The sequence below is a fragment of the Gilvibacter sp. genome (assembly GCF_965601605.1).
GTDB lineage: Bacteria > Bacteroidota > Bacteroidia > Flavobacteriales > Flavobacteriaceae > Gilvibacter.
Genome location: NZ_CBFCWJ010000027.1, coordinates 1 through 57,671 on the forward strand (window position 1 = coordinate 1; position 57,671 = coordinate 57,671).

General features: G+C 43.0%; 43 protein-coding genes and 2 pseudogenes (1 of these 45 running past the window's edge). 30 read left to right on the forward strand and 15 right to left on the reverse strand.

Annotation, left to right across the window (positions count from 1 at the left end; genetic code table 11):
* The 6 genes and pseudogenes from ACSLP7_RS07375 to ACSLP7_RS07400 form a co-directional block, all read right to left on the reverse strand.
* A pseudogene (locus ACSLP7_RS07375) lies at positions 1-703 on the reverse strand (NADH-quinone oxidoreductase subunit L); the annotation flags it as partial.
* Positions 704-838: 135 nt separating this feature from the next.
* Positions 839-1,033 carry a hypothetical protein gene (locus ACSLP7_RS07380; protein ID WP_435578704.1) on the reverse strand — a complete coding sequence of 65 codons (195 nt, stop codon included), beginning with the start codon at positions 1,031-1,033 and terminating at the stop codon, positions 839-841.
* 3 nt (positions 1,034-1,036) lie between these two features.
* Positions 1,037-1,864: a formate dehydrogenase accessory sulfurtransferase FdhD gene (fdhD, locus tag ACSLP7_RS07385; RefSeq protein ID WP_435578705.1), complete on the reverse strand. Its 828-nt coding sequence runs from the start codon at positions 1,862-1,864 to the stop codon at positions 1,037-1,039.
* A gap of 95 nt (positions 1,865-1,959) precedes the next feature.
* Positions 1,960-3,627, reverse strand: coding sequence for a formate--tetrahydrofolate ligase (locus tag ACSLP7_RS07390; RefSeq protein ID WP_435578706.1), 1,668 nt, complete (start codon positions 3,625-3,627; stop codon positions 1,960-1,962).
* Between the two features lie 101 nt (positions 3,628-3,728).
* Positions 3,729-4,301, reverse strand: coding sequence for a molybdenum cofactor guanylyltransferase (gene mobA / locus ACSLP7_RS07395; RefSeq protein WP_435578707.1), 573 nt, complete (start codon positions 4,299-4,301; stop codon positions 3,729-3,731).
* A complete protein-coding gene (locus tag ACSLP7_RS07400) occupies positions 4,302-4,640 on the reverse strand; it encodes a winged helix-turn-helix domain-containing protein (protein ID WP_435578708.1) in 339 nt (112 codons plus the stop codon).
* Positions 4,641-4,891: 251 nt separating this feature from the next.
* Between ACSLP7_RS07400 and ACSLP7_RS07405 the strand changes: the two genes are divergently transcribed.
* The 8 genes from ACSLP7_RS07405 (at position 4,892) to ACSLP7_RS07440 (ending at position 13,155) form a co-directional block, all read left to right on the forward strand.
* Complete coding sequence (locus ACSLP7_RS07405; RefSeq protein WP_435578709.1) at positions 4,892-5,176, forward strand: hypothetical protein; 285 nt, start codon at positions 4,892-4,894, stop codon at positions 5,174-5,176.
* Positions 5,177-5,404: 228 nt separating this feature from the next.
* Positions 5,405-7,180, forward strand: coding sequence for an ABC transporter ATP-binding protein (locus tag ACSLP7_RS07410; RefSeq protein WP_435578710.1), 1,776 nt, complete (start codon positions 5,405-5,407; stop codon positions 7,178-7,180).
* Positions 7,181-7,522: 342 nt separating this feature from the next.
* Positions 7,523-8,290, forward strand: a complete 768-nt coding sequence (locus tag ACSLP7_RS07415) for a T9SS type A sorting domain-containing protein (protein WP_435578711.1) — start codon at positions 7,523-7,525, stop codon at positions 8,288-8,290.
* 745 nt (positions 8,291-9,035) lie between these two features.
* Positions 9,036-10,061, forward strand: coding sequence for an SIR2 family protein (locus ACSLP7_RS07420; RefSeq protein ID WP_435578712.1), 1,026 nt, complete (start codon positions 9,036-9,038; stop codon positions 10,059-10,061).
* Positions 10,062-10,069: 8 nt separating this feature from the next.
* Positions 10,070-11,821: an ATP-binding protein gene (locus tag ACSLP7_RS07425; protein ID WP_435578713.1), complete on the forward strand. Its 1,752-nt coding sequence runs from the start codon at positions 10,070-10,072 to the stop codon at positions 11,819-11,821.
* 13 nt (positions 11,822-11,834) lie between these two features.
* Entirely contained in the window at positions 11,835-12,212 is a 378-nt protein-coding gene (locus ACSLP7_RS07430; RefSeq protein ID WP_435578714.1) for a hypothetical protein, read from the forward strand.
* A 28-nt stretch (positions 12,213-12,240) separates the two neighbouring features.
* Positions 12,241-12,825: a hypothetical protein gene (locus ACSLP7_RS07435; protein ID WP_435578715.1), complete on the forward strand. Its 585-nt coding sequence runs from the start codon at positions 12,241-12,243 to the stop codon at positions 12,823-12,825.
* 36 nt (positions 12,826-12,861) lie between these two features.
* Positions 12,862-13,155: a hypothetical protein gene (locus ACSLP7_RS07440; RefSeq protein ID WP_435578716.1), complete on the forward strand. Its 294-nt coding sequence runs from the start codon at positions 12,862-12,864 to the stop codon at positions 13,153-13,155.
* Positions 13,156-13,178: 23 nt separating this feature from the next.
* Here ACSLP7_RS07440 and ACSLP7_RS07445 read toward each other — a convergent pair whose 3' ends face one another.
* Together ACSLP7_RS07445 and ACSLP7_RS07450 are read right to left on the reverse strand one after the other, a co-directional pair.
* Positions 13,179-14,144, reverse strand: a complete 966-nt coding sequence (locus tag ACSLP7_RS07445) for a YpdA family putative bacillithiol disulfide reductase (protein WP_435578717.1) — start codon at positions 14,142-14,144, stop codon at positions 13,179-13,181.
* A gap of 347 nt (positions 14,145-14,491) precedes the next feature.
* Complete coding sequence (locus ACSLP7_RS07450; protein ID WP_435578718.1) at positions 14,492-15,082, reverse strand: outer membrane protein; 591 nt, start codon at positions 15,080-15,082, stop codon at positions 14,492-14,494.
* 82 nt (positions 15,083-15,164) lie between these two features.
* On the opposite strand from ACSLP7_RS07450, the gene mscL reads away from it, so the two are divergent.
* Positions 15,165-15,617: a large conductance mechanosensitive channel protein MscL gene (mscL, locus tag ACSLP7_RS07455; RefSeq protein ID WP_435578719.1), complete on the forward strand. Its 453-nt coding sequence runs from the start codon at positions 15,165-15,167 to the stop codon at positions 15,615-15,617.
* Here the strand turns inward: mscL and ACSLP7_RS07460 are convergent.
* The gene (locus tag ACSLP7_RS07460; protein ID WP_435578720.1) at positions 15,614-17,137 is read right to left on the reverse strand and encodes a sodium/proline symporter; all 1,524 of its coding nucleotides are present in this window, start codon (positions 17,135-17,137) and stop codon (positions 15,614-15,616) included. The two genes, mscL and ACSLP7_RS07460, sit on opposite strands and share 4 nt — an antisense overlap.
* A 244-nt stretch (positions 17,138-17,381) precedes the next feature.
* Between ACSLP7_RS07460 and ACSLP7_RS07465 the strand changes: the two genes are divergently transcribed.
* The 20 genes from ACSLP7_RS07465 to ACSLP7_RS07560 all read left to right on the forward strand — a co-directional run bounded on the left by ACSLP7_RS07465 (position 17,382) and on the right by ACSLP7_RS07560 (position 49,258).
* A complete protein-coding gene (locus ACSLP7_RS07465) occupies positions 17,382-18,128 on the forward strand; it encodes a toxin-antitoxin system YwqK family antitoxin (protein WP_435578721.1) in 747 nt (248 codons plus the stop codon).
* The gene (locus ACSLP7_RS07470; RefSeq protein WP_435578722.1) at positions 18,118-19,323 is read left to right on the forward strand and encodes a hypothetical protein; all 1,206 of its coding nucleotides are present in this window, start codon (positions 18,118-18,120) and stop codon (positions 19,321-19,323) included. The genes ACSLP7_RS07465 and ACSLP7_RS07470 overlap by 11 nt, the downstream gene beginning before the upstream one ends.
* Positions 19,320-19,634, forward strand: coding sequence for a hypothetical protein (locus tag ACSLP7_RS07475; protein WP_435578723.1), 315 nt, complete (start codon positions 19,320-19,322; stop codon positions 19,632-19,634). The genes ACSLP7_RS07470 and ACSLP7_RS07475 overlap by 4 nt, the downstream gene beginning before the upstream one ends.
* On the forward strand, positions 19,631-20,101 hold the full coding sequence (locus ACSLP7_RS07480) for a PulJ/GspJ family protein (protein WP_435578724.1): 471 nt from the start codon (positions 19,631-19,633) through the stop codon (positions 20,099-20,101). The genes ACSLP7_RS07475 and ACSLP7_RS07480 overlap by 4 nt, the downstream gene beginning before the upstream one ends.
* Entirely contained in the window at positions 20,098-21,225 is a 1,128-nt protein-coding gene (locus ACSLP7_RS07485; RefSeq protein ID WP_435578725.1) for a type II secretion system F family protein, read from the forward strand. Before ACSLP7_RS07480 ends, ACSLP7_RS07485 begins: the two co-directional genes overlap by 4 nt.
* An 11-nt stretch (positions 21,226-21,236) precedes the next feature.
* On the forward strand, positions 21,237-21,659 hold the full coding sequence (locus ACSLP7_RS07490) for a type IV pilin protein (protein ID WP_435578726.1): 423 nt from the start codon (positions 21,237-21,239) through the stop codon (positions 21,657-21,659).
* A gap of 2 nt (positions 21,660-21,661) precedes the next feature.
* Positions 21,662-22,147: a hypothetical protein gene (locus ACSLP7_RS07495; protein ID WP_435578727.1), complete on the forward strand. Its 486-nt coding sequence runs from the start codon at positions 21,662-21,664 to the stop codon at positions 22,145-22,147.
* Positions 22,148-22,150: 3 nt separating this feature from the next.
* Positions 22,151-23,554, forward strand: a complete 1,404-nt coding sequence (locus tag ACSLP7_RS07500; protein ID WP_435578728.1) for a GspE/PulE family protein — start codon at positions 22,151-22,153, stop codon at positions 23,552-23,554.
* A gap of 11 nt (positions 23,555-23,565) precedes the next feature.
* Complete coding sequence (locus ACSLP7_RS07505; RefSeq protein WP_435578729.1) at positions 23,566-25,482, forward strand: type II secretion system protein GspD; 1,917 nt, start codon at positions 23,566-23,568, stop codon at positions 25,480-25,482.
* 4 nt (positions 25,483-25,486) lie between these two features.
* Positions 25,487-26,638: a PilN domain-containing protein gene (locus ACSLP7_RS07510; RefSeq protein ID WP_435578730.1), complete on the forward strand. Its 1,152-nt coding sequence runs from the start codon at positions 25,487-25,489 to the stop codon at positions 26,636-26,638.
* On the forward strand, positions 26,638-27,162 hold the full coding sequence (locus ACSLP7_RS07515; protein WP_435578731.1) for a hypothetical protein: 525 nt from the start codon (positions 26,638-26,640) through the stop codon (positions 27,160-27,162). Before ACSLP7_RS07510 ends, ACSLP7_RS07515 begins: the two co-directional genes overlap by 1 nt.
* The gene (locus ACSLP7_RS07520; protein ID WP_435578732.1) at positions 27,116-28,117 is read left to right on the forward strand and encodes a hypothetical protein; all 1,002 of its coding nucleotides are present in this window, start codon (positions 27,116-27,118) and stop codon (positions 28,115-28,117) included. Before ACSLP7_RS07515 ends, ACSLP7_RS07520 begins: the two co-directional genes overlap by 47 nt.
* Positions 28,110-28,589, forward strand: a complete 480-nt coding sequence (locus tag ACSLP7_RS07525; RefSeq protein ID WP_435578733.1) for a hypothetical protein — start codon at positions 28,110-28,112, stop codon at positions 28,587-28,589. The genes ACSLP7_RS07520 and ACSLP7_RS07525 overlap by 8 nt, the downstream gene beginning before the upstream one ends.
* 99 nt (positions 28,590-28,688) lie before the next feature.
* Entirely contained in the window at positions 28,689-30,788 is a 2,100-nt protein-coding gene (locus tag ACSLP7_RS07530) for a T9SS type A sorting domain-containing protein (protein WP_435578734.1), read from the forward strand.
* A gap of 199 nt (positions 30,789-30,987) precedes the next feature.
* The gene (locus ACSLP7_RS07535; protein WP_435578735.1) at positions 30,988-31,596 is read left to right on the forward strand and encodes a hypothetical protein; all 609 of its coding nucleotides are present in this window, start codon (positions 30,988-30,990) and stop codon (positions 31,594-31,596) included.
* A gap of 12 nt (positions 31,597-31,608) precedes the next feature.
* Positions 31,609-37,581 carry a hypothetical protein gene (locus ACSLP7_RS07540; protein ID WP_435578736.1) on the forward strand — a complete coding sequence of 1,991 codons (5,973 nt, stop codon included), beginning with the start codon at positions 31,609-31,611 and terminating at the stop codon, positions 37,579-37,581.
* Between the two features lie 10 nt (positions 37,582-37,591).
* Positions 37,592-38,137 carry a hypothetical protein gene (locus tag ACSLP7_RS07545; protein ID WP_435578737.1) on the forward strand — a complete coding sequence of 182 codons (546 nt, stop codon included), beginning with the start codon at positions 37,592-37,594 and terminating at the stop codon, positions 38,135-38,137.
* Positions 38,137-38,844, forward strand: coding sequence for a hypothetical protein (locus ACSLP7_RS07550; protein WP_435578738.1), 708 nt, complete (start codon positions 38,137-38,139; stop codon positions 38,842-38,844). Before ACSLP7_RS07545 ends, ACSLP7_RS07550 begins: the two co-directional genes overlap by 1 nt.
* 11 nt (positions 38,845-38,855) lie before the next feature.
* Positions 38,856-48,815, forward strand: coding sequence for an RHS repeat domain-containing protein (locus ACSLP7_RS07555; protein ID WP_435578739.1), 9,960 nt, complete (start codon positions 38,856-38,858; stop codon positions 48,813-48,815).
* 8 nt (positions 48,816-48,823) lie between these two features.
* Entirely contained in the window at positions 48,824-49,258 is a 435-nt protein-coding gene (locus ACSLP7_RS07560; RefSeq protein WP_435578740.1) for a hypothetical protein, read from the forward strand.
* A 5-nt stretch (positions 49,259-49,263) separates the two neighbouring features.
* On the opposite strand, the gene ACSLP7_RS07565 is transcribed toward ACSLP7_RS07560, so the two are convergent.
* The 6 genes and pseudogenes from ACSLP7_RS07565 to ACSLP7_RS07590 all read right to left on the reverse strand — a co-directional run bounded on the left by ACSLP7_RS07565 (position 49,264) and on the right by ACSLP7_RS07590 (position 55,496).
* Complete coding sequence (locus ACSLP7_RS07565) at positions 49,264-50,310, reverse strand: tyrosine-type recombinase/integrase (protein ID WP_435578741.1); 1,047 nt, start codon at positions 50,308-50,310, stop codon at positions 49,264-49,266.
* 78 nt (positions 50,311-50,388) lie between these two features.
* Positions 50,389-50,697 (reverse strand): hypothetical protein, encoded by a 309-nt coding sequence (locus ACSLP7_RS07570; RefSeq protein WP_435578742.1) that lies wholly within the window; start codon positions 50,695-50,697, stop codon positions 50,389-50,391.
* A gap of 9 nt (positions 50,698-50,706) precedes the next feature.
* Positions 50,707-51,756, reverse strand: a pseudogene (locus ACSLP7_RS07575) (RHS repeat-associated core domain-containing protein); the annotation flags it as partial.
* 191 nt (positions 51,757-51,947) lie between these two features.
* Positions 51,948-52,847, reverse strand: coding sequence for a hypothetical protein (locus ACSLP7_RS07580; protein ID WP_435578743.1), 900 nt, complete (start codon positions 52,845-52,847; stop codon positions 51,948-51,950).
* Between the two features lie 50 nt (positions 52,848-52,897).
* Complete coding sequence (locus ACSLP7_RS07585) at positions 52,898-53,635, reverse strand: LytR/AlgR family response regulator transcription factor (RefSeq protein ID WP_435578744.1); 738 nt, start codon at positions 53,633-53,635, stop codon at positions 52,898-52,900.
* Positions 53,628-55,496, reverse strand: a complete 1,869-nt coding sequence (locus ACSLP7_RS07590) for a tetratricopeptide repeat-containing sensor histidine kinase (RefSeq protein ID WP_435578745.1) — start codon at positions 55,494-55,496, stop codon at positions 53,628-53,630. Before ACSLP7_RS07590 ends, ACSLP7_RS07585 begins: the two co-directional genes overlap by 8 nt.
* Positions 55,497-55,792: 296 nt before the next feature.
* On the opposite strand from ACSLP7_RS07590, the gene ACSLP7_RS07595 reads away from it, so the two are divergent.
* On the forward strand, positions 55,793-57,671 hold the 5' portion of the coding sequence (locus ACSLP7_RS07595; RefSeq protein ID WP_435578746.1) for a T9SS type A sorting domain-containing protein. 188 nt of this gene lie beyond the right edge of the window; only the first 1,879 of its 2,067 coding nucleotides appear in the window; its start codon is at positions 55,793-55,795; its stop codon lies beyond the right edge, outside the window.

A 57,671-nucleotide genomic window follows, 5' to 3' on the forward strand; every position in this document is an offset into this window, starting at 1 on the left:
CAGTTGGGCGATTAAAGAGTCCGCGTTGGGCGGGATAGGGTGGCCGCACGCGCACTTCCGGGCGCTGGCCTTCTATAGAATTGATCAGGGCTGTTTCCTCTCCGCAGATATAAGAACCCTGCGCTTGAATGATCTTAAATTCAAAATCGAATCCTGAGTTCCCAATATTGCTGCCCACCAGACCGCGATCTTTAAGGGCATCTATGGCTTGCTGCACAATTTCAACAGCTTCCGGATATTCTGCGCGGATATAAAGAATACCGTGATTGGCTCCGGTTACATACCCGCTCACCAACATACCGAAAAGCACCGAATGCGGCTGCTCTTCGAGCAAATAACGGTCTGAATAAGCACCGGGATCGCCTTCATCTGCATTACAAATAATGAACTTTACAGGGCCTTCTGCATTGCGACAAAACTCTAATTTGAGTCCCATTGGGAAACCAGCTCCGCCACGACCACGCACGTTTGAGGTCTTGATCTCTTCCAAAACATCTGCGGAATCTTGAGCCAAAACGGCCAACCATGGTTCGTAATAGGTGTCCACATCGGTGAAGTCTGCCGTCAAAATGGCATCGTGACTCGCGGCCACATTATAGCGATCGCTGTGATTTTCGCCATCACCACTTACAATCTTATCCAAGGCATCAATGGCGCCATCCAGAGTAATTATGTCCCTTATAATGAAAGGCCGAATTCTCATGGCATCTGCCCAAACAGCACATATGACCAATTTGATCGTCCGTGAACTGTTTTTTCAATTCCTGAATGGACTCCGGGCTGAGTTCCTGCACATTCGCAAGCGGTCCCGTTACAGACATAAACCTGTTTGCCTTTGTTATCCGGGTTTCAGAAAATCATAAAAGGTGGCCGTCCCGTAGGTATTGGCTTTCCCAATCAGGAATTCATCGGCCAAGAGGGCCAAAGCCTCCTCGTCTGGGGTTCCGGCGGGTTGCGCCAAATTTCCCAGCTTGTCAAAGAGGTTTTCCTGCAGGCCTTTTCGACCTAAAAGTTCACTTAAATTTTCTGACATGGGTTAACTCGCTTTAATGTTGTTTAGTGGTTTGTTTTTTATGCGCTGCGGATGCGAATAGCAAGTTGCACGTCCGTCGCGGCAGAATCCCATCAAGGTAATGCCCAACTCTTTGGCGTAATCTACCGCTAAAGAAGAAGGGGCAGAAACGGCGGCCAAAAAGGGGATTCCGGCTTTAAATGCTTTTATACTGATCTCATAGGAAATACGACCGCTTACCGTCATGGCTTTCGCAGCTTTGAGCTGTCCCTGCTGCAGTAAATGACCAATGACTTTATCAACGGCATTGTGTCTCCCGATATCTTCTGCAGCTACCAAAAGGGCACCAGAAGCGTCAAAGGCTGCGGCTGCGTGAGTGCCTCCCGATTGTTTAAAGTCAAACTGCTGCTGATTCATTTTAGCAAACATGGCGCTAAAGGCCGGGCCATCAAAAGTGATGGGTTCGTCCAGCGTTTTGCCCAAGAAACCTTGTTCTGACAGCTCCGTCTTTCCGCAAATTCCACAGGAAGAAACAGATAGCAAGGAACGTGAATTGGAATAACCCGCTCCGAGTTTATCCTCTGGAATTTCCAGATCTACCACAGTGACAATGCCGTCCTCGTTCTCTTTGTGCAGCACCACCTTAGGATGGAAGCTCGTATCATTGATCACCGCTTCACTGTGGAGCATCCCGCGAATCAAGGCCTTATCATCACCAGGAGTCCGCATGGATAGGGTAAAAGGCTTGCCATTGATGTTGATCTGCAAAGCCTCTTCCACCGTCAATGCATCCACCACGCGCTCGGCCTGTTGGTGGTCAAATTTCTTGCCTTGATAGTTTCGGGTTGCCATGATTTTAGAGCTCTAATAAAACGCAGAAAATCAAACGTTTACTAAATATACGGGTTTTTCAAAATTAGATCAGTTGTATTACTTTCAGTCGGCTGTTAAAATAGCCCGCTGATGTTTCCTTCATTGTCAATATCAATATTCTCTGATGCAGGATGCGCCGGTAGCCCAGGCATACGCATCATATCTCCTGTTATAGGGACTAAAAATCCGGCGCCAGCGGCGATCTCAATTTCACGAACCGTGAGGGTAAATCCACTGGGTCGTCCTATTTGCTTTGGATCGTCAGAGAGTGACTTTTGAGTTTTGGCAATACAAACTGGGAGGCCTTCAAGTCCCAGATCGGCTATGGTCCGTAGGTTCTTTTTGGCTTTAGCCGCGTATTCCACATCGGCAGCTCCATAGATCTTTGTAGCAACAGCCTTGATCTTGTCCATCACAGGCATATCCCAACTGTACATGGGGGTAAAATTCGCCTCGTTCTCTTCAATGATATCCACTACCTGTTGTGCCAGATCCATTGCGCCTTTTCCGCCTTTGGCCCAAACTTCTGCCAAAGAAACGCGGACGTTCTTGTTAGTCGCAAATTCTTTGATACAAGCAATTTCCGCATCGCTGTCAGACACAAAACGATTGATAGAAATGATCGGAGTAATGCCAAACTGCATTACGTTTTCCAAGTGTTTTTCCAGGTTGGGTAAACCGTTCTTTAAGGCACCAACGTTCTCTTCAGTCAGATTCTTTAGATCGGCTCCGCCGTGATACTTAAGGGCCCTAATCGTTGTAGTGATCACCACTGCTTTAGGAGCGATTCCTGCACTTTGACATTTGATGTCTAAAAACTTCTCAGCACCCAGATCTGCGCCAAAACCAGCTTCGGTTACCGTATAATCAGCTAGAGACATTCCCATCTTTGTAGCCAGAACGGAGTTGGTTCCTTGCGCAATATTGGCGAATGGTCCTCCGTGAATAATGGCTGGATTGCCTTCAATAGTCTGTACTAAATTGGGCTTTACAGCTTCTTTCAGTAGGGCCGCCATAGCACCTTGAACTTTTAGATCGCGGGCATAAATGGGTTCTTTTTTAAAGGTGTAGCCTACAAAAATATTCCCTAAACGGCGCTTGAGGTCTTCCATATCCGCTGCCAAACACAAGATCGCCATGATCTCAGAGGCTGCTGTAATGTCAAAACCAGTTTGTCTTGGAACTCCAGAAGTGGTTCCGCCCAAACCGATCACGATATTACGCAGCGAGCGGTCGTTCATATCCATCACACGTTTCCAAACAACGGTGCGCGCATCAATGCCTAAAGAATTGGTCTTGCTTTGAATGTTGTTGTCAATAACCGCTGCCAAGAGGTTGTGCGCCTTTTCAATGGCAGCAAAGTCTCCCGTAAAATGCAGGTTGATGTCCTCCATAGGTAGGACCTGAGAATAGCCTCCACCCGTGGCTCCACCTTTGATCCCAAAGACAGGCCCCAAACTTGGTTCACGCAATACTACAATGGCTTTTTTGCCAATTTGATGCAAACCTTCAGAAAGGCCAATGGACATGGTGGTCTTCCCTTCACCGGCAGGCGTGGGTGAGATGGCTGTTACCAAGATCAGCTTGCTTTGCGCTGCCTTTTCTGGGTTGATAATACTGTGTGGTAGTTTGGCTTTGTGTTTACCGTAGAGTTCAATGTCGTCGGGGCTGAGGCCCAACTTTCCGGCAATGTCGCTAATGTGTTGTAGCGTACATTGCTTGGCAATGTCAAGATCCGTCATGTGCAGTTTAGTTAGTTCAGATTCAACAAAACTAGAGAACGATTCCAGCTTTGTAGGATATGAAGATAGCAAAATTTTATATGCAAAAGGGCGAAATCCCCCTAGGAGTCAAGCGTTAGCAAGGATTTATAGTCTTCTGGAGTGTTGATGTTGCGCAATTTAGAAGCTTGAGCACCTGTATATTCTAAGATCTTTGGGTTACAGGCACTTACTGCTGGTTGCAGCTTTAAACGCCCGTTTTTAATGGCCTTTTCAAAGCTCGGGAGGCAATCTTTGTGATAGCAGCCTACCAACGGATGCGCGTCTTTTGCCGTTTTGGCGTGTATGGCTTTAAGCTGCGGATGGATACTATTTATTAAAGATTCAATAATCTCTGAATCCACCAAAGGAGCATCACAACTTAAAACTAAGTTCCAAGGAGTTTCTGAGCGATGCAATCCGGAGTACAACCCACCAAGAGCTCCCGAGTCTGGAATTAGATCTGGAACGACTTCCAAGCCAAATTCGGCATAGCTCGGTTTGTTTCCGCAGAGATAAACAGTTTGACAAAACGGTTGCATTTGCGCAATGATTCGCGCTAAAAAGGTCTGGCCTTTATAGTCCAAAAAAGCTTTGTCAGCACCCATCCGTTTGCTGTTTCCGCCACAGAGAATTATGCCATTTAGAGGAGTCATTTATGCCCTAGGGAATTGTTTGCTGAGTTGTGCTAAAAGCTTATCACATTCACTGCGGATGTGATTGAATTGCGCCACCATTTGCGCGCCTGCTTCTGTAAGTTGCGCTCCACCGCCATCTTTTCCTCCTACGGATGTAATTACCAAAGGTGAAGTCGCTGTTGCGTTCATTTCGTCCAATAAACGCCACGCCTTTTTATAAGATAATGAGATGCTTTTTGCTGCTGCAGAAAGTGACCCAGTGGCTTCAATAGCTGTTAAAAGTTGTACTCTACCGTTACCCATGAGGGTCTGTCCGTCTTTCTCTATCCAAATCCGCGATTTAATTTCTAAGCTCATGCATTAAAGGTCGTCATTTCTGATCATTTGAGGTAAAGTTTTGTAAAAACGATAAGCTTGATAAGGCTTTACCCGTCTGTGAATCAAAAAGTTCACCTTTGAATTGTAATAGAATACAGTCTCATGTATTTGGTTATAGTAAGCACGGAAAGCTGCAGAGAAGTCTGCAGCTTTTTATTTTTTCACTTTTTTCACTGCGGTATAAAATAGGCCTGCTGCTATCGCAGGTGCTTCACTCAAACATCCACTGGATGTTTGGTTTCTATGAAACATCGTTCAGCAAGGTCATCGAGTGGCGACACCGAAGGTGGCGTTGTATCGAGATGACATTTAAAAAGATTGCCTTCCGCTTCCGCGGCTACTCCGTTCAAAAGCCCACAGGGCTTTTGGTTTTTTCAAAACATCACTTCGCAATTTTTCCCATTGCGGCAAAAAGTAGCCTTTTCTTTCAAGGACAAGTCCTTGCACCTCTTTTTCATACTTTTTTTCATCGCCAAAAAAAGTATGCAAAAAAGTCTAGCCGCCTTGAGAAGTAATTTAGCACTGAAGTGCTAAACCACTCGGTTTTTCTGAGTCGCGCGCTGCTCTGCAGCTGATGCGCGAACTCGCACCGAACAAACCTCGTTTTACCTGAACAGGCGGCGGTTTTACAAGAAATAGAATCCTCAGTTGCAACGGGAATCGCGACAGGCGACATGACTATTTGTCCTTAAAACCAAAAAGGCTTGACTTTTGACTAACTTGAAGGGTAGAAAACATCCCATATGGCAAGTAAAGCATTGCAACTCGATAAAATCAAAAGCGATAAGCGCAAAAAGGTTACTATAGTACAGGCATTTAAAACCATCATTTGGCCGCGAAGGAATTTGGTCTTCATCGGTTTGGTATTGATTGTTTTGAGTCGATTGGCTGGATTGGTGCTTCCGCTGCAGAGTAAAACCTTACTGGATGAAGTTGTTCCAAGTAATGACCTAAGCCAGCTTTGGACGCTTTTGGCCATAGTCCTCGGAGCTATTGTAGTACAAGCAACCACCTCCTTTTTACTCACGCGAATCTTGAGTGTTCAGGCGCAGTATCTGATCTCAGAACTGCGGGCTCAAGTGCAGAAAAAGGTCCTTTCCTTACCCATTAGCTTTTTTGACAATACAAAATCCGGAGCGCTAGTAAGCCGTATCATGAGTGATGTGGAAGGCGTTCGTAACCTAATTGGAACTGGCTTGGTGCAACTGGTTGGAGGAACCTTTACTGCCATTATTTCCTTGGTTTTATTGATCAATATGAATGCCCTGATGACCACCTTTGTGTTTATTCCCGTGGCGATTTTTGGCTTTGTGGCCTTAAAGGCTTTTAAATACATCCGCCCGATATTTAGAAAGCGCGGGGTGATCAACGCGGAGGTTACCGGGCGTTTGACAGAGACCCTTTCTGGAATACGGGTGATCAAAGGGTTTAATGCAGAAGATCAAGAGAATAAATCCTTTGAAGAAGGGGTGGAGCGCCTCTTTCAGAATGTAAAAAAGAGCTTAACGGCCACAGCGCTGATGACCAGTTCCTCTACCTTTTTGTTGGGCTTAGCCTCTACAGGAATTATGGGAATAGGCGGGTATTTTATGATGGGTGGCACTATGACCACGGGTGAGTTTTTATCATTCACCTTGCTGCTTGGTTTTATGATCGCTCCTATAGTTCAGATGAGTAATATTGGAAGCCAACTCACCGAAGCTTTGGCCGGTTTGGACCGTACGCAAGAGCTTATGAATATGGAGCCTGAGCAAGATGACACCTTACGTCCAGAACGCTTGGATACTCTTGAAGGGGAACTGCGCTTTGACAAAGTAAACTTTGCTTATGAGGAAGGCAAGGCTGTATTACACGACATTGACTTCAACGCACCCAAAGGCAGCGTGACGGCCTTGGTGGGTAGTTCCGGTTCTGGAAAGTCAACTATTGCCGGTTTGGCTGCGAGTTTCTTAACTCCGGAAAGCGGAACCGTCTGGGTAGATGGCAAGGACCTTAGTAAAGTGAATTTGAACAGCTACAGACAGCATTTGGGTGTTGTTTTACAGGACGATTTTCTCTTTGAAGGAACCATTAGAGAGAACATTCTCTTCCCAAGACCGAACGCCTCAGAAGAACAACTGCAGGCCGCAGTCAAAGCTGCTTATGTCAATGAATTTACAGACCGTTTTGAAGACGGTTTGGATACCTTGATTGGCGAGCGCGGTGTAAAGCTTTCTGGAGGACAGCGCCAAAGAATTGCCATTGCCAGAGCCATCTTGGCAGACCCTAAAGTGATCATTCTGGACGAGGCGACCTCCAACTTAGATACCGAGAGTGAGGCGCTTATTCAAAAATCCTTGGCCGCTCTCGTCAAAGACCGAACCACCTTTGTGATCGCTCACCGTTTGAGCACCATCCGTCAGGCAGATCAAATTCTGGTCATAGAAAACGGCCGCATTGCAGAACGCGGAGATCACGATGAGTTGTTAGCCAAGAAAGGTAGGTATTTTGATCTTTATACTTACCAAGCTAGGATTTAACTTTACGGTCATCGAGTGATTTTCGCGAAGCGGAAATAGTATCGAGATGACATTTAAAAAGATTGCCTTCCGCTTCCGCGGCTACTTCGTTCAAAAGCCCACTGGGCTTTCGGTTTTTTCAAAACATCACTTCGCAATTTGTTAAGAAAAAAGTATCGGAGAAAAAAGAAAAATAAATTGGTTTGCGGTACTCACCGCAACAAACAGACCAAGCTTCAATTAAGAAGCAACTATGCTAATCCAAATTGGTAAAACGACACTTTAAGATATATTTAAACCAAACGCCAGGCTATTCTCCTATCTTTGAATATCTACTTATTAATTCTAGTTAATCAAATACCTATGAAAAAACTTTACACTTTGATTGCACTTTTTGTTTGTGGTCTGACCTTTGGGCAGATCGTTAACCCAACGAGTGCAACTACTACATTCAACCCTGATTTTGGGACTGATTTGACACGAACTTATGATGGAACTGGATTGTTCTCCTTTCCATCAGTGACGGCAGAGCATGAAGACACTACACCAACAAACAGTTTTGTGGCTTTAGAAGTTGCAGGAACTATTGACTTTGATCTAGGAGGAACTTTTGATATTGACGGATTGGCCTTTTGGAACCAAAATGCCGGAGGACCTTCTACTGACGTAGGAGTAAACGGAGTAACCTTTTATTCTTCTACAGACGGAGTAACCTATGTGGAGATTCCGGGTGCACCAACAGCTTTTAATGAGGTGTTAGTTGCTCCAGCACCACCAGAAGTGCGCTCATTCCCAGCTGTTACGGCTTCCTTTATTCGTATGGAAGTGACCAGTAACCACGGAGGAACTGGAAGCGGTTTTGCAGAGATCGCTTTTGCTGCTGGAGTACTTTCTATCCAAGATTTTGAACTAAACGCAGGCATCCAAGCTTATCCGAACCCAGCCAATAATGTGATCTCCCTTGCGGGACTTAGCGAGGCTAAGGAGTTTGTGATCTACAATGTGCTTGGAGCGCAAGTGAAGTCTGGTGTTGCCAACAACAATCAGCCTATTCAGATTGATGAGTTGACTCCAGGGATGTATTTCTTAAAAATAGATTCTGGGAATACTGTTAAGTTTATCAAACAATAATATTATTCACTTTTTGTGATGAAAAACCCCGCGTCGAAAGGCGCGGGGGTTTTGTTTTTTACGGTCATCGAGTGATTTTCGCGAAGCGGAAATAGTATCGAGATGACATTTAAAAAGATTGCCTTCCGCTTCCGCGGCTACTCCGTTCAAAAGCCCACTGGGCTTTTGGTTTTTTCAAAACAACAATTCGCAATTTTTCCCATTACGGCAAAAAGTAGCCTTACGGTTATCGAGTGGCGACACCGAAGGTGGCGTTGTATCGAGATGACATCTAGAGGTCAGTCTTTAATTTTAGCAGCGAGTGCTGCATCTTTTTTTGCTTATTCTTTTGTCACTTTTCCCATTGCCGCAAAAGTGACCAAAAGGTCTAGCCCCTTCAGAGTCTGTTTTTTCGCTCCTTCTTGTTATATACTTCGAAGTCGCTCCAAACCATTCGCAAAATCTGAGTCGTGCGCTGCGCTGCAGCTTACGCACGACATCGAACCAATCTTTGCTCATGACAGACGGCGAAGGGGCGGGTTATAATTACAGGCACATTACGGAATTCCGCAAAGAAAAACCCTCCAAAAAAGTAAACTTTACTACAAATTCATAAATACACACTTTAATTGCTATATTTAGGCTAAGACAAGAAACTCCCCATTCCTTGAATCTAGACGATTTGAGGGTGGGGAGTTTTATGTTTTTTAATCTTATAAACTGTTGCTCGTCATATTGTAATTAGTAATGTCAAAACAAAAAATGAATGGAAAAAGAAGCTGTAATAAAACAATTACAAACCTGGACAAATAATATTCCACTAATTGTTCTTGGTAGCGGAGCTTCTGTTCCTTTCAATCTTCCTTCAATGTGGACTCTGGGAGTTTTCTTGAAAAACTCAATAAGTTTTACGGATATTGATGACCAAGCCCAATTTGAAAAGTTTAAAGACAAATTTGACAAAACTGGGGATTTAGAAACAACGCTTACGAAACTTCAACTAAGAGATAAAGTACTTGCTGAGATCGTTGATAAAACTTGGGAACTAGTCAATGAATCAGATTTAAAAGCTTACGAGAAATTTATCAATAAAGAAATTGAATTTCCCTTAGCCGAATTATTAAAATACTTCTTAGACACAGCAGGTAAAAAAGTTTCAATTATCACAACGAACTATGACAGGCTAGCTGAATATGCTACAAGTCTTTCTAAAGCCATTGTGTGTAGTGGTTATGCTCAAAGTCATATTGGACACTTCTCAAACAATATTCAATCCAACAATTTGGCTTCTTTAAATGGTTATAAAGGACAAGTAAACATTTGGAAAGTTCACGGTTCGTTAGACTGGTTTAAATCTAATGAAGATGAAAATATTCAACTTCCGTTAAGACATAGAATTCCTAAAGACTATCGTCCTTTAATTGTAACACCTGGCTTAAGCAAATATTCTGAGACACATAATGAACCTTATAGAACAATTTTTACACAAGCAGACTCAGAAATTGAGAATGCCAATGGATTTTTATGTATTGGTTATGGGTTTAATGACACTCACGTTCAACCAAAACTAATTGAACAAATAAAAAATAATAAGCCAATTATTGTCATAACTAAAGAACTTACCGAAAAGACTAAACAATCAATCATCGATAATAACTGCCAAAAGTACTTACTTGTCGAAGAGGCTAATTCTAAAGATACCAGAATCTATTCTTCCAAATTTGGAGAATTTGTAATTGAAGATACTAGTTACTGGGAATTAGGAGAATATTTAAAACTAATCATTTCATAAACAGGACTATGGCAATATTCCAATTTGAAGAATCTACAAAAATCGGTACAGTTTTTAGTGTTGACACTTCTACTCTAATCGTCAAAGTTGAACAACTTGAGAAGCTAAGAAAACTGCAGGTAAATCATTTAATTGCTATAAAAAGCTCAAAAGCTGGACAACATCTAATTGGTATTATAAACCGAATTACACGAAAGGTATCGGACGATGAGAATCCAGTTTCTGATGATTTAGGTCTTACTAATTTTTTACTTACAGAGAATATTTTAAAAGTTAACCTAATTGGAACTTTAATAGATAAACATGGCGAGAAAGAAAATCTGTTTAAAAGAACTTTAGATACTGTTCCCGAAATTGAAGCAAACTGTTTTCCTATTGATGGAGAAAATATTACGAAGTTTATGCGTACGATATCATCGAAGGAAAATTATGATATCCCTCTTTCACTTGGTAAATACTCAATTGACGAAAACGCTGAAGCCTATCTAGATGGCGATAAACTTTTCCAAAGGCACGCTGTAATTGTTGGTAGTACTGGTTCTGGAAAATCATGGTGTGTGGCAAAATTAGTCGAGCAAATTGCAAAACTTCCAATGGCAAATTCAATTCTTTTTGATATTCATGGAGAATATAGTGGGACTGATTTCAAAGCTGATGGAATTCAGCATTTTAAGATTGCAAACCCTTCAGATTTAGGAAAAACTGGCAATCTTGAAAACAATGTTCTTATGCTTCCTTATTGGCTTTTGACATATGAAGAAATGCTAGCAATGCTTTTGGACAGAAGTGATAGTAATGCGCCAAATCAGGCAATGGTCTTTTCTAAAACAGTATTTAATGAAAAAATTAAATATTTAGAAAGTATTGGAGATACAGAGTTTAAACATAGTATAACCATAGACAGTCCAATACCATATAAACTTGAAGATGTACTTGATGAAATTAAACGATTAGATACGACAGACAAGCAACCAGGTGCAAAAGCTGGTACAACAAAAGCAGGTCCATTTGTTGGGAAATTGACACGATTTATTCAAAGACTTGAAGCTAAAAAACAAGATAAAAGATTAGGCTTTTTATTTCAAGTTACAAAGGATGAACTAGAAATCGACTGGATGAATAAATTATGTAATTCATTAATGCAAGGTTCCAAACACAATACCCAAAAATCAGGTATAAAAGTTATTGATTTTTCTGAGGTTCCTTCAGACGTCTTGCCGCTAGTTATAGGCTTAGTAGCTAGGATTGTTTTCACAGTTCAACAATGGACAGCAAATGACAAAAGACATCCGATTTGCTTGTTGTGTGATGAAGCACATTTATATATTCCTGAAAGAACGAGCCAAGATTCAGCGACTGAACTCGGATTGAAAAATTTTGAAAGAATTGCGAAGGAAGGACGAAAGTATGGAGTAAGTCTTACCGTCATAAGTCAACGACCAGCAGAAGTAAATCGAACAGTTCTTAGTCAGTGTAACAACTTTATTTCATTGAGATTGTCAAATGCAGAAGACCAATCAGTTATAAAGCGTTTACTTCCTGATAATCTTTCAGGCTTAACAGATGTATTACCAATTTTAGATATTGGAGAAGCTCTAGTTGTCGGAGATTCATCACTTTTGCCAACAAGAATACTAATAGATGAACCAACGATTAAACCACAAAGTGCTACAATTGACTTTTGGAAAGAGTGGAGTAATGAAAAAGCAGAGCAAGATATTCCAAGTGCAGTTATTGGACTAAGAAAACAATCGAAGTAAAAAGCATGGAAAGATGAATTGGATTAAAATTTTAAAAGCATACCGTCAAGGTAAATTTGATAGGTATTACTATGGACTCACCCCTAGAATGATTATAGGGGCAAGTCAGAATCCCATGGGAAGTACTTTTGAAAATGAGGAAATCGCTTACAACAGAACTTTTGAAATGTTTCAGGAAATGATTGAATACAATGAAGATGGGCTAGTTGTTACTTCAAACTATTGTGGAATTCATAAAGGCCCGGTTTTATCATTAACAGAAGGCAATTTGGCCTCTCATTCTCTTGGAACTAGTTTTGACATTATTTGGGATAGATATGGAGAAGAAATTATTTCAGGTGAATTTGGTATCTCAGCTTACGATAGAAAAGTATTAATGAAAATAAGCTAAATACAGTTAATTCTAAAAGATCAAAGAATTGGAAATAAACGGAGAACACATAGCAACAGCGTTTTTAAGTTGTAGTTTAAGACACGAGGATCGTCCTTTTGTTCAATATATCCAAGAGATATTAAAAGCTCATTACATTAAGCCAATTGGAACAGTAGGACAATTTACTGCCGCACCCACTAATGTTGCCGAATCAATGAGAAAGAATATTCCTCTGGCTGATTTTGTAGTAATTGTAGCTACTCCAAGATACGTGCAGCGAGAAATAAATAATGAACATTCTTATCAAAGTATTTCAGAAATGATACATGTTGAAGCTGGAATGGCGCATATGGCTGACAAACCAGTTCTTTTATTTGTTAAGGAAGGAACTAAGGTTGGAAATTTCTTACCTAACATAACTCAGTATATAACTTTAAATGGAGCTCAAGAGGATTTAAATAATAAGTGGCGCTTAATTAACAGCTTAATCAAAAACTCATGCGATATTGTACGTCAGAAAAAAGCTGACGCTCAAAATAGATATTTGCTGAATGCGCTTAAAACAGGTCTTGCCATTGTTGGTGGATTTTCAATATTAAGTTCGATTGTAGGAGAGGACGAACATGAATAATTATACATCGATTATTCAAAATTTAATTGACCTAGAATGAGAGAGTTTAATTATGATATTTCAAAGTTTGATTTTGACTTTTTCGGAGATTCAAAAATTGATGTTTTTTTAGAAGAAGAATTAATTCTTGAGATTCTAAAAATTGATAACTCCTTATGGCTAGTACAAACCTTTAAAATTGAGGATAATCTAATTCCGATAAGGCAAGAAAGAGCAAATAAGCTCATTCAGTTAGTAAGACATAAGACAATTGAGAGATTTGACCAAGAATTAGAAGTTGTTCTACATCCAAACTTTTTCATGGTTATTGATACTCTAAATTCAAACTAATAGGACTGAGTTGGCTACAAAAACTATTTCCTGCGAGCTATGCTCTCAGCTATCATTCCCGCATGAACCCTAGAATTCTCAATAAACCACTCGTTGGTTTTCATGCCGCCACAGACTACGCCGGCTAGGTATACGCCGGGCTGGTTAGATTCCATAGTGGCTTCGTTATAAATGGGTTTACGTAGGGCGTCTTTAGAGAGTTCCACGCCCAGGTTTTCTAAAAAGGTAAAGTTGGGTTGGTAGCCGGTGAGGGCCAAGACATAATCATTGGGTAATTCAAAGTCTCCTTCTGGGCCGCGGAGGCTAATGCGGTCTACTAAGATCTCGGTAATGTTGGTGTTGTAATGGGCCTTAATGCTGCCCTCGGCAATGCGGTTTACAATGTCTGGGCGCACCCAATATTTTACGCGCTCGCCTATGTCGTCACCGCGGACAATCATGGTCACGTTTCCGCCTTTGCGGTAAATTTCTAACGCTGCATCTACGGCAGAATTGCTCGCGCCCACAACGGCCACTTCTTGGCGGGCATAGAAATGCGGATTGTTGTAATAGTGGGCCACTTTGGGGAGATCTTCTCCAGGCACGTTGAGCAAATTGGGCAGGTCATAAAAGCCAATGGCTACCACAATATTATCTGCTAAATAGGCGCCTTTGGAGGTGTGTACTTCAAAGCCAAGGTTGAGACGTTTCACTTCAGTTACTTTCTCAAAAAGCTGCATGCGCAGATCACGGCTGGTCACTATGCGACGGTAGTATTCTAAGGCCTCGGCCTTAAGCGGTTTGGCGTTTTTGGAAATAAACGGAATGCCGTCAATCTCTAACTTTTCTGAAGTGGAAAAAAAGCTCATCCCCTCCGGGTAATTGTAAAGCGAATTGACAATACAGCCCTTTTCAATGATAGCATATCTAAGGCCCTTCTTTTGCGCCTCAATTCCGCAAGCTATGCCTATTGGGCCTCCTCCAATTATAAGTACGTCGAATTTTTCCATCCTTCACAAATTTACGAATCATTAAACCAAAAAAGCGTCGCTGCTTATGGCAATTGAGGTTTGTTCGGTTCGATGTCGCGCATAAAGTCGCAGAGCGACGCGCGACTCAGATTGCCGAACGTTAAGAATTAGTCCAGTGGACTAATTTAGTGAGGTAGGGAAGGGTTAAAGACCATTTTCCGCTTACGCGGCTACTCCGTTCAAAAGCCAATGGGCTTTCGGTTTTTTCAAAACATCACTTCGTAATTTGTCAAGAAAAAAGTATCGTAGAAAGAAGAATAAGAAAAGGGTTCACAGTACTCACCGCATCATATAGAACAATTCAAAAAACAAATAAAAAATGAAACTTAAATCCTATACCCAAACCCAAATCTTACCTGACTCACTGTACGGTTAAAGCTAATATCTGGAACATCATTTTCCTTGCCCAAACGGGTGTAGTCATATTGCACTTGAACAAACCAGCGTTCAGCTACATCATACGACAGGCGAGCATGGCCATTCAAGCCGTTTTTTGAATCGCCACCAATGATCTGACGTCCTTCACTTCCTAAAATGGCGCTGTCTCCACTAAAGGCAAAGAGAATGGTATTATAGCCTACTCCCACTGCGGGATGCAGTTTAGGGACTCCGGGAATGTTGAGTTCGGCAAAGACAGACGGTTTAAAATCATAAGCTATCGCTTTTGTCGTTCCGGTATCTAAGGTTTCTGAAAAGCCGGCAAAGCCCATGTTTAGGGCCACTCCAAAATTAAAGGCGCCAGATTCGGCAAAGCGGTATTCACCGCCAATATCAAACCAGGCGGTGTAGCCTTCAGCAAAAAAGTTGTCACCTACCGGGAGCGGGTAGTTCCATTCCACACTAAATTTTCGTTCCTGAGCGCTAGCAAATACGCCACAGAAGAGCAATCCCAAAAGGATGAGGTAATTTCTATTCATAATTTTTCTTTTAGCAATTCACTCTTAAAGATAGGACATTGTTTGCTTCTGTGTAATTTGCGGTACAAATCCGTAGAAAAAAATGAGACAACTATTCAGAGAGTTCAAAGAGTTCGCCGTAAAGGGAAATATGATAGACATTGCCATTGGGGTGATCATAGGTACAGCCTTTAATAAAGTGGTGGACGTTTTGGTGAAAGAGATCTTTTTGCCGCCATTATCTTTTTTGACCGATGGAGTCAATTGGACCAACAAAAAATGGGTGCTTCGCGAGGCTGTTACTCAAGATGGCGTATCGCATCCAGAGGAAATCGCGATTGCCTATGGCAAGTTCATAGAGGCCTTTGCCGATTTTATGATCATTGGCTTTACGGTCTTTTTAGTGGTGAAGGTGATGAACCGCATCCGCAACAAATCAGAAGATCCTAAAGATGAAACAGAAGTGACTCCGAAGGACATCCAACTTTTGGATGCTATGGTGCACAAAATGGACAAACAGATCAGCTTGCTGGAAAAAATGGCCAAAAAGGACTAAGCTTTATTGGGTTGGAGTAGTTTGGTGCTCAGCAGGGCTACAATAATGGCCACTAAAAAAGTCATGATGCGAGAAGAGATCACCGCATCCAAGCCCGAACCGATCCAAAATAAGGTAAACACCAAACCAGCGATCATGGTAGCCAAGGCGGCTTTTCCATGATAGGATTTGTAAAACAGGGTGAGCAGGATCACCACAGAAAAGGTCGATCCAATTCCCGCCCAAACATATCCGACAATACTGTAAATAAGGTCGCTGGGTGTCACAAAGGCGATCAAAAGTGCGATCACAGATAGTGCTGCGGTAATGGCTCTGGATTGCAAGAGCGATTGCGCCTCAGATTTGTTTTTAGAAAGCGGTTTGATGAGGTTCTCTGAGAGTTCTGTGGCCGATAGGATTAACAGCGAATTGGCCGTAGAAATGATAGCTGCCAATACTCCTGTTATAAGAATACCAGAGATTACAGGAGGGAAGATGGTGGTCAAAACTCGCGGCATGACTGTCTCTTGATCTGCCAGACCTTCTGGACCAAAAATGGCTATTCCCAGCCAGCCGATATACAAGGCGCCCGTATAGGCAATTACTGTCCAAATGACGCCGATGTTTCTGGCCACTTTGGCTTCCTTTGTAGATCGGATCGCCATAAAACGCATGCTGAGTTGGGGTTGTCCGCCCAAATATCCAAAGAACCAACTAAAGGCCACCGCGATCATGATTCCGCTGCCTAGGCCTGCTATCATATCAGGAGCGTTGGGGAACCAATCGGTCAACACCTTACCCAAAGCACTTTCTGGATTCACCACAGCACCGCCCATCATGGTGCTGTATTCGGGTCCGGCTTTTTCCAGCGCTTCACCAACGGAGTGTGCAAAATTCACATCAGCAGTAAAACCCTTTAGATATAAATAACCAGCAATGGGTGTTATGATCAAAGTAATGATCATCAATACAGATTGAATCACATCGGTATAAGTCACCGAACGGAATCCGCCGTAAATCGTATAAGGAACAACCAGTAAAACCACCAAAAGCATGGCCCAACTGCGGTCAATATCAAAGAGGGTGTTTAGCGTCTTTCCTCCACCTAAAAACTGAGCGCCCACATAGAAAAAGAAGAAGAATACTATGGTTGCACTTCCTACCAAACGAATCCATTTGGCAGCGTCTCCGTGACGTTTGGCAATGTAACCGGTAAAGGTATCGGCTTCGTATTTGTCGGCTTCAACTTGCAAGCGTTTGGCAATGACCACCCAAGCCACAATGATACCCACCACACATCCAATGGCAGTCCAAACTTCCATAAGTCCGGTAGCGTAGGCTGCTCCCGGCAACCCTAAAAGGGCCCAAGAGGATTCTCCCGTAGCGCGTTCAGAGAGTGCAGCTACCCAACCGGGCAGTTTACGCCCCGCAATGGCAAAGTCGCTTGCCGTTTTCACTTTACGACCCTGATACAGTCCCCAGCCAATGAGCAGGAGCATGTATACGATCATAACTACGAGGATAATGGTGGTGTTTTCCATGAAGTTGGTTTGGTTCGCTGCTGTTGAAGATACAGAATTTAGCCAGATACCCTCCTTTTAGAATAGTAATCCCCAAACGTGATTTTAACTCACTACTCACTCTTTTTAATCAGACGGCTACGCTTATGAATCGTCTATTTGCTGGGGATGTGTAAAAAATACCTTTATGCTGTGATCTGAAACCTCCGCCATGTACGTGTTGCAAAATCAGAGCCTTTTAGATCCGCTTAAATACTGATCCCTCATGAAAAAGCAAGGCGTATTTTTATACACGGCCATAGCCATTGCATCATGTCTCCTTATGTCTTTTGGGCAGGATTACCTGCAAAAAAGAATGATTAGGGGCAAGGACTATGACCACCATTTTTACATCTTCACTAAAGCCAGAAAAGCAGAGCGTGACAAGCTTTATCACTGGTTTAAAGCCGGAGAATTGCATCAATCTTTCGGTGCAACAGGAGGCTATGTACTCCACAAAGAATACCTGAAATATTACAGCGACAATCAACTTGCAGAAAAAGGAGCGTTTCATTACGGTCTCAAAACGGGACAATGGAAGTCTTGGCATCCAAACGGTACTTACGCCTCTTTAGCAGAGTGGCAGAACGGCAGCAAAAATGGAGACTATTTGGCTTTTGACGAGGCCGGAAATCTTCTGACCAGCGGCCGCTATAAGCGTGACTTAAAACAAGGTGTTTGGGTAGACCACAGCACTAAAGATACTCTATGGTATAAGGACGGAATTGCGCATAAAGAGCCGTTGCGAGATATCAAGCGCAGAGAAGATTCATTAGCGGGAAAGCGTCCACTATTCAAGCGCATCTTTGGGGGGAAACCCAAAGACTCAACTGCGGCAGACAGCAGCAGACCAGGCTTTTTTAAGCGCGTGTTTGGCCCAAGGCAGCAAGATTCAACAGCAACAGATTCCACCAAGAGGCGCGGCTTTTTTGGGCGCTTGTTCAGCAAAAAAGACAAGGGTGATGAGAATTAAAGCAGCCTCCATATCGTATGCAGTCTTTATGGCTGTCTTAACGGCGCTGTTTTGCTACGGATTGGTGCTGGTCTTTTCCTTGAACACCAATTTAGAGGATCATTACCGCGGTCAAAGCAAACTCTTGGCGGAGCAGTATTCAGCCCAGGCTTATGCCCAAGCGAATTTTCACCAATTCCCAAGAGAAGAATGGACTTTCGTTTCAGGTACTTCGGATGGGATCCGTCAAGGCTTTAAAAAATCTGCATGGGGCATGCTTTATACCATGGGGGTTCAAACCCTTGGGTTCAAAGACACCATTAGTGAACACTACCTGTTGGCGCCACAAATGAACGCCAAGGCTCCGACGCTGTATTTGAAAGATCAAGACGATCCGTTAAAACTCTCCGGATCCACTACGGTGGAAGGCCTTATTGCCTGCGCAAAAAAGCAAGTGACACAGCTTAGAATTAACAGCAGTACCCAGATGGAGATCAATCAAACGGGGCCTGTGGTGGCTTCACAATCACGACTGCCTGAATACAAGCTGCGGGACCTGGAATCTCTGAATGATGAGGCTGCGGAATTTTTAGACTCACAGGTGGTGGAGTACCATCAAAGTTTTGACCAGCCATTGGCCGTGTATATTGCGGATTCTTATTTGTCGGAGGTACGTTTAAGTGGAAAGATTCTTATTAAAAGTGAAGATACTCTGCACATAGCCTCGACTGCTGAGCTGAAGGATGTAGTGGTTCAGGCGCCAAAAATCGTGGTAGAAGCCAATTTTAAGGGCAGTGCTCAACTTTTGGCAGCTCACGAGATTGTTTTGGAGGCCAACAGCTTTCTGCAGTTTCCGTCAGTCTTAATGCTCACCGAGGCAACTGGGTTTCAAAACCGAATTCAATTGGAAGCTGATGCTATGGTGCAAGGAGCGATCTACTTGCCCGAGGCCAAGTCCAATTTGCACAAGCCTACTGAACTCCTCGTTGAAGCAGACGCCCAAGTTTTGGGACATATTTTCTGCGGTGGAACCTTAGAACTTTACGGAGATGTGACCGGCAAGATCGTTGCCAGCCAACTGCTTTATCAAACCCAAACCACTAAACACAGCAACTTACTCAAAGATGTTGAGCTGTTAGTTCCAGAGCAACCAGGATGGTTGTTTGCCCTTAATGAATCCGCAGAAACACCAGCGGTAATCTTAAAAAAACTATGAAGAGAAAAGCATACATAGCAGCAGCCTCTCTCTTGGAATCAGTAATAGCCATCAGCATTATTGCGGGCTGTCTTTTGGTGGGACTGCAAGTGTTTCAAACCGTTTACGGCAAGCGTAGCACCCAAGACTATTATCAGCAAAAATACGCCGAGTCCAAAACGCTAGCCGCAGTGGTTTTGGATTCCACAACAACCCAGGGCAGTATTACTCCCTTGATTGAAAATGAAATCGGCCGTTTAGATGAACATCAAACAACTACCGCGAAGGGGCAGCCTATTGCTACTTGGAGGTTTAAATCCATTCAGCCATGAAACTAGCTGCCTTTACCTTGATAGAAGTGGTGATCGCCTTAGCAGTGCTGAGCATAGTGACGGTCTTGACCTATAACGGCTTTGCGTATTTGGCTGGAGGTACAAGAACCTTTGTTCAAGACAGTCAGCAGCATTTGGAGTTGATGGGTTTTGCTGCTCGTTTGGAGGCCGATATTGCCCATGCAGAACGTGTGGAAGCTCCAGAAGACCAGCAGCTGCGCATGCTGCATTACAACAACGCAGAGGTACTGTATCAGCTGCGCGATGGTTATTTGTTTCGATTGACAGAAACAACTGCGGATTCCATCCCAGCGTTTGCTATGAATTGGGAACCTCTTGCACAAAATGACCCAAAGGCGTCAGCCTTAATAAAGGGTGTAGAAGTAGAAGCGGACCTTTTTGGATCCCCTCAGCATCTATACTTTTTTAAACAATATCATCCAGCGCAATTATTAGAACGACCATGAGCATCACGGTAAAAGCCATATCGTCCAATACATCCAAAACGGCTAAGCCTAAGGATAAGACCGCCTGGAGCTTGAGCGTGGGGAAGACACTCACGGATAAACGTCGCGTGCAATTTTATAAGGATTTTTATATGCTCTTGCACGCCAAGGTAGACTTTAAGACAGCTTTGACTATTCTGGTAGCTCAACAAAAGCATCCAAAGACCAAAACACTTTTGCAGTCGCTTTTAGACCAAGTAGTTGCCGGCCGCATGTTTTTTGAGGCTATCAGTGATTCGGGTGAATTTTCCGACTATGAGATCTTTAGCATCAAGATCGGAGAGCAGACCCGACAGTTAGCTGAGGTACTTCAGGAATTGCAAAGCTATTTTGACAAAAAGGTGGCCTTACGCAAACAGATCATCTCTATTTTGACCTATCCGGCTTTTGTGTTATTGCTCACCCTGTGTACGCTCTATTTCATGTTGAATTATGTGGTTCCCTTGTTTGGGTCGGTATTCAATCAGTTTGACAAAGACCTACCAGCTTTGACGCAGGCTGTAATTAATCTGGCAGACAATTTTAATACCATCTTATTGATCACTTTGGTCACAGTAGCAGCAATTTATTTGGGTTACCGCCAAGCGCGAAAACGCGCTGCATTTAGAGCTTTTCAGGCCGAATTGATCTTGAAAATTCCATTTTTTGGTCGCCTAGTTCGGGAGATCTACCTCACCCGATTTTGCCAAACCATGGCCTTGCTTTTGCGTTCCAAAACCTCAATTCTAGAGTCCATTGCTTTGGTGCGCAACATCGTCGGGTTCCACCCGATAGCCACAGCACTAAAAACCGCAGAAACAGACCTGATGCGCGGTATTCCATTGAGTGAATCCTTAAGGAAGTTCAAGGTATTTGATCATCAGCTCATCTCTATGGTTCAAGTTGCCGAAGGCGTGAACCAATTGGACGAGATGTTTGCCACTTTGGGTGAACAGTACAATACAGAAGTATCCTATAAAACTAAAATAATGGGCACCGTGATAGAGCCGCTACTCATCCTTTTCATAGGGAGCATAGTTGGGCTTATCATGATTGCCATGTATGCGCCTATGTTCAATCTCAGTGAAGTTCTGGGCGGCGCTTAAACCTAAGTATTATGAAAAACAGAAAAGACAAACAGCAAAAGGGTTATTTACCCGCCTACTCCATGACAGAGATTCTTATCGTGCTCTGTATCATCGGAATATTGATTCTTATGGTCTTGCCCAACCAGACCGCGGTCATTGGACAAGCCAAGGCGATAGAAGCCCAGAGTATGCTCAATCAGGTACACGCCTTACAGAAAAGTCATTTTTACCGCTTTTCCAAGTACAGTTCTGACTTTGAAGCCATAGGGTTTCAACATGATCCCACCATTAACGAAGGTGGAAAAGCAGTCTATCAGATTACCATCATTGAGGCGAGTACCAACAGCTTTAAAGCGCAAGCGGTGGCCCTTTCTGATTTTGATGGAGACGGGGTGTACAACACTTGGGAGATCGATCAGAATAAAAATTTAGTAGAAACCGTAAAAGACTAATTGTGGCAGTGGTATCAGCATTCATATTTGGCCTGGCTACTCTGGGAATCACCTATCAGGATTTCAAGCACAGAGCAATTCACATTGCCTTGTTGTTGTTGCTCTTTGGAGTTTCTGTGGTAGACGCTTTTTGGAGCAGAAGGCCCTTTGCTGAGCTTCTGCAAACCCTAGTTTTTACGCTAGTTGTATTGGGATTGATGTGTCTGTATCTGCGCCTTAGATACGGCTCTTGGGTCAATCCTTTAACGAATCATCTAGGCCTGGGAGATGTGTTGTTCTTTGTAGCAGTCATCCCGCTTTTTAATACCCACGGATTTGTCTGGTTCTTTATCAGTGGACTGTTGTTTTGTGTTGTGGTTTACAGTCTACTTAAAAGCCAGATTGGAAAGGATTCAATTCCCCTCGCTGGTATGTTAGCGGTCTATCTTTTGGGCCTTAAAATCATTGAATCTCAAGGCGGATTCTCCATGTTCAACTTATATCTATAAAGTATGCACGTTCAAGAGCCTATTCAGATCAGTACAGAAATTCAACAGTTGGTTTTGCCGGAGATCGCGCACCGTTATGGCTTGATACCGGTCCGACTCAGTGAGCAGTGCTTGCACTGTTTGGTTGCTGATTCCAAGAAGGACGTGCTCCAAATAGATGAGTTGGAGATGATCTTAGGACATTCTATACAGGTGGAACCAGTAGACGATAGCTTGGTGCAACAGGCGCTGACCACTTATTACCGCCTTGGCCGTAAAACCGAGCAGCAGAGTAGCCTAAAGCTCACAGACGACTTTTTAGAAAATCTTATCCACGATGCCAAGGCCACCGAAAGCAGTGATATTCACTTTGAGATCTACAAGGATAAAGGGCGTGTTCGTTGCCGTATAGATGGAAAATTAATTACGCGCTACAGCATTAAGACCGACCAATATGCGGAATTGATCAACAAGATAAAGATCAAAGCACGGCTAAACATCACGGAGCGCCGCCTACCTCAAGACGGGCGCATTCAATACGAGGACTTTGACATTCGGGTCTCTGTGCTGCCAACACTCTACGGTGAAAAAGTGGTCATGCGTTTGTTGGGAAAAGACACGGCTCATCTTACCATGGACGCCTTAGGTATGGAAGCTGAAGATCAACAGGACTATCTGCATGCAGCCAAGGCAAGTAAGGGGATCATTTTGATCTCAGGCCCTACAGGTTCTGGAAAGACCACAACGCTTTATGCGACCTTAAAGCTGCTCAACCGAGAAGACAACAATATTGTGACCATTGAAGATCCTATTGAATACACCTTGGAGGGAATCAATCAGGTACAATTAAAAGAAGACATTGGTTTGGACTTTACGGCTGCACTCAAATCGTTCTTAAGACAAGATCCTGATGTGATCATGCTTGGGGAGATCCGCGATGCGAAAACAGCGCAAATGGCAATACGTGCAAGTTTGACTGGACACTTGGTGCTGTCTACCATACATACCAATTCTGCATTGGGCACGCTCTCTAGATTGATGGATATGGGTGTGCCACCATTTTTGATCGCAGAGACTTTGAATATTTCTGTAGCACAGCGACTGCTCAGAAAACTCTGCCCTGATTGTAAAAAGGAAGAGCAAGCAGCTCCTGCAAGCTTTAAGAACAGCAAGCTCGCTTCTCTGAAGTCCCATTGGGTTCCTCAGGGTTGTCCGTCTTGTTATAATACAGGATACAAAGGCCGAATTGCGGTATACGAATGTATTCCAATCGACTCAAGAATAAAACAACTCATTCAGTCAGAAGACGCTGCGGTTTTGGAAGATCCAAAAGTGTTGGACTATTCGCGCCTGAGTGACAAAGCAATGGCTTTAGTCCTCAATGGAACCACTTCTGTTGAAGAGGCTTACGCCTTACTGAATGATTGATCCCTTTGATTATGAAAAAACTCATTTTAATATTAATTCTCTTTGGCGCGGTAAACACGCTGTTTGGTCAGAATTCCTTTGCAGAATTAGAGGCCCAGATGGACACCATAGCCAAGAGCCGTCCCGGTCTTTTGGAGACTACACGAATAGACATATCTGGTTTGACCTTGTACGATGTCATTACTTCTATTGCAGATGAGCACGAACTCAATGTGAGTGTGAGTAATGATTTAGACCAAGTGGTTAGAACTAATCTTTACGATGTTCCTGTGCGTGATGTCTTGCTCTTTCTGGCCGATAATTACGAATTGGAAGTCGGGTTTACCAGTGGGATCATGACTTTTAGTAAACGACTGCCTCCTCCAGTGGAAGAAGAGGAAGTTGTTCTAGAGCCTATCAACGTGAGCTACAATCCGCAAAATGACTTTTTATCCATCAACCTCAAGAACGATTCCCTACCGCGCGTAGCAGAACGCATCACGGAACTCACCGATAAGAATATTGTCCTGGCTCCAGATGTAAAGACCTTTAAAGTCTCGGCTTATCTAAAGAACAGACCTTTTGACCAGGTAATAGAAATGATGGCAAAGAGCAATCAATTGGAAGCCATCAAAGACGACAACGGCTTTTATTATCTCCAGAAAGCAACAACAGAGGCTGATCCTACAGCTGCAACAGCAGGTAGTGGCAGAAGACGTTCCAGCAGAACAGCAACGCAGACAGTTAGTGGATCCTTGGAGGTTAGTACCAACAGCAATGGATTTTTGAAAGTAAAGGCTTTGGAGGCAGATCTGGCCAGTATAATTGCTCAAAGTGCAGAGGCCATGCAGATCGATTACTTCTTTTACAATGTACCTAAAGATGTCAATGCCACCTTGATCGTATCGTCAATTGGTTTTGAAGATTTGCTGGATCACCTTTTTAAAGGAACCATTTATACCTACCGGGTTGAAGACGATCTCTTTGTGATCGGAGAACAAAATACGGAAGGGCTGCGGGTGACTGAGCTCATCCAAATGGAGAACCGAACCATAGATAATGTGATCGGCACCTTACCGGCAGACCTTACCGCAGGCATTGAAGTGAAAGAAGTCATTGAGCTTAACGGCATTGTTGCCTCAGGCTCTCGTCCCAGAATTGAGGAGCTTAAGGCGTATTTGCGAGAGATCGATCTGGTTGTGCCTATGGTACAGATCGAGGTACTCATTGTTCAATACGAGAAGTCATACGACGTACAAACTGGGTTGCAAGCACTTTTGGGAGAACAAGGACAAGACGTACAAACAGGAGGGCAGGTTTTTCCCAATACCGATGTGACCTTGAATGCTACAACCATTAACGATCTAATAGAAGGTTTTAACGGCTTTGGCATTTTTAATCTCGGTAAAGTAACCAAGGACTTCTATATGAACCTTTCTGCCTTGGAGAACAACTCCATCATAAAACTTCAATCCACACCTAAAGTAGCAACGCTGAGTGGGCATGATGCAAGCATTTCCATCGGAGAAACCAGTTATTATTTTGAAGCTCGAAATGACTTGGTAGGGATCGGGCAGAACAACCAGTTAACACAGTCTGGGAGCTGGAAATCCACAGACGCTAGTTTGAGCTTGAACATTTCTCCCAAGGTATCCAAAGATGAACAGGTCACCTTGGGGATCAGCGTGGAGAAAAGCGCCTTTACAGGTAGGGTAGCAGAAAATGCACCTCCTGGCAAGACCAGTCAAACCTTTGAATCCTTGGTGCGTGTTCGCAATAATGAAATGATACTACTAGGTGGTTTGGATGAGGTAGACCTGGAGAATTCGGGGACTGGAACTCCCTTTTTATCGCGTATTCCCGTGATCAAATGGTTCTTTTCCAGCAAACGCAAACGCAAGTCTACATCTAAACTTCACGTCTTTATAAAACCTACCATAGTTTATTAGTCAGATGGAAGTTCGCAAACTCATAGCACTCAAGCAATTCTTTCACTGCGTCCACCTGCATCTGGACGGGACCGGGAGCTCGTATCGTTGTTTAAAGGTCGGTATAAAAAGACAAGATCTAGAAATAATTCAAGCTGTGGAGGCTGATTCCATAAGTTCCCTTAAGGAAAAATTGGGGACAAGCTTGCCTTTACTGCTATTGATCTCTGGGGCGAAGGTGATCGACAAGAAATTGACCCGATCTCCCAACTATCTCAGCGAGGTCTTGTTCAACAATTCTTTAGATGATTTTTACCTCAATGAGCGCGAACAGTCCGAGCATATGCTCATTTCTGTCGCGCGAAAAAATAGCATTGACCCCATTTTAGCCGAGTTTGAAGCGGCTGGTTTTGAGCTGTTGGAATTTCGCTTTGGACGTTGGTATTTGAGTGCAATTACAGAACTGTTGCCCGATCAGTTCAGTGTTATGGGGTACGATCCTCATTCGTTGAGTTTAACGGATTTCAAAGACACTAAAAACAGTCTAAGTATTGGTGATCAGCAGTTTGAGGAGTCTCAGAGTTTGGCCTTGGCTATGGCAGTGGTACAGTTGCAACCGGGAGTCTGGACCACCAATTATGCAGAGCGCACAACTGCCCTGAAGACAGAATATAAATACAAGAAATGGTTTAAGCGTTTGGGAGCGGCTGTATTGGTCTTTCTATTGACCAGTTTAGTAGGCAGCTACCTTTTAACAGCACATTATAACGAAAAGAATGTGTCACTACAAGCTGAAGTTGCAGCGCATCAGCAGTTGCAAAATGAGGTGGCACAATTGGAAAAAGACAAAGCATTTAAAGATCAAGTTTTGGAAGAACTCCAGCTGGGCAGGAAGGCTTATTTGAGCGATTATTTGTGGCAAATAGGTGCTTCCGTCCCTGCTGAAGTGCAACTGGAAAGCTTGGTTTTATTTCCCTTAGCGGCAAAAGTAAAAGACGAAGAATTTATAGCAATAAACGGCCGTCAGTTGGAACTTTCTGGCGTAGTCTCAGACACCCAAAGCTTTGTTGATTGGACAGAGGATCTCAGAGCCAAGGCTTGGATAAGTTCTGTGGAGCTGACTGATTTCCAACGACAACAAAACACGAACACATTTAAATTAACCCTGCATTTGTGATGCTTGACAAGTACAGCTATAAACAAAAATTCACAGCCCTTGTGGTGCTGGCGGTGCTGATGATCGCCCTTGCGTATAAGCGTTCCTTTGGAACGGCTATTGCGAGTGGTTCGGCCTATTTTTCAGACAAAGCCAAACTAGAGAACAGTGCGCTTATTCAATCACAAAGACAGGCACTTTTGCAGCGTAACGCGGATCTGGATGCACAAATTGGACATCAACAAATGGACGCAGTACTGGTTCAAAATGCGTTGGTAGATTTTATGGCAACACAGCCTGGAAGCACAGAGCTCACCACAGTAGCTCCCATGCACACCTACAGCGACGATTATTTTACCAGACACAGCAATAATATCATCATAAACGGCTCCTTCAACGAGCTGATACGAACCATTTATGCCTACGAAAGTGAGTTTTCGCTTTCGCAGATCAGGCATATTTCCATGTATAGAAAGAAAAACTTTAAAACGCGAAAGCATGAATTATTTACAGCACTTTTGTTTCAACATTACCAACAGCATTAGAGCGGTGTCTTGCCTCTTGGTCGTGCTGATGGTTGCTACCGGATGCGATGATCTTTTAGAAGAGGATATCACCGATGATGAGGTCCGCTTGATAAGCCCATTAGAAGGTGACACACTCACTGGAAATTCCGTACAACTGCTCTGGAATACCTTAGATGGAGCTGACGAGTATGTCGTGCAGATCTATCGCGGTTCAAACATTGTTGTGGACTCGGTAGTATCGCTACCGCCTTTAAATTTCAATTTGAATAGTAACACTTATCAATGGCGCGTAAAAGGACAGAACTTCGCCTATGAAACACCATTTAGTTTTCCTCAAGAATTTGTGGTGCAGAGTGCCTCAGACTTGAGTAATGAGACGGTATTATTAACGAGTCCTTCTGCGGATCTTTACACCAATGCCACCACCCTTATTTTCAACTGGGAAGCTTTGGCAAATGCAAGTCGATATCGTTTTGAGTTGCAAAAGATCAGCTCCACAGCGACAGAAACGCTCTTGCTGGTAGACGATCTTACTTCAACCACCATAACCTTGGATGCGACCGTTTTGACCGAAGATGCCACATACCGCTGGTTGGTTCAAGCCATTAATGATGACAACGAAACGCAAACAGCTTTCAGTAGTCGGGATTTCTTTTTAGATACTGTGGCTCCAAACCTTCCCGAACTCTTGAGCCCTGCCTTCGAGGAGGAATTTTTGGTCGATGAGACTATCGTGTTTAGTTGGAATTTGGGAGTGGATCCGGGGGTGGTCAATGCACCCGTAAGCAGTGTTTATGAAATTGCAACAGACGCGACCTTCAGCACCCTTTTAATAGCGGAGTCAACACCCTTAACCTCCTTTAGTGCCAGCTTTACCGCGGCGGGGACCTATTTTTGGCGCGTTCGTGGAGAGGATCAAGCTGGTAATATTGGCCCCTTTAATTTAAACGGAAAATTTATTGTCAATGAATAAGACTTTGCTCAATAAGGTATTAATTGGTGCCTTGGTGCTCATTTGGGTGTCTGTGGGTTATAAGCTGCTTAAACCTGGGCAAGAGCCTGTGGTCACAAGCAGTAAACCGCAAGCCGTTGTGGTTGCTCAGACAGAGGATACGCGTCAAGCCTTTGAATGGGAACCATTGGTTAGAGATCCGTTCTTAAATACCATCAGCAAAGCAAAAAAAACAAACGAAACTACTGCTAAAAAGCCATTGGGCAGACCGCCTACACGTCCAAAGCAAACTAGTACAATATGGCCAACTATTGAGTACTTTGGATACGTGCAAAAAGAGCGACAATCTGCCCCTTTGGCTTTGATTAAGATCAATGGTGTGCTCCAACGACTTCGTGCCGGAGAAGCTTTTCAAAGCATAGCTATCAAGGCGGTATATCAAGATTCTATCGCCGTGCAATTTGGCAGTGAAAACAAGGTCTTTCGCAAATAAGGCCCGTTTATGAAACAAAACGCTACACTTATGAGAAAGCGGTAGTAGCTGGGGTTTGCAGTTTATACTTTCGGTGGAAAACCTATAAAAACACCGATTATGAAAGTCAAATTACAACAATTTATGCTCGTCTTTGTGGCCATGCTCTTTAGCTCTGTGGCCTTTGGACAGTTTGGAACAGGAGACGAGTGCGACTGTTCTGCAGAGCTTGATCCGAGTTTTACATTTGTCTCAGACCCTGAGACCTGTGTTGTAACTTTTACAGCCGATTTAGGAAGCGATTGTTTAACAGCCAATAGATTTGTTTGGTATGTCAATGGTGCTCCTGTGGGCTTCGATACTGGAGATAATCCTGAATTTCAATACGAGAGTATTGATTTAATTGATGAGATGCAATTACGCGTCAAGGCCTTTGGTGGTAACGATTATTGCACGAAGACTGTAAGTACTTGGTTGGCGCCATTTACCTGTGAAAATACGATTCCACAGGACTTCTCTTTTGATGTTACCAAACATGCGGAACGTGCAGAAGGGTCCGATCCTATTGAGGTTTTATATACTGGGCAAGAGTTTGACTGGGTAGTGACTGTTAGCAGCGAAGTAGATGACAATCAGTTTGACTACATAGAATTTGCAGAAGTGCCTGCTGACCCTTTACCAGACGGTACCGTAGTGGATTGTCCGTTCTTATACCAAGGAACCGCCTCGGTGATTTTTCCTCCAGGTTCTGGAATGACCGATCTTATCGATGTTCCTTTTGCTGTAGCTGGAGGTATTTGTCTTCCAGAAGGAGATACCGAAATCAGATTCCGATATAAAGCATGTGGAAATGGCCTTTTATCGGGAACAATTCAATGGACCAATTGTATCCAATACGATCCAGACGGAGAAGTGTGTTTTGGTTTTACTGATGGAGGAGGAGTTCCTACAGAAGAAGCATGTAGCACGGTAGAGATTCGTTACGGATGTCCTATGGGTATGACAGACGGCTATTGTTTGGAGCCTGGTGCTATTGAAGCTGGGCAAGAAATTGAAAGTGACCTTTATGTAAAACGACCGTTTCACGGCGTTAAGACGTTTTCTGGAACCTTTGCCTATGATCTTGAGGAATTCACTGCAGCAGACATCACTATGAGCCCTTCTTTCCCAGCAGGCTTTGTCATGGATAAAACAGACAATGGAGATGGAACTATTGACTTTTTAATTCACAATCCTCTGAGTAGCACAGCAACTTTCGATCTTGGAGTTGGCGGTTTGTATTATCCTATTATCTGGAATGGAACCTTTATCAACGACTTGATGGATTGTACCTCGATTTATATAGATAATGTGGTATTGGATAATGGAGTTTCAGCTGCTCAGACACCTTTTGTAGATCCTGGAGTATTCTGTACAGATTATGAGAACACAGATCCGCCGTATGAACCGGCAATTATTTTGACAGATCCAGTGGCTTATTGCATTGGAGGTGCTCCCTTAACTTTAATTGCTGACGGTCCATTTGAAAGTGAAAACTCTACCTATGTTTGGGATGATGGATCGACAGATCAAGAGCGTGTAATAACCACAGCGGGAACTTACTCTGTAATGGTTACTGATGAAGACGGTTGCGACAGATATAAATCTATTGAGATTCCTTTTTGTGAAGGAGAATGTAACTGTGAGAACTTCGTGCCACAGATCGTTATGGAAATTCAAGATTGCGAAGTGGATGCTGTAATCTTGACTCCTGAATGTCCAAACCTCGATTGGGTGAACTATCACTGGACCTTCAGCAACGGTAATACGTATGACGGATTTGATCCACCAGCACAGCTATTTGTAGGTCCTTCTAGTGTAGATCCTATAATCTCTGTAAAGGTAAAAGCAAGCATAGACGGCGTGCTTTGTGAGAAAGAATTGACCGAGAATCCATTTGTTCCTTGTCGCGGTGGCGGGGGGTTAGGAAAACTGGCCAACATTTATCCGAATCCGGCCAATGACTACTTGAACGTAGACCTCAGTGAGATAGATGCTACGACAGGAAAAATCGAGATCCTCAACATGCAAGGACTTGTTCTAGTAAGTGATGCCTTCGATACTCGAATGAAAAGTACACCTGCTTGTGATGTGTCTAAATTACGTTCAGGAGTATACCTGCTTCGTCTTGTGGATGCAAACAACAATGTGATTGAAATTCAGCGACTTTTAGTTAAGTAAAGCGTTTAGTTAGGTTGGTTAAGACTCCCGTTTCTGGTTTGGAAACGGGAGTTTTTTTTACCTCCAATTTCAAATTTGAAACGTTTGCTTGCGAATATTAAAGCGAAGGTCGCGCTTTAGCAAAACCCCCTAGAAACCCGCGTCTAGCCTGCTATTTTTAAAGTGTTGTAGCTAGAAATAGCTGAAAATCTCCCTTCAAATGAAAATGAATAAAATCAAATTAACAGTACTGCTTAGCTTTTTTATCGTCCTCCTTGTGAGCTGTAAATCCGAACGTGAGAAGCAGTGGGAATCCAGTGAGATGGCAGAGAGACTTTTTGAACACAATTCCCGCGGATGGAAGAGTAATCAACTGCTCAATTACGCGAACAATATACAATACCGGGCAACGGAGGTTCCTATTGAATACTATTTACTGAAGAATCTTGGAACCAAGAACATAGAGCGCTTTGATTCTATTTACAAGGCCAATAACAACGAGCGGATCATCGAGTTCGAGTTTGAACACATCCGCGGTAACGATCTATTGGAAGAAGCCTTTACCGGAAGAGGTTATGATGAAGGGGTGGAATACCTCATGGAAACCATAAAACAAGACTACACCTTGGTCACGCAAAGTGGTCATACCATCGCTTGTGATGGAGTGCTCTTTGAGCGCCATTTTCAAGTGAGCCCATTCAAACGCTTGCTGCTCTATTTCTCTGGAGTGGATGAAGGTGAAAGCGTAAAACTCATTTACAACGATCAGTTGTTCAACAATATTCAGTTCGAGTTTGACTTTGGCAACAATGTGCAAACCCAACTCTAATCTCGTCGTATCATGATACAAAAAATCAGAACCAGTCGTATTACCAAGATCGTTGCAAGCTATTTGTCCTTGCAACTCATCATCACTTTAGTACAGCCCATGGCTATGTACGCCATTTCCAGTGGTCCTACCCAGCCGGAATTCAACGCCTTTACACCTATTGGCACTTCGGATATGGTAAACCTGTCCTCAGGAGATTTTAATTACAACATTCCCATCATGGATGTGGGAGGTTATCCCATTAACCTCGCTTACGATTCGGGGGTAACTATGGATCAAGAAGCGACTTGGGTTGGTCTGGGTTGGAACTTGAACGTAGGACAGATCAACAGATCTGTTCGCGGGATTCCAGACGATTTTAACGGCGATGAAATGCGCTATGAAAACGATATGAAGGAGAACATCACCATAGGTTCCAACTTTAGAATTGACGGCTCTCTTTTTGGTTGGCCAGATGATATCGGAGTTGGTTTAGGTTTGGGGGTTCAGTATAACAACTATGAGGGGATCACCTTCCATCCTTCCTATGGTGTATCCTTTGAACTTAGTGATAACGTACAGGTGGGTATGAATATTTCAACCTCCACGGCCGGTGGAGCCACGGTCTCTCCGAATGTAAAATTCACATCTAAAGAACAGGAAATACAAGATCAGGATGTTAAGCTCAATAGCTCCGTAGGGGTTAGTATAAATTCTAGACAGGGTTTTCAAAACCTCACCCTATCGGCTGGTTATTCTTATGAAGATAGTTACAAAAAGGATGGCAAGTCCGAGAATGTTAAAACCGGAGGAGGTACATCAGGAAGTATCAGTTTTAATAACAACCACAATTATACACCCTTTAAACGCGCCGGAACCATAAACGGAAATTATTCGTTTAGTGCCGGTTTAGGTTCTGAGGTTTTTGGTTTGGAAGCTCAAGGTACCATTCAAGGATATGGCTCGTATCAGAAGATCCGCAGTGAGGAGCGCGTTAAAGATATTCCTGCATTCGGTTACAATTTTACCGAATATGCCGATGGTGATAATACGGTATTGGATTTCACCCGTGAGAAAGATCAGTCGTTCAACAAAAACACTTCGGTACTGCCAATTACCAACTATACCTATGATATCTACACCATACAAGGGCACGGTAACGGAGGGATGTTTAGACCTCACCGTGGACAGATCGGGTATTTGTATGACAACCGTGTAGTTGACTTGGGTGATGGAGTTAGTGCCGGAGCCGAATTCGGTGCCGGATGGAACGTTCACGGTGGAGCTGACGTTAAATTCTCGAGCTCTTACAGCAGCACCGGTGGATGGGAAGAAAGAAACTTCGCCAAATCGAGATTTGAGGAATCCGATAGCGATCCCAACAGCAGAGACTACGAACCGGTCTATTTTAAAATGGTAGGTGAAACCAATGTGGATCAACAACCTTTGTTGTTCAGCCCAAGCGGAATTCCTGAGAACGCGCCTATGGATCTCGCCTTAGGAGGTAATCGTTTTGTTCGCTCTTTGGAGCCATCTTATCGTGTTAAGCAATACAATCCCGACGGAACAGCCTTTTACAACAATTATTCCATCGGCAGTAAAATAAAGAGAAACTCAAGAGATCTCAGAAATACGGCCTTATACACAGTTTCTTTTGGGGAGGCTGAGGATGATGGTTTGGTAAACTTCCGACCGGTGAGTATCGGTGGCGTGAATCAAATGAAAAACCATCATATGGCGGGGATCAAAGTACTCAAGCCAGATGGAGGTACCTACGTTTATGGAGAAACAGCTTATAACTGGTCTAAGGAAGAGATCACTGCAGATGTTTCTGGAGTGGATGTCAATGCGGGAGATAACTTGAACGACGATTTGCTGATTGTCAATAACGGAAACGTCAACGCAGACAAAAGTGACGAATACTTCAACAAGACTACAACCCCGGCCTATGCGCACAGCTTTTTGTTAAGCAGCGTGCTTTCAAGCGATTACGAAGATCTTGAAGATAACGGTCCTACTCCTGACGATCTTGGAAGTTACACCCTTTTCAACTACGGTTCTGAAAGTGAATTTACATCGCACTACACCAAGACTTTTGCGTGGAAAACTCCGTATGAGAACAATCGCGCCAACTACAACGAAGGCTTAAAATCAACCTTAAAAGATCAAAAAGCGACCATAGTTCGCGGATCTAAAGAACTCCGCTATTTGCACACTATAGAAACCAAAACGCATGTAGCTTATTTTAAGATATCCAACAGGGAAGACGGTTACGAAGCCGGTGGCTCCAAACAAATGAAAAAGATCGAAAAGATCTTTTTATTCACTCGTCCCGAATACATTGCTCTTGGCGATGTGACCACAAAATCCGATGCCGAACTTTCAGCAGCAGCCATAAAAACAGCGCATTTTGAGTACGATTATTCCCTTTGTAAAGACCTGCCGAGTAATCCCGGTCTTACACCAGGAGGGATCGTAAACCAAGGTGGAAAACTCACCTTAAAGAAAGTATATTTTACCTACCGCGGATCTAATATGGGGCAGTTTACGCCTTATAATTTCAATTATTCAGCCAACAATCCGGACTACGGGGCCAAAGATCAAGACATCTGGGGCTGCTATAAGCCTAATGCCGGCGGATACGCCATTGGCGATGATTTGAACAATCCAGAGTTTCCTTTTGTGGAGCAGGACAAGACCACGGCCGACCTTTACGCCACCAGCTGGATGTTGGAATCTATAGACCTACCCTCAGGTGGAAAATTAGAGATTGAGGCTGAGTCTGATGATTATACCCACGTTCAAGACAAAAAAGCCATGCAGATGTATAAGCTTCACGGTTTTGGACGCGATAAGTTTCCGCTAGCGAATAGTGATGGCTTTAATAGAAATGAGACCTATGGTCCATTGGGGCATGCCAAATTTATGTATGTCAAGATCAGTGATGAAGATCTTTTAGATCTTCCAGAAGGTTATGACGGAGCCAAATTTATGGCTGACTACCTTTCTGAAAACGCTTACGAGCCTATCTATTTTAGAGCGCTGCTCAATATGGCCAACCTTTCTCAAGGAAGTAAGTATGACTACGTGAGCGGATATTTTGACATTAATCCGCAAGGAGACGGTGTCATTAACGGCGACGATTTTTATGTAGACAGTAACGCCAGTGGTACCTATGTGTCCATTCCTATGGTGCTGCTCGATAATGAAGGTGGATGGATCACTTCTAATGATGTCGTGAATCCAGTGGCCAAGGCCGGTTGGTATTTTGGGCGCAGTCAGCTCAATCGAGTTTCTTACAGCTTATCTGGAGCTGACAGCAATGACAATTTTGAATCGATAGTTGTGGAACTAGTTGGGAGCCTGGGACAGGTGTTTAGCATCTTTTCCGGCCCGAATACTTGGTTGCAAAATCACAACAGATCCAAACGGGTCATTACGGAAAAATCCTGGATTCGAATGGAGAATGCTACCAAGCAGAAGTTTGGTGGAGGGATGCGCATTACCAAGGTTCAGTTGCAAGACAATTGGAATGCTTTAGACCTGAATTCAGGCAATGATTCCAACGATCTTTACCGACAATTCTACGGGCAAGAATATGATTATACTTTATCTGACGGTACTTCTAGTGGAGTTGCCACTTACGAGCCAAACGGTTCCAAGGAGAACCCTTTTGTGCAACCGTTTTACGCCAATCCAGGTGGAAGCAACGATCAGTTAGTAGCTCCGAGAGAGAGCAATTACGTGGAAAAACCACTGGGAGAATCCTTTTTCCCATCAGCAAACATAACCTACGCACGTGTTACGGTTAAGAATTTAGAGCGCACCAACGGCGATCTGGAAGTAGGCCGACACGCAACGGGTAGGGTGGTCAACGAGTTTTACACTTCGAGAGATTTCCCGACAAAAACAGACTTTACTGAGATCAATATGCAGGAGGATAAAACTGATCCTCTTGGACAGATCTTACAGTTGGACGTAAAGAATCACTTGGCATTTTCTCAAGGATTTGTCGTGGAGACCAACGATATGAATGGCAAGCAAAAATCTACCAGAGTTTACCCTGAGGATTCAGAAACGGCTATTTCAGGGGTGGATTACACCTACAACCTAACCGATGAAGGTGATGTGTCCAATACCGTGAGAACCATTGATAAAACAGGACTCATAGGATCCAATCAGGTTGGAGTGAGTTATGATATGTACAATGATTTTAGGCAAAATTATTCCCAGTCAACCACTGCAGGTTTTGACTTCAACGTAGCCGGTTTTGTGATCTTTATTTGGCCTGTGATTGTGCCGCTTCCGGTACCGCGTTTAGCCGAACACGAAAACAAACTCAACACGGCGACAACAACCAAAGTGATTCACCGTACCGGGATTCTAACAGAAACTACGGCCTTTGATCTTGGTTCAACGGTAAGCACAAAAAATCTCGCTTGGGATGCCCATACAGGTCAGGTGATACTCACAGAGACCATAAACGAATTTGATGACAATTATTTCTCCTTCAACTATCCTTCACACTGGGTGTATGATGGAATGGACATGGCAATTAATACCATCAATTTAGAAGCTCAGCTGAGCAAAGGAGCGGATGCTCATTTGTTTACGCCAGCTTCAGGTGACGTAGAACAGTTTTCCAATCAGTTTATGGTTGGTGACGAATTGCAGGGCTATGATCAAAGCAACAACGCCTACCGTCTTTGGTACGCCGGTGTTGAAAATGTTGGAGAATCAAACGAATCGGTTCTATTGATGAACCCTGACGGTACCTTCTTAAACGACATCTGTGATCCTCTGGAACTCGACATCAAAGTAGTGCGATCTGCTTATCGCAATATGCAACTGGGTAGCATGGCTTCTGTGACTAGCATGAGTAATCCATTAGAACAAGATTTTGATGGTGATGATGTATATGACGAGCAGATCACGGAAGAATTCTTTGTACTCAATGAGGGCGAAGAAGACAAGGTACGTATTGTCAATGCCAGTGCTGTGGAATACAGCGAGGCTTGGCCATTACAATGGGAGCAGGGCTTGCCTGACTTCCCAGACGCACTAGTAGCTGCCTTTGATGGTATCACTTATGACGGAACTCTTGGGATCAACGTCGGTCCAAAAGAATACGGATTCAATCCTTATCTGTACAATGCCAGAGGGCGTTGGCAAGCTAAGCGTTCTTATGCTTATCTGACCGGAAGACGATCACTAGTGACCGGAACTTCCTCGCCACGCTACGAAGGATTCATGACCTCTTTTAAACCATTTTATGGCCCCAACGCGGCCAATACGAATTGGGTGATTGATGATACCAACTGGACATTTGCCAGTAAGGTGACCCAGGTGAGTCCTTTTGGTGCTGAGTTGGAGAACGAAGACGCTTTAGGTCGATTCTCTTCCGCCCAATACGGTTACAACTACACCATGCCAACGGCGGTGGCTTCTAATAGTGCCTATAGCCAAATTGGTTTTGACGGTTTTGAAGATTACGACTACAGTGCAGAATACGACAATACAGACCTGCATTTTGGCTTGGCTAACAATACAAACAACATTGTAAGTACGACTTCACACACCGGGCAGTACAGTCTTTTTGTTCCCTCAGGTGAGACCGCAGAGTTGGTTGTAGATAATTACACAGACTCCTTTGTCTACACCTATCCTGGGCCAGATGATTGTGGAGGGAGTGATCCAACAGGTTGTGGGTCTATCATTGAGGAAGGTATCGGTTGTATTATACCTATTGGAGGCTGTTCTATTGGAGTACAAGCAACTCCTGCTCCATATGTCACGGGAGTACCTGGTGACCCTACAGCACCGGTTTGGGCTAATATTGAAGTTTGGATTGATGGGGGTCAATTATATACAAGATATACCTGTAATCCGACTTGTCCAGATCCTTCAGGACCGTCGGGAGATACAATCGACGAATATCGTGTTTACTTCTATAAAGGCGGTCTACTGTATTTCCAAGATATCAGAATCAAAAATAGCATCTGTTAAGAACTTAGATATGAGAATTATAGCTTTTATATTTTTCTTGATTGCACCCATGTTGGTGTTTGCTCAAGACCCAGAAAACGATTCCTTCGCACCTCCACCAGGAGAATATATAGCCAGTGCGTGGATAAAAGACAACGTCAGCGCACAGACCACAGATTACAGCGGTTTTATTCGCATAAGTACAGTGCCGCCGAGCAGTAGTGGTCCGGTAGTGATCGCCCAGGCAGAAGAAGCCTCTATCATAGATGGTTGGGTTCGTGTTATTGGACGATTTACCATTCCGGAGGGAGTCACCTCCTTTAGTTTGGAACTCGTGCCGTCTGCTACAGGTAGCTATTTTGACGACGTTCGTGTACTTCCCTTTAACGGCAGTATGAAGTCATTTGTTTACGATCCGCTAACCCAGCGACTCATGGCAGAATTGGACGAGAACAACTACGCTACTTTTTACGAGTACGACAATGAAGGCGGCCTAATCCGCGTGAAAAAAGAAACCGAACGCGGAGTGTACACCGTGCAAGAAACCCGATCCAGTTCTTCTAAAACCTCCAACTAATGCACAGTTTAAAGATCTTATTATGTACAGGGTTTTTGCTGCTGACTAGCTCTTGGAGTTTTGGTCAGCATCTGGAAGAGCTCAAAGAAATTCTCGCGAGTTCCCAAAGCTATTTTGATGCTCAAGATCAATATGCCATTGGGCTTACCTATTCCTTTTACGATCTGGAAAAGTCAGATGAACCGCTGCAGCAGATGCAAGGGGTATCTAAAAAGCAGCACAAAGATCAGTACAGCCGTATTGATAAGACGGAGTTCGCCCTCATTGACGGCTTATTCATCAAAGTGAATCACAAAGAACGTGCGGTAGTGGTGCTTGAAGGAGTAAACGAGCAGCTAAAAACACCTTTAGAGATCAGTAAAATGACCGATTTCTTCAAAGATGCCCAAGTCCTTGAAGCAGACGGACTGATCCAATGCGAAGTTCAGTTCAAGCAAGTTCCAGGTCTTCCCTACAGCCGCATGAGCCTGCTATTGGACGCTACCGATAAAAAAATTCTGAAGCAAGAGATTCACCTGCTTCCCAACCAAGGTCAATGGGCCGGATATCCCACAGCAGAAGCTGTCCAAAAAGGGATGATTGCACTAGACTTTGATTATTCGCCGGCTATTGCTCAGGCGCAAAAAGATATTCATCTGGGGGATTTCATCAAACAGCGATCTCCCCTAATCCTGGCCGACAGATTGGCGGCCTATTCAATGCATTAAATCCCGTTCCTATGAAAGCAATTCGTAAGACTTCCGTTAAATCAATTTTTACCCTAGCGCTCCTCCTTTTACTTGGATGGAGCAATGCGCATTCTCAGGAACGCATTTGGGCAGAAGATGAAGCCAATAACACTGATATGAACAGTGGAATGATCTTGAATTTTCTTGATCCAGAGGCCATATCTCCAACTTCAACAAGCTTTACGGATTACAATCCGAAGATCTATATTGATGTTGCCTTTGATACGGACTTACCGCCTTATGAGCACATTACTTACCAAATTAAGGTAAAGGTAAGACCCTATGATAGCAATGGGACCTTACTGCCCGCAGTAGAACGAATTTTTAATGTGGAATACAACCCTAGTGCTGGGGCAGGGAACTACATTGATTTGGATGCTACGATCCTTGAGGGTTACTACGGAGCACGAGTAAGGCTCGTAGAATTCTCAGGGATGAATCATACAACGGGCTTACCTATAACGACAACTCCGGCCAATCTCTTTATGCACGGGCGTTTCTATGTGGAGCGCTATTACGATATCGGTACGGCGGCTCCGGCCAATTTAGGTGTTCATACAGTAGAGAGTACGGACAGTGGCGGCGGAGATTGGACAGCTGCTTACGGGATAGTTTGGGATGAGGTTTACAATGCGCTAGAATATGAACTGGAGTACACTTGGATAGATGATTATGGCACGGATGAAGGGGTATTTTTACCAGCAGGTGCTATTGAATTTTCTGAACGCGATTTTGAGCTCAACAATACCCGAGTAATTACTTCGGAGACTTTTTACGAGATTCCTTTGATCTACGCCAGCGGATATTTGGTATACCGCGTACGTGCAGTAGGGCGTTTTCCAGATGATCCAACTCAGGTTTATTATACCAATTGGAGCAGTGATACAGGGACCAATACCAACTTAGGTAACTGGCCAGATGTAATTGACGTAAAGGCTCACGAATACAAAATGAACTGGCAGTTCCAGCGTTCCTTTGCGGAGCAAGGGAAGTCCAAAGCAGTGGTGAGCTATTTTGATGGGTCGCTGCGCAACAGACAAACTGTAACCAAAATAAATAGCGATGACAATCCCGTAGTTGGAGAGATCATTTATGACAATCAAGGGCGTCCTGCCATTGAAGCTTTACCAGTTCCGGTATATGACGACAATGTGATCCGTTATTACCGTGACTTCACTCAGGTGGCGTCAGGCGTGATTTACACCCACAACGATTTTGACTGGAACAACAGTACCGAAAATTGCGACGTGGCCGCTACGTCCATGGATAATGGAAGCGGAGCAAGTCAATATTACGGTCCAAAAACAGCTACCGGAACTTTCCAAGATCTAGTTCCAGATGCGCAAGGATTTCCTTTTTCACAGATTGAGTATACTCCAGACAATACCGGTCGTGTAAAACGCAAAAGTGGGGTCGGTCCAACGCATCAGTTGGGTACCGATCACGAAATGAAATACTACTACGGAGTACCTACACAAGAAGAGCTGAACCGCCTTTTCGGGTATCGAGTAGGAAATGCTCAGCATTACAAAAAGAACATGGTGGTAGACCCTAACGGGCAAGTTTCCATCAGCTATGTGGATCCGCAGGGAAGAACCATAGCAACAGCTTTGGCTGGGGACACACCAGGAAGCCTTATTGGCTTAGAAGACGAGGGTTCAACAACCCTTCACGGCTATATGACTGTAGATGTTCTTGATAAACTAAACGATGGGGATCCGGATACAGATCTCGATAGGAATGAACGTTTGGCTTCCTTGATCTTTGGTCCGCATAAAGACATTCTAGAAGCCAGTTTACAACATTTAGTGGCTAAGAACAGCACAGCGCTGAACTTTGGATATTCCATTGAAATCGGTGAATCATTCAGTCCGGAATTTTGCCCGACAGAGGTATATCCTTATGTCTATAAATACCTGTTCACCGTTGAGGATGAATGTGGGAACGATGTTTATGCGGACGAGCGCACTTTTGGTGTTGAGAGTTATGACGGCAATTCGATTCCAATTAATGAAAGCTTCGATTTTACTTCTGGCGCCTTGACTATAGGTTCTTACGGTATTAGAAAAGACCTCCGCGTAGACCCTGAAGTTTTGGAGCGCTATGCTCAAGATTACAGAGCCAAACTTACCGATGACAGCGGTGACAGTAATTGTTATATAAACCCAGATGATTTTATCCCTCAAGTGGATTTCCCAACCTGTGACCCGGTGGATTGCGAAACCTGTACTGAAAGTTTCGGGGAAGGAGAGATAGACTATGTCATTACCAGTCTGATCAACTACTACAACAACGACACTTTTGCCTATGACTCTACAGATCCCGATGGTAATATCATTGTCAGTTTCATGGACAAACCAGACGATATTAACGGACCTGAACCCATTGATCAAGGCGCTTTGGCCCTTATGATTCAACGCTTTCAAAGCGAATGGCAACTCATTTTGGATACTTGTGACTCTATTTGTACCGAGTTTGCAAGTACATCTTGTGTGATTAGCTCTTCAAATTTACTGCGCGATGTGAGCCCGCTTGGACAATACGGATCCATAGAAATTTTAGAAGGAGAGACCACCGTCGATGAACCTTTATCTGTCTTTAATGAAGCCAATGTGCTTTACAACTTTGCTACAGGTACCGTGGGTGGTGTGCATTGGAAAAGTCCAAACTCGCCCTATATGGATGCAGTGGGTAACCCTGCTCAAGTAGTGGTCATTGAAAATCCAGACCCAGCTGTTGGGGGTTACCTTCCAGAGGTGACCGGAGGCGTTAGCAACGGGACCAATCCAGACGGAAGTACTTATTTATATGTCGCTCCAACCAGTCTAATGTACGTGGCAGATTTTATATCTGCCTGGGAGCCTTCTTGGGCTAATTCTCTGGTAGCTACGCATCCGGAATATTGTTATTTGACTTATGCAGAACTGGTTTGTGCCTTAGTTGACAATGTCACTGTAAATGGTGAGTCAGTAAGCATGGACTCTGATGGATACGACAGTTATATTCAGAGTTTAGATACTTGGGAAGAGGCCAAATTAGCGGGATTAGTTACTTCTGGAAACTATAAGAAACTCATGGATGAGGATCCATACTTCTCAGCCATAATTGACACGGACAGCCCGTTTGATGGTGATTTGTGGGATATGCGTAAGGCTATCATGAAAGAAGCCATGCAGTCCAATTATGAAGGAGCTGTAGACAGTAATGACAACCCGGCCAATCTACTTATGTATGCCTTCATTCTTGGAAACTGTAACGGTATTTCAGATTGTACTCCGTCTGCTACTCACAGTACACTTTTCAATGCCATTGATGGTCTGGGTAGTATAGATCGTCAAAACAACATTTGGAAACTTTATGTGGGTAACTACATCGGTTTAAAATCAAGGATCAAGCACGTCTTTATGAATGCTTATGCCCTGGAAAATGGTTGTTTTAATGGGTGTATCGGAGAGGAGATCTCCGCAGAGGTTACAAATGTGATCGATACTTACACGAACAAAGCGGCCATTCAAGCGCATATCAATGACAATACTGCAGATCAATTCTGCGATCAGCCTGGAGCCGAGGCTTATGCTGATCGCGAACGTCGATTTGTTCCGGTTGATGCTTTTTACAATTCTGGAGTGGGAGCGGGAGACGCGATCACCGAGATGGAAGGAGATAACGATTACATCAATTATGTAGAAACAGGAAACTGTCCGCTGTATTTTGATTTGGACATCTTTTTAAAGGGGTATTTCTCAGAAACTGATGCGTCAGGTCTTTTAAAGCATCCTGTTCGTTCTGGAGACCTATTCTTAGGGCCATATTTGACTCCAGACCTTTATGAGGCGCTTGGAGGTGACTTGGATAACGTTCCAGGAGATATTCTTATTGATGGTACCAATAGCTCCAATGTTCTGAGTATTGAACTTTCAGGAGCTTCTCCATCAGGACCGATCTCTGCAGCCGATGCAATTCTTATTGACCCAGGAAGTTTCTCGTGGGGTAATTATTCTGTAGATGCCATCATTCCTGCAGGGAAGTGGCGCTTGGTAGGCGTTAGAAACCTTTATTTCTCTCAATATAATGCGAGTACGGAGCGCTTTGAGTTTGAGTTCATCGCCATGATTGAAAAGAGTGGTAGTGTTATAGAAGAAGCTTTGTTTACGGGCTCTACTGTTGCTGCTATTGGTGAATGTGGTTTAAACGATGATGGTGTTGGCGAGGTTTTGGACGATCAGATGAGCGATCCAGACAGTCCTTATGGATGTACCCGTCAGGCTAAATTTAAAAGAGATTTAATACTGCTTGTTAATGCCTTAAAAGGTACCGGAGCAATTAATGCAACTGCAGCTTCACCAACTAATCTAAATGCTTACTCGCAATGGACAGACAGCTTCCTTCCGGAATTCTTGGAAGACGATGCTGTGGCCGGTGGTGCAACCTGGTATGTTGAGTATTTGCCTGACCCGGTTTACCGAATTGAAGGTGTAGGGGTGAACTTCACCCTTAACATGACCGATGGTGTAGATTTGGGTAGCGCAGCCGTTCAAAGCGTAGAAGGCATCCATTATGAGAACTACGAGTTTGTGCAAGATGATATTAAGATTCACTATATCAATCCGGCAGGAAACCTTGTGTATACCAACGCATCCTTTAAGCCAGGCTTACCTTATTCGTGCTGTGACGATAGAAATTTCGAACTGGAATTCAATCTGAGAAAGTACATTCCAAACGGCTGTGTCTTTGAAGGAACACCTGCCTTGAAATACAGAGATTTTCGTGTGATTGTTCACGATTTGTACCTCTTGGGTGATCGGATAGATTACAGCTTACAAGTCGACTTTATAAATACTTGGGATGACGTAAACCCAATGGATGAAAGTGATATAGCAGTTGCTTTGACCATCAATGGCGCAAGCTATTCAACAGCGCTGGGTAATGTAACCATTGAAGATGCTGGTGATACTTGTGTGGATAACGCCAGTGGTTCCAACCACCGCGTACCTTACATTTATATGGGCCGAGATAGCGCGACAGCGGGTAATGCTGCTGCATTTTATCAAATTTTCGAATTGGGTTATTCTATAAACGGTAACGATTATAACTTCAATTTCCTAGATGATCAGACGGATCCAAATCCACCACAAAATAACATAGGTACTGCGATGACTACCACAGGTAGCTCACCTAAATATCTGTGGGTTGATGATGCAATTTTCGGGCCTGGAGTTCAAGTTACGGCAGGACGTCAAATGCGATGGAGAGATCCTAAAATGATGCCTCCATACACCTTCCAGTTTAGAGCTGGGGATAGAATTGGAACTTCAGGACAGATTATAATTACTGCAGAAAATGGTGAGTATACTTATGCTGGTAACACCTATCAAGGCGGTAATATCTTCAACTTAGATTCTGATGATAATAATTTGGCAACACCTATGTACGCCTTGGAGTTCAGAACCAATAATGGTGATGGAGATGCCACCTGCGAGACTTGTGTGGCCCAGACAGTGCAACCGGTTCCTTGTGACCCGAAGTACGACGATTTCTTAGTACTTGCAGCAGGAATTGACGGTTATGCCGTCCCTCCTGGATTGGATAAACAACGTTTCTGTGATTTGAATTACGCCTATTTAGTGGATTCGTATACGAGCTATTTGACCGACCTCGGGATCAGCTCCACGGAGTCTGTAGGCTTTATTGATATCGCCACTTTTGGAGAGACCGATCTGAACTACGGTTATGAGTTTATTGAAGACGTAATTGACGCCTACGCAGTATATGTAGACGACTATTCAGGAGATCCAGCTTTGATGCTCGAATGGACGGAGTGGGTCAATACAGTACACATCCCATCTTTGGGTGAGTTTTGTCCTCCGGCTCCATTGGCTATTGGAGAGATCATTATTGACGGAGAGGTTGACCCTTGTGATGAGCAAGTAAGTACCATCATTGGAACTTACAGTCAGGAAGCCTATGACAATTATATTGACGGTTTGGTGGAGCAGTTCATTGCTGGGTATATCGATACGGCCATGAGCAATGTAGTAGAGAACCTGGATATGGAGTACTACGACAAGGAGTACCAGTATACCCTGTACTATTACGATCAGGCTGGAAACCTAGCACAAACCGTTGCTCCAGAAGGAGTGCAACGATTTGATCTTACCACAGGTACGCTCAATGATCTGATTAATACACACAGAAACAGTGGGCAAAATACAGAAGTGCCATTTTGGGTTCCGAATCACGGATATCAGACTCAGTACCGATACAACTCACTGAATCAACTCGTTTGGCAAAAAACACCAGACGGTGGCGAAACGCGTTTTGCCTATGATGATCTGGGAAGAATCATTGCTTCTCAGAATGCCAATCAGGTAGAAGGAGCAAACACTACAACAACCGTTCTGGAGAGCGCTTATGACCCCATTACTTATTCTAAGTATTCTAAGAATATGTACATCAGCGACAATGGGCATCAAGGCCAACAGAGCTGGCGTAGAGATGGATGGGCTTTTGCCATATCGGATCAGTCCATTTCTGGTGACGGTTTCTTAAGACGCACCTTGGAATCTGCTGGGCCGGTGCATGACGAGTCATATTTAGGATTGAGTTACAACCCTGAAGGTGAGTTGAATCAAGTTGATTATGCCTTCCATTTGTTCTCAGGGTTTAAGTATGAGACTATTGTAAACGGTTCGGCTACTGCCTCAGGTACATTTACCACGGGCGATGTTTTTGAGATCAAACGTGAAAGTGGAATGATCTCATACCGAGTCAATGGATCAGAAGTTTACAGCACACCAGAGTTCGCTGCAGGGAACCTGTACATCGATATGGGTATCTATACTGCAGGATCGGTAATAGAAAATATTGAATTTGGAAGCTGTACGGAGGTTACTACTAGCAATCCCTACCAATGGTTCAGCTATACTACATATGACGGCTTGGGCCGTGTGGTAGAAGCTGGAGAATTCAATGCCATTGATGAAGTGGGTATAAACGATAACGGCCGCTTGTACAATGTGAATACTGGAGAGGAATATGAGATAGACCCAAATACCTATCCGCTTCCTTATGTCTTTTACGAGCCAGCAGGATCTGCAATACAATCCTTTAAGCAGGTTACCCATACCTATTACGATACAGCAGCTCCGCTATTTGAAGACTTAGACGGCGGTACGGGAGCTGACTTTACCGATGCTCTTTTTGAAACATCTTATGACGATTTCAATTCGAGAAATCGCGTGACTGCGGTAGTTTATTTTGATGACATTTTTGGCAGCCCGATCAACTACGGTAAATACCATAACCTGATCGCCTATAATTATGACGTTCACGGTAACGTTAAGGAGCTGGCCAATTATTTCCGTTGGACCAATTCCAACATAACAGATTTGGATCAACAAATACGCCGTATTCAATACGACTATGATCTGATCAGTGGGAACGTGCATCGTGTCACCATCCAACCTGGAAAGCCAGATCAGTTCATCCATAAATACGAGTACGATGCTGATAATCGAATCACACAGGTTGCCACTTCAGCTTCTGGCTATGTGTGGGAACAAGAAGCGGTGTATGAGTACTATCACCACGGGCCTTTGGCACGCGTGCTCATTGGAGACAAAGAAGTTCAAGGGATGGACTATGTGTACACCTTGCAAGGTTGGTTGAAGAGTGTAAACGGTGAAAGTTTAGACGATTTGAGCTTTGACCCTGGAACGGACGGAGACCTGATAGGTGGAAACTCTGCCAGAGATGCCATGGGGTATTCTTTGACTTATTATTACAACGATGACGAAAAGGACTATACGCCAAGTGTCGGTTTTGCAGCGGGTTCAAACCCGTATCAGATCAGTTCTGTGAGCGGAAGCGTATTCAACAGTGATTTTGATCTCTACAATGGGAACATCAAACAGATGGTGACCTCCATACGAGAGAATAACAATGCAAATCTGCCTACACAGTCTAATCGTTACAGATACGATCAGCTAAATCGCATCAAACTGTATAACAGTTCTTCAATTAATAATACTACGGGTATTGTGTTGAACAATGCATACGATGCTGCTTATAGATACGACAGGAACGGAAACCTCACGTCACTGAACCGAAATGTTGGTGATGTCACTATGGAGAATGGAGGAAATCCGATCCGTATGGATGAATTCACCTACAACTACAAGTTGGGTAATAACCAACTAACTATTGTGGGAGATGATGTAGACGGTTCTGTACTGCCAATTGATTATGAGAACGACTTAGAAGATCAGTTTGATCAATTGAACGCAGTTTTAGGTACTACCTATGACATCAACAATACCGATACCCATAATTATGTCTACGATGCCATTGGTCAATTGATCCTGGACCGTACGGAAGGCTTGACCATTGAATGGCGTGTAGATGGGAAGGTAGACAAGGTAACTAAGGTTCCGCTAGGCTCTAACGACCCGAATGCGACGGAGGTGATCACCTTTATCTACGACGGCTTGGGCAATCGAATTGCCAAGACCGTGAAGCGCGGAGGATCTTCAGATCTAGAGACGACCTACTATGTGCGTGATGCTCAAGGGAATCCACTGTCGGTCTACAAAGAAAACAGTGAAGAAGGCGGTTTGCGTTTGAATCTCATTGAGAACCAGATCTACGGTAGTAGCCGTTTGGGTCTGGAAAGCAAAAGCCAATTGGTTTACGATTCTAATGGGACAGTACCTACTGTAGACTTACTGCAAAAGACCGTGGGAGACAAGCGTTATGAGCTGTCTAATCACCTGGGCAATGTGTTAAGCGTGATCTCTGACAAGAAAACACCGATCCTTTCTGGAAGCACTTTAACGGCCTTTAATCCGGACATAAAAGCCTACAACGATTACTATCCCTTTGGGATGCTCATGCCGAATAGGCATTTTAATACCAGTGATTATCGATATGGGTTTAATGGTATGGAGCAAGACGATGAGCTCAAAGGTGTTGGGAATAGTTATGATTACGGCGCGAGGATGTATGATCCAAGAATTGGACGGTGGTTTAGTATGGACAGGTATGACGAGTATTTTCCTCAAGTATCACCTTATTCATACTCTTTAAATTCACCACTAATGTTCACGGATAAGAATGGAGATTTTCCCTGGCCCGTTTTCCTGAAGGGAGCAGTAATATCTGCATTTAGTGAAACTACATTTCAAATGATAGATTACATGATTCTTGAAGGTGACTTTAATTTTAAATCGGCAATAGCCAACGTTGATTGGACCGATGTTGGTGTCGAAGCTGGAACAGGAGGATTACGGGCGGTTTTCTTACCGTGGTCAAATTATACCGCGAAGCGTGTGTCTAAGCTTTTTAAAGGAAAATACCGAGCATATACATTCTATCTCATAAAAGAAACTATTACTCTAGTTGAAGAATCTTTAAACTTAGCTTTAAAAGATTATGCGAATGGAAAAGAGATCAATGTTGTCGAAGTTTTGACCTCAGTATTAGGAGATAAACTAGTTGGAGAAATTATGTCGTCACAACCCTTAATTCCAAAAGCAATGAAGCGCAAAGGGAAAAGGATTACAAGAAAACTAGATAAGGCGGTACGATTAGAGCAAGAGGTTCATGCCTTAAATGATATGCTCGATGATGCTGTTGATAAAGGAAAACGTAAGAAAGCAGAAAGGCTAAAAAATAGAATTCATAAAAGGGCAGAGAAAATTAATAAATTAGAAAGTCAAGCTGCAAGCATGCTTTCAGAAGAATATTCTAATGCAGGTTGGACTGAATCGTTTAAAGGCGAGTTTCAATCTAGAGCCAAGAATACTGTCAAAAAGTACGTAAAGAAGAACGCCAGTAAGGCAAAAGTGTGGGTTGAAGGTCTTTTCACCGAAGGTGAAGATGGATATACTCCAATTCCAGAAAATGAAATGGAAGAAAACCAAGACGAAGGAAGCGGAGGGAAGAGTAACTAGATTAATCGATGAATTTAAAAGATAAAACAATTATCGTCGTTTGTTGCCTCTTTTTGGGGACCGTTAGTATTTACAACTACTGGTCTACTAAAGAGATTCAGCCAAAAGATAAATACACTGGTACTTATAAAAATTTTGAAGTATTGCGTACCGGCTATAAAGGCTCTGGTCAAGCGTGGGTAATTATAGATGATCGTAAGTTCAATATCTTCTATGAATTATATATAAAATCTGAAAAGTCAGCTGATTTTAATAAGTTAGAATCCGGACAGATAGTATCTGCTTTATACGGACCAGAGAATAATTTAATAGCGCTTTATGATGAAGATTACAATTACATATTATCGGAGGATTATGATTCAATTATAAATACAAATTCCAACGTTGGTTTGATCATAGGTTTGGTCTCAATTTTCACAGCACTTATAGTATTATTTAAATAACATTTTTACAATATGTTTAACTTCTCATGCACCTTCTCAATCTCTTTGTCAATATAAGCTTGCGCATAGTGCACATAGCGGTTAAATGAAGCAGAACCATGGGAATGCCCGGAGATCTTTCTCACAAGATGTTCGGGCATTCCCAATATTAAAAGCGTAGTAATAGCGGTTCGTCTCATCATATGAGAGCTCATCTTATCGCAAAAGCGAATTACATTGCTATTGTGAGTCGATTTAAGCCCTTTTACGCGTCCCAATTGCTCTCTTGACCAGTTTACAGGCTGAGTAAATTCAGCCCGCTCTCCGAGCTTCTTTAAGCTTTTATTGAAGTTGAATAAGGAGAGTGAATCAAAGATTGGCTTTTTGACCGATCTCGGTCGGTATTTTAAATATATCTGCGCTCCGTATTCTGGCAGCTTAATGTAGCTGTAGGTCTTGGTTTTCTTAGACTTGATTTTTAAATACCAAGAATCTCCTTGATATTCAAAATTCTTGTTAGTCAACAGAAATAGATCACTGAACCGCAGTCCCGTGGTGCATCCAAATACAAAGATGTCTTTAATGCGCCTCAGTCCTGGAGTTAAGTTCTTTTCAAGATCCTTATCATGAATTAAATACTTGAGCTGCTCTGGAGAAAGAACAAGAATATCGACCTCTTCTTTCCGCACATAAAACAAGCGTTGAAAGTCGCCTGTATTGAAATCCCTATCGTTCTTTAAATAATTAAAAAACGTACGGATCACCTTCACATTGTGGCCCACGTAATTGTCGTAGCAGCCTTTTTTGTAGAGGTAATCCGTATATCGTTTATAGAATTTCTTCCAGTAGTTTTTCTCAGTGAGATACTCCCTTTTTGTAAGCCTAGACGCGTCGCAAATACGCAACTCAAAACCGGTGACATTTTCAAACTCTACCAAGTTTCTGTAGACGTATTTATAATTGTCTATGGAGGCCTTTTTGATACGTTCTCCGTTTTTTTTGAGACGTTTGCCCGTCTCAGAGTCACGAATAAAAGTTTGATACAGCTTGAGTAAAGGTTGCGCAGTTTTCATAAAAATGAAATTTGTGCAACATATTATCAATTACTACTTATCCAAATAACAATTTCAAATTCGTATATGGATTTTGTATTAATGTTCAGAAAGTGAAAAATCTTCATCTAACAAAATAATTTCACCAACAATGTCATCTTTTGTGTTCAAGTAAAATAATTTACTGTTTAAGTCGCGAAGGCAAATAGTTTCATTCATTAGAACAGTCATCTCACCAATTACCTGTTCTCTAACATTTTTAACATTTTCAAATCTCGCCGGAAATGCTAAATTATAGTCCATTTCATTCCAGATCGTGATTGTCATTTGTTGATTGAAATAACTCTTGTAACCATCTCTGTATTTCTCTGAGAAATTAAACTTAAACCAATATGTTTTTTCTGCCATTTATTTAATTTAAAATCCTTTACCAGGCCTAACTTCAAACCATTCGATTTTAAAGTTATTATTTAATTTTGGAAGAGTGTATTTATCGAATGATAATGCTCTATGGCCGTCCAGCATTCTTTCATATTGAGTTAAACTTTTCGGAATCCTTATTTTTATTGTATAAGCTTTACTAAAACTAGAATTCATCCAAAACTCAAGTCCGGCATCGTCTAGCCAAAATTGTTTTTCTCCAAATCCGTTATCTAATAGTGAGAACTTATTCCCATCAGCTCTAAAGGCAGCATATTCATCTGGACCAAAGTTTCTATAAGCTATAACATCATCAGAATTTTTGGATAATATTCCCGAAAAACTATAGGACTTGGCTGTAACTCTTGATGTAATTCCCGCGAAGGCGTTAACCGGCTGATATACTGACAGTACGTCCTCTGCCATCCAAAAGTAAGATGTAAAAATCCAAAGCTTTTGTCTTAATCTTTCTTCCCTAGCTTCTTTGTCCCATTGTGCATATTTGGCCTCCCAATATGACCCCCATTCTTCTTGATTTCTTGCTTTAGCAGCTAAATAGGTCTCTCCTGGTTTACCGTATTTTACTTTCCACTGTTCGTAAGTAAGATTTACATCGTTTTGATTAACCTCTGAAGTCCAATAAATTCTATCCTGATCTCTTGTGTCATAATTTGCCGGTAGTGGTTTTTTGTATGTTACTGTTACTTCAGATAATGGTATTCCATCCTCAGGAATGATGACAAAATCTGTTGGGATATCAGGGTCTTGGCTTTGATTTTGAGTAGGGTTAGGATCATTGCTCGATTCTAATCCTTCTAACTCAACCGCCATAATTGGAGTGTTTGCACTGAATTGATATTCAGATAACATTGGATATTTATATGACAAAGGATCAGTAGCAAAAAACCTCCCCACTCTCGGATCATGCATTCTATACTTGTAGTTAATAGAATTCCCTTCGCCCTTAATCTCATTATCCAACTCCTGGCCTTGGAAGCCGTAACGGTAATCCGAGGTATTAAAATGCCTGTTTGGCATTAGCATCCCAAAGGGATAGTAATCTAAAACGCGTTAAGCTGCGGTGGATAATGAATTTCGGTAGTTTAAAAACTTTGAAAAACAACCACAAATCGCCCTTTTTGTACATTTTTTAAGGGACAAAAAGGGCGTTTTAAAAGACTCGTAACAAAAAACCCCGCCACATGGGCGGGGTTTATAATTCAATAAGGATTCAATTCTTAGTCTAGGAACAGGGTAAAGTCACTGACACCAAAATAGGTGCTGTAACCACAACCTGGAACCAAAGGCTGATCTATTGGTCTGGAAACAATTACAACATGGCCTGCATTCACTAAAGCGGGATTAATGAATTTTGTGCCTCCTTCGTATTCATTGCCATCGTCATGTACTTGCGGCACGTCAAAATATTCCAATCCTAAATTGCCGGAATTGTTGTTAAGCGGGTGTGAAACTGCATAGTACGATTTCGATGTGGTGTAATCAATACCATTAGGTAAAAACAGTTCAATGCACGACTCATTGGTAATGTAGTCAATAAAGGCATCTGTCATCTGATTAGCAATGGTTATACCGTGATCATCACTACCATCATCTATTCCAATTCCACCAGTGCGCATGGTTAAAATTTGTCCGTCAATATCACCTCCCATAACTGGCCCTCCATCTTCATTTGGATTGAGTGGTGGTTTTGGACCTCCTAGTGGTGGTGGATCAGGACGTCCACAATCAATTTCTGCACATACCTGAGACCACACAAAATCTCTAAAGGCATTTCTAAATGGGTTGGTGTATGTATCGTCCAAGAGTGCAGATGCAGAAACGGTATTGTTTGCGCTCAACACGGAGCCAAAAAAGAATCGAGATCCTGCATCCTCTTTTAAGGTCTTTGCCGTATAGTATGCAAACCAGAGGTTGGCGGCTTCAAAATCGTCATCAAAACTACTGGATTTGGATTGAACACTAAGAGGGGTAATGTCACTGCTGAGTGTCTGAATAGCATTGACCACCTTAACGGCTTTGTCGATCCCTGGATCTTCCAGCTGATCAACTTGATCTTTCTCACAACCTATAAACAGCAAACCTGCTATCATAAGAAGTGGTAAAAGTCTTCTTTTCATAATGAATTTGTTAATGTTAATTATTGATTTCTACGTGTTGTGATTGTTTTTTATTTAAATATCCGTTCTAAGGCGTAGTCCTTTCTACGACTAGAAACCGGAACTTTTACATCATCGGCCAATATCAAAACCCCTTGCTTGCTGTACTTTCTCACATAGGAGCGGTTTACCAAATAGCTCTGATGGCAACGGATGAATTCAGCCTCTGTGAGGAGTTCTTCAATTTTCTTTAAGGGTTTGGAAACTACAATGCGTTCACTGTTGTTCGTGTAAAAGGTGGTGTAATTCCCATCTGAACGGCAATACAGCAAATCTTTTTCATAGACGGCGTAAACGGTATCGGTAGTTTTAAGTACGATTCTCCTTTCTCCAATGCCTTTAAAATAGTCATGAGTAGCCTCCAGAGACTGTTCCAGATTGGCCGCCTCTTTCTGGTCAATGGCTTTTTTAACTGCTTCTGTGAATTCTGAATCGTCAACAGGTTTCAAAATATAATCCAAAGCACCAACGCGAATCGCTTTAATGGCGTGATTGTTAAAGCCAGTGATAAAGATCAATTCAAAATCCTTGTGTTGGATCTGTTGTAAAAGATCAAAACCAGTACCGTCTTCTAATTCTATATCTAGCAGCACCAAATCCGGTTTGTGCAGATTAATAGCCAGGAGCCCTTCTTTAACACTTCCTACCTTCGCCACTACATTTATAGCATCGGTGAAATACGCTTCAATCTTTTGATTTAAGTCTTCGCGTATCGCTTTTTCGTCATCTATGATAATTGCCTTAATCATTGCCAAAACTTTTAATAGGTATCAAGAAAGAAACTTGAGTCCCGCCGTGTTCCGTTGTCGTTTTTGGAAGGTTTTGAAATTTCACACCTGCCCCTGTAACTTTAGTCAGAAAATCTGAAATCAGTTGCGTTGAGGCTGAGTTTTTCGAGTTGGAAGAATCCGTTACAAAGCCGCGGCCATTGTCTCGGATGCGACAAGATAAGTATTTCTTTTCATCTGTAAGTTCAATGTATAGCTTCCCTGTATAAGTGATGCCATTAAATCCATGTTCGATGGCATTTTCTGTAAAAGGTTGCAATAACATGGGTGGAATATAGACCGGATCTTCCTCATCCAAGCCTGTTAATTTCACCTCGTATTCAAATTTTCCAGGAAATCGTATGAGCTGCAGGTCCATGTATTTGCGCAGCGATTCTAGTTCGTCTTCTAGAAGCACATAATCTTCCATGGAGTTTTCCAGAATTAGCCGTAACAATCGTGAAAACTTGAGTAAGTATTCTTCTGCTAGGGCCGGTGCTTCTTTGACTTGCCGCTGGATAGCATACAATGTATTGGAAGTAAAATGCGGATTCATTTGCGAGCGCAGCAAGCGCTGTTGCATTTTTAGTCCGGCACGTTCAAAACTCAACTTGCGCTGTCTGTAATACAAAAGGCCTAAACCGATCAGCAGTAAACCACCTCCAGCGATAAAATACACCCGATTCTCCAAACGGATGTTTTCAATTTCTTTTAACTGTTGTGCAGCCAGTAGTTCGCGCTCTTTCTCATACGCCTTAGTGAGTTCCACCAGTTCGTCGGAGTACTTCTTTCGGTAGTCATCTGCAAAGAAATTTGAGATGGAATCTACCAAAATACCAATCTCGCGAGGGCTTTTATTGGTTTCTGAAGCCAATCTAAAATTATACTTCACATAGCTTTTATTGCTACTGTTTCTCAATTTGTTAAGGCCCAGTCCCTTTACTGAGTCTAAGTAGGATTGCGCCGCCTCATAATCCCTTAGGTCCATACTCACCTCGGCCAAATTGCAATATTCCAGGCCTAGATTTTGAGTTCTATCTGGCGAATCTGGAGTTTGCTTTACGTGAGCTAGAGACCTTTTGTAAAAGTCACGCGCCGTTTCAAAATCTCCTTTGTAGTATTGACTAATCGCGTATTTGGTAAGAACTTGCTGAGCCAGATAATGGTTGAGCGATTGTTCCTTTCCAATCAGGATCTGCGTGAGCGAGTCTGATTGTTGGTAATTCTTTCCTTGATAATCGTTAATGTTGATCTGCAAGATCTCCGCGTTGGCCAAGGCGTTGGAATCTCCCAGACTGCGCCAAAGTTCAATGTGTTTGGCGTTATATTTTCTCGCATTCTCATAGTCGCGATTTCCAAAATACGTTTGGGCGTAAAAGTAGTTGAGCCAAGCTTGAGCTAAGGTGTCTTCGGATTTGATCTTTCGGCTAAATTTTTCGGCTACAGCCAAGGCGTTTCCAAAGTCACTTTTCAAATAGTAATTATCCCAGGCGGCATTAAAGTAGTTTATGAACTTAAAATTATTCGCTTTTAAAGTATCTGGAAGGGATTCGAGCGAACGACTAAAGTAAAAGGAAGCGGAATCGATTTGCCCATTATTGCGGTGATAAAACCCCAGAAGGTGATCGTTGTAGGCTCTTGCAGCATCAGATAACTCGGGATTCTTTCGCAATAAGGCCGCTGCCTGATACAAATTGGTCACCGTGCTGTCGGTTAATTCGTCTTTGCTTTCCTGTTGAAATGCTTCAATCTCAGCTTCCATCTGGGCAAGGGAATCTCCTTGATCTTTGCAAGAGAGAAAGAGCAGTAAAACTAGAAGTACAGGAAAGGGGGTAAATTGCATCCGACAGTAAACATATGAAAAATGACAACCAAGTAAAAGCACCTTAGTAAAGCCCGATAAAGGTTTTAACCTTTAGACAAGGTTTTACTTGATTTTGAGTGGTTTAAGCTGATTTAAGCTGTGAAATATTGCGGTTTAACAGTAGTTATTTTACGGAACATTCTTACATCAAAAAGAAAGCTTATGGGTTTTTTCCCCTTTTTTGATCCTTTTGTCGATAAAGTGTACGGCGCTGTCGGAGCGCATGGGTTTTTTCCTAACTTTAAGCTTAATCAACAATTTTTCAAACAATCACAATGAAAAAACTTTATCTCTCCTTGTGTGCAATGCTAATGATTGGCTCAGCGGCATTTGCCACAAACCCTACAAACCCCATTGATGAAAACTGTTCCACTGAAGAATTCACTCTTGGGGGCACTGTTTTACAGCCACATAGCCTGTATGCAGTAGCTGCTTTTGGAGACGGCGTAGCTCGTTTTAGCTATTTTCCAGAATCAGACCTTTTGAACTACGATCCAGCGACTTTGGTAAACACCGGAATCTCTACCAACTATGGTTTGGATTACAACCCTGTTGACGGGATGGTTTACTACTTCTCTGAAGGTACTAGCGGACGAAGCATCTTTACTTTGGATGTAGGATCTGGAACTAGTTCTGAGATCGCTGCCATCACTTCTTCAGGAGGAGCAAACAATGCTAACGCTATGGCCTTTGACCGCAACGGAGTACTTTATGTTGCTTTCGGCTCTGGTGATTTGAACATAGTAGATCCTTCTACTGGTGTTGGAACCGCTTTGGGTACTTTACCAGGATCTGGTGGTGCTGGAATGACCTATGACTGGGACAACGACCGATTGATCTACACTGTAGGTACGGGCCCAATTGACGTTTATGAAATTGACACTAGTACAGGAGTAAGCAATCTATTGTTTCAATTTGCTTCTGTACCAGGAGCAGGAGGTTCTTGTACGTCTCAGGCCGTGGAGTATGTAGGTAATGGTAAGTGTATCTCTTCTTCAACTTTTGGTTGTGGAATCATTTACACTATTGATTTGAATACGGAGGCAGTAGTAAGCCTTTCTGATCCAAACCCATTTGACAATTCCATTAAGGATTTGATGTATATCAACGCAGGTTCTCCTTTTGCGGTTGCTTGTAATGATGCAACCACTGAGGTTCAAGCGGACCTTTCTGTGCCGTTAGAAGGCTGGGAGATCAGTAACGCTCCAATTAACAACCTTTGGGCAGTAGATGCTTTTGCAGGCGGTACCATGGATGTTCACTTATACACGTATGATGCAGATACAGATGACATCGGTATTCGTGTGGCTAATCAAGGAATGACTGGATCCAACCAATTTTACGGAATTGACTGGCACCCTATTGAGAACACGGTGTACATTATGCAAGACAACGATAGTTTTGAGCGCTCTTTGTTCCGTGTTGATGACATCACTACAGGTACTTTGACTTTTATTGATACCATGGTTTCTCCATTGGGAGATACCCAACCACAAGACTTTACTTTTGGTAGTGATGGCGCAATTTATGTGACCTTCCAATCTGGAGAAATAGGTCTTTATGATATCAGTACTGGAACCATGAATGCCTTTGCTGATGTTGGAACTGCAGGTTCTGACGGAGGTGTTGGGTTTACTTATGATTTTGACAACAACCGTCTTTTACATGCCAGTTCTTCGGGTACGGTAAACGTGAATGCTATTGATATTGCTACTGGAACTGTTAGCCCAGTAGTTTCCTTTGCTGTTCCTGACGGCGGTTGCGGAGGTTCTGCACAGGGTATTGAGTACATTGGAGGAGATCGCGTACTTGGTTCAACTACTTTTGGTTGCGACGCTATCTATGTAGTTGATTTGACTTCAGGAACCGGAACTCAACTGGCAACTCCATCTGCAGATGGTTTGACTAGTTCTACTAAGGATTTGATGTATGTGTCTTTTGAGCACACGCTATCACCAGATCCACTAGATTGTGATGACGTTGGAGATGTAACAGTTAATATTATGGTGACCGATCTTAACGGAAACATGTCTAGCTGTGATGCTACAGTTACTGTAGAAGATCCTAACGATTTCTGTGCACTATCTGTAGATGAGTTTACGGAAGCACAAGTAGTTCTTTATCCAAACCCAGCCGGAGATCAATTGCAGATCC

Excerpts from the sequence above, each read along its gene's own strand:
- mscL (WP_435578719.1), top strand. The coding sequence starts at position 15,165 with ATGAGACAACTATTCAGAGAGTTCAAAGAGTTCGCCGTAAAGGGAAAT.
- ACSLP7_RS07380 (WP_435578704.1), bottom strand. The coding sequence starts at position 1,033 with ATGTCAGAAAATTTAAGTGAACTTTTAGGTCGAAAAGGCCTGCAGGAA.
- ACSLP7_RS07415 (WP_435578711.1), top strand. The coding sequence starts at position 7,523 with ATGAAAAAACTTTACACTTTGATTGCACTTTTTGTTTGTGGTCTGACC.
- ACSLP7_RS07470 (WP_435578722.1), top strand. The coding sequence starts at position 18,118 with ATGAGAATTAAAGCAGCCTCCATATCGTATGCAGTCTTTATGGCTGTC.
- ACSLP7_RS07460 (WP_435578720.1), bottom strand. The coding sequence starts at position 17,137 with ATGGAAAACACCACCATTATCCTCGTAGTTATGATCGTATACATGCTC.
- ACSLP7_RS07545 (WP_435578737.1), top strand. The coding sequence starts at position 37,592 with ATGAGAATTATAGCTTTTATATTTTTCTTGATTGCACCCATGTTGGTG.
- ACSLP7_RS07555 (WP_435578739.1), top strand. The coding sequence starts at position 38,856 with ATGAAAGCAATTCGTAAGACTTCCGTTAAATCAATTTTTACCCTAGCG.
- fdhD (WP_435578705.1), bottom strand. The coding sequence starts at position 1,864 with ATGGCAACCCGAAACTATCAAGGCAAGAAATTTGACCACCAACAGGCC.
- ACSLP7_RS07445 (WP_435578717.1), bottom strand. The coding sequence starts at position 14,144 with ATGGAAAAATTCGACGTACTTATAATTGGAGGAGGCCCAATAGGCATA.
- ACSLP7_RS07485 (WP_435578725.1), top strand. The coding sequence starts at position 20,098 with ATGAGCATCACGGTAAAAGCCATATCGTCCAATACATCCAAAACGGCT.
- ACSLP7_RS07570 (WP_435578742.1), bottom strand. The coding sequence starts at position 50,697 with ATGGCAGAAAAAACATATTGGTTTAAGTTTAATTTCTCAGAGAAATAC.
- ACSLP7_RS07430 (WP_435578714.1), top strand. The coding sequence starts at position 11,835 with ATGAATTGGATTAAAATTTTAAAAGCATACCGTCAAGGTAAATTTGAT.
- ACSLP7_RS07525 (WP_435578733.1), top strand. The coding sequence starts at position 28,110 with ATGAATAAGACTTTGCTCAATAAGGTATTAATTGGTGCCTTGGTGCTC.
- ACSLP7_RS07475 (WP_435578723.1), top strand. The coding sequence starts at position 19,320 with ATGAAGAGAAAAGCATACATAGCAGCAGCCTCTCTCTTGGAATCAGTA.
- ACSLP7_RS07565 (WP_435578741.1), bottom strand. The coding sequence starts at position 50,310 with ATGAAAACTGCGCAACCTTTACTCAAGCTGTATCAAACTTTTATTCGT.
- ACSLP7_RS07465 (WP_435578721.1), top strand. The coding sequence starts at position 17,382 with ATGAAAAAGCAAGGCGTATTTTTATACACGGCCATAGCCATTGCATCA.
- ACSLP7_RS07585 (WP_435578744.1), bottom strand. The coding sequence starts at position 53,635 with ATGATTAAGGCAATTATCATAGATGACGAAAAAGCGATACGCGAAGAC.
- ACSLP7_RS07515 (WP_435578731.1), top strand. The coding sequence starts at position 26,638 with ATGCTTGACAAGTACAGCTATAAACAAAAATTCACAGCCCTTGTGGTG.
- ACSLP7_RS07520 (WP_435578732.1), top strand. The coding sequence starts at position 27,116 with ATGAATTATTTACAGCACTTTTGTTTCAACATTACCAACAGCATTAGA.
- ACSLP7_RS07550 (WP_435578738.1), top strand. The coding sequence starts at position 38,137 with ATGCACAGTTTAAAGATCTTATTATGTACAGGGTTTTTGCTGCTGACT.
- ACSLP7_RS07390 (WP_435578706.1), bottom strand. The coding sequence starts at position 3,627 with ATGACGGATCTTGACATTGCCAAGCAATGTACGCTACAACACATTAGC.
- ACSLP7_RS07490 (WP_435578726.1), top strand. The coding sequence starts at position 21,237 with ATGAAAAACAGAAAAGACAAACAGCAAAAGGGTTATTTACCCGCCTAC.
- ACSLP7_RS07510 (WP_435578730.1), top strand. The coding sequence starts at position 25,487 with ATGGAAGTTCGCAAACTCATAGCACTCAAGCAATTCTTTCACTGCGTC.
- ACSLP7_RS07405 (WP_435578709.1), top strand. The coding sequence starts at position 4,892 with ATGTTTGGTTTCTATGAAACATCGTTCAGCAAGGTCATCGAGTGGCGA.
- ACSLP7_RS07440 (WP_435578716.1), top strand. The coding sequence starts at position 12,862 with ATGAGAGAGTTTAATTATGATATTTCAAAGTTTGATTTTGACTTTTTC.
- ACSLP7_RS07535 (WP_435578735.1), top strand. The coding sequence starts at position 30,988 with ATGAAAATGAATAAAATCAAATTAACAGTACTGCTTAGCTTTTTTATC.
- ACSLP7_RS07400 (WP_435578708.1), bottom strand. The coding sequence starts at position 4,640 with ATGAGCTTAGAAATTAAATCGCGGATTTGGATAGAGAAAGACGGACAG.
- ACSLP7_RS07410 (WP_435578710.1), top strand. The coding sequence starts at position 5,405 with ATGGCAAGTAAAGCATTGCAACTCGATAAAATCAAAAGCGATAAGCGC.
- ACSLP7_RS07450 (WP_435578718.1), bottom strand. The coding sequence starts at position 15,082 with ATGAATAGAAATTACCTCATCCTTTTGGGATTGCTCTTCTGTGGCGTA.
- ACSLP7_RS07580 (WP_435578743.1), bottom strand. The coding sequence starts at position 52,847 with ATGAAAAGAAGACTTTTACCACTTCTTATGATAGCAGGTTTGCTGTTT.
- ACSLP7_RS07560 (WP_435578740.1), top strand. The coding sequence starts at position 48,824 with ATGAATTTAAAAGATAAAACAATTATCGTCGTTTGTTGCCTCTTTTTG.
- ACSLP7_RS07420 (WP_435578712.1), top strand. The coding sequence starts at position 9,036 with ATGGAAAAAGAAGCTGTAATAAAACAATTACAAACCTGGACAAATAAT.
- mobA (WP_435578707.1), bottom strand. The coding sequence starts at position 4,301 with ATGACTCCTCTAAATGGCATAATTCTCTGTGGCGGAAACAGCAAACGG.
- ACSLP7_RS07505 (WP_435578729.1), top strand. The coding sequence starts at position 23,566 with ATGAAAAAACTCATTTTAATATTAATTCTCTTTGGCGCGGTAAACACG.
- ACSLP7_RS07540 (WP_435578736.1), top strand. The coding sequence starts at position 31,609 with ATGATACAAAAAATCAGAACCAGTCGTATTACCAAGATCGTTGCAAGC.
- ACSLP7_RS07425 (WP_435578713.1), top strand. The coding sequence starts at position 10,070 with ATGGCAATATTCCAATTTGAAGAATCTACAAAAATCGGTACAGTTTTT.
- ACSLP7_RS07480 (WP_435578724.1), top strand. The coding sequence starts at position 19,631 with ATGAAACTAGCTGCCTTTACCTTGATAGAAGTGGTGATCGCCTTAGCA.
- ACSLP7_RS07590 (WP_435578745.1), bottom strand. The coding sequence starts at position 55,496 with ATGCAATTTACCCCCTTTCCTGTACTTCTAGTTTTACTGCTCTTTCTC.
- ACSLP7_RS07530 (WP_435578734.1), top strand. The coding sequence starts at position 28,689 with ATGAAAGTCAAATTACAACAATTTATGCTCGTCTTTGTGGCCATGCTC.
- ACSLP7_RS07500 (WP_435578728.1), top strand. The coding sequence starts at position 22,151 with ATGCACGTTCAAGAGCCTATTCAGATCAGTACAGAAATTCAACAGTTG.